Source organism: Caballeronia jiangsuensis, assembly GCF_046030135.1.
GTDB lineage: Bacteria > Pseudomonadota > Gammaproteobacteria > Burkholderiales > Burkholderiaceae > Caballeronia > Caballeronia jiangsuensis.
In genome coordinates this window covers 1-56,790 of record NZ_JAQQDB010000020.1, presented here as the reverse complement: position 1 = coordinate 56,790, position 56,790 = coordinate 1, and the positions used below count along the sequence as shown (strand labels likewise).

53 protein-coding genes (1 of these 53 only partly in view) are annotated in these 56,790 nt (G+C 63.6%); 34 read left to right on the top strand and 19 right to left on the bottom strand.

Translation table 11 applies throughout. The annotated features are described in order from the left end of the window. Both PQR08_RS21535 and PQR08_RS21530 read right to left on the bottom strand, forming a co-directional pair. Window positions 1–709 carry the beginning of a serine hydrolase gene (locus PQR08_RS21535; RefSeq protein ID WP_250485098.1) on the bottom strand. The gene continues 854 nt to the left of window position 1, outside the view, so the window shows 709 of its 1,563 coding nt (coding positions 1–709); it begins with the start codon at window positions 707–709; its stop codon lies beyond the left edge, outside the window. A gap of 115 nt (window positions 710–824) precedes the next feature. Further along, on the bottom strand, window positions 825–1,259 hold the full coding sequence (locus PQR08_RS21530; RefSeq protein WP_250485097.1) for a VOC family protein: 435 nt from the start codon (window positions 1,257–1,259) through the stop codon (window positions 825–827). Window positions 1,260–1,374: 115 nt separating this feature from the next. Here PQR08_RS21530 and PQR08_RS21525 point away from each other — a divergent pair, with 115 nt between their 5' ends. Then, entirely contained in the window at window positions 1,375–2,313 is a 939-nt protein-coding gene (locus PQR08_RS21525) for a LysR family transcriptional regulator (RefSeq protein WP_250485094.1), read from the top strand. Between the two features lie 36 nt (window positions 2,314–2,349). Continuing rightward, window positions 2,350–3,480 (top strand): FUSC family protein, encoded by a 1,131-nt coding sequence (locus tag PQR08_RS21520; RefSeq protein ID WP_250485092.1) that lies wholly within the window; start codon window positions 2,350–2,352, stop codon window positions 3,478–3,480. An 85-nt stretch (window positions 3,481–3,565) separates the two neighbouring features. On the opposite strand, the gene PQR08_RS21515 is transcribed toward PQR08_RS21520, so the two are convergent. From PQR08_RS21515 to PQR08_RS21500, 4 genes are all read right to left on the bottom strand, one after another. Then, entirely contained in the window at window positions 3,566–3,952 is a 387-nt protein-coding gene (locus PQR08_RS21515; RefSeq protein WP_250485091.1) for a hypothetical protein, read from the bottom strand. A 99-nt stretch (window positions 3,953–4,051) separates the two neighbouring features. After that, window positions 4,052–4,693 carry a M35 family metalloendopeptidase gene (locus PQR08_RS21510; RefSeq protein WP_250485090.1) on the bottom strand — a complete coding sequence of 214 codons (642 nt, stop codon included), beginning with the start codon at window positions 4,691–4,693 and terminating at the stop codon, window positions 4,052–4,054. Next, a complete protein-coding gene (locus PQR08_RS21505) occupies window positions 4,693–5,247 on the bottom strand; it encodes a PAAR domain-containing protein (RefSeq protein ID WP_250485089.1) in 555 nt (184 codons plus the stop codon). The genes PQR08_RS21510 and PQR08_RS21505 overlap by 1 nt, the downstream gene beginning before the upstream one ends. A gap of 191 nt (window positions 5,248–5,438) precedes the next feature. Further along, window positions 5,439–7,388 (bottom strand): PAS domain-containing hybrid sensor histidine kinase/response regulator, encoded by a 1,950-nt coding sequence (locus PQR08_RS21500; RefSeq protein ID WP_408162263.1) that lies wholly within the window; start codon window positions 7,386–7,388, stop codon window positions 5,439–5,441. Between the two features lie 317 nt (window positions 7,389–7,705). Between PQR08_RS21500 and PQR08_RS21495 the strand changes: the two genes are divergently transcribed. The 3 genes from PQR08_RS21495 (at window position 7,706) to PQR08_RS21485 (ending at window position 10,267) form a co-directional block, all read left to right on the top strand. Next, window positions 7,706–9,514, top strand: a complete 1,809-nt coding sequence (locus PQR08_RS21495) for an alkaline phosphatase D family protein (protein ID WP_250485088.1) — start codon at window positions 7,706–7,708, stop codon at window positions 9,512–9,514. 179 nt (window positions 9,515–9,693) lie between these two features. After that, window positions 9,694–9,921, top strand: coding sequence for a hypothetical protein (locus PQR08_RS21490; RefSeq protein WP_035510109.1), 228 nt, complete (start codon window positions 9,694–9,696; stop codon window positions 9,919–9,921). 124 nt (window positions 9,922–10,045) lie between these two features. Next, window positions 10,046–10,267: a hypothetical protein gene (locus PQR08_RS21485; protein WP_035510112.1), complete on the top strand. Its 222-nt coding sequence runs from the start codon at window positions 10,046–10,048 to the stop codon at window positions 10,265–10,267. 6 nt (window positions 10,268–10,273) lie between these two features. On the opposite strand, the gene PQR08_RS21480 is transcribed toward PQR08_RS21485, so the two are convergent. Both PQR08_RS21480 and PQR08_RS21475 read right to left on the bottom strand, forming a co-directional pair. Further along, window positions 10,274–11,026 carry an AAA family ATPase gene (locus PQR08_RS21480; protein WP_250485087.1) on the bottom strand — a complete coding sequence of 251 codons (753 nt, stop codon included), beginning with the start codon at window positions 11,024–11,026 and terminating at the stop codon, window positions 10,274–10,276. Window positions 11,027–11,036: 10 nt separating this feature from the next. Further along, window positions 11,037–12,566, bottom strand: a complete 1,530-nt coding sequence (locus PQR08_RS21475; RefSeq protein ID WP_250485086.1) for an MDR family MFS transporter — start codon at window positions 12,564–12,566, stop codon at window positions 11,037–11,039. 468 nt (window positions 12,567–13,034) lie between these two features. Between PQR08_RS21475 and PQR08_RS21470 the strand changes: the two genes are divergently transcribed. Together PQR08_RS21470 and PQR08_RS21465 are read left to right on the top strand one after the other, a co-directional pair. Then, a complete protein-coding gene (locus tag PQR08_RS21470) occupies window positions 13,035–14,384 on the top strand; it encodes an ATP-binding protein (RefSeq protein WP_250485085.1) in 1,350 nt (449 codons plus the stop codon). 165 nt (window positions 14,385–14,549) lie between these two features. Next, entirely contained in the window at window positions 14,550–15,233 is a 684-nt protein-coding gene (locus PQR08_RS21465) for a response regulator transcription factor (RefSeq protein ID WP_035510151.1), read from the top strand. Between the two features lie 24 nt (window positions 15,234–15,257). On the opposite strand, the gene PQR08_RS21460 is transcribed toward PQR08_RS21465, so the two are convergent. After that, window positions 15,258–15,452 (bottom strand): DUF3563 family protein, encoded by a 195-nt coding sequence (locus PQR08_RS21460; protein WP_238218154.1) that lies wholly within the window; start codon window positions 15,450–15,452, stop codon window positions 15,258–15,260. 294 nt (window positions 15,453–15,746) lie between these two features. Between PQR08_RS21460 and PQR08_RS21455 the strand changes: the two genes are divergently transcribed. The 6 genes from PQR08_RS21455 to PQR08_RS21430 all read left to right on the top strand — a co-directional run bounded on the left by PQR08_RS21455 (window position 15,747) and on the right by PQR08_RS21430 (window position 21,359). Next, entirely contained in the window at window positions 15,747–16,112 is a 366-nt protein-coding gene (locus tag PQR08_RS21455) for a hypothetical protein (protein ID WP_035510125.1), read from the top strand. Between the two features lie 166 nt (window positions 16,113–16,278). Continuing rightward, window positions 16,279–17,463: a DNA polymerase IV gene (dinB, locus tag PQR08_RS21450; RefSeq protein ID WP_250485084.1), complete on the top strand. Its 1,185-nt coding sequence runs from the start codon at window positions 16,279–16,281 to the stop codon at window positions 17,461–17,463. Between the two features lie 132 nt (window positions 17,464–17,595). Next, on the top strand, window positions 17,596–18,501 hold the full coding sequence (locus PQR08_RS21445) for a TauD/TfdA dioxygenase family protein (RefSeq protein WP_250485083.1): 906 nt from the start codon (window positions 17,596–17,598) through the stop codon (window positions 18,499–18,501). Window positions 18,502–18,532: 31 nt separating this feature from the next. Further along, window positions 18,533–19,555: an ABC transporter substrate-binding protein gene (locus PQR08_RS21440; protein ID WP_250485082.1), complete on the top strand. Its 1,023-nt coding sequence runs from the start codon at window positions 18,533–18,535 to the stop codon at window positions 19,553–19,555. A gap of 104 nt (window positions 19,556–19,659) precedes the next feature. Then, window positions 19,660–20,484: an ABC transporter ATP-binding protein gene (locus tag PQR08_RS21435; protein WP_238218150.1), complete on the top strand. Its 825-nt coding sequence runs from the start codon at window positions 19,660–19,662 to the stop codon at window positions 20,482–20,484. Continuing rightward, window positions 20,481–21,359, top strand: a complete 879-nt coding sequence (locus tag PQR08_RS21430; protein ID WP_238295069.1) for an ABC transporter permease — start codon at window positions 20,481–20,483, stop codon at window positions 21,357–21,359. Before PQR08_RS21435 ends, PQR08_RS21430 begins: the two co-directional genes overlap by 4 nt. A 7-nt stretch (window positions 21,360–21,366) precedes the next feature. Here the strand turns inward: PQR08_RS21430 and PQR08_RS21425 are convergent, their stop codons facing one another. Beyond that, entirely contained in the window at window positions 21,367–22,260 is an 894-nt protein-coding gene (locus PQR08_RS21425; protein WP_250485081.1) for a LysR family transcriptional regulator, read from the bottom strand. 129 nt (window positions 22,261–22,389) lie between these two features. On the opposite strand from PQR08_RS21425, the gene PQR08_RS21420 reads away from it, so the two are divergent. Further along, on the top strand, window positions 22,390–23,394 hold the full coding sequence (locus PQR08_RS21420; RefSeq protein WP_250485080.1) for an aldo/keto reductase: 1,005 nt from the start codon (window positions 22,390–22,392) through the stop codon (window positions 23,392–23,394). 3 nt (window positions 23,395–23,397) lie between these two features. Here the strand turns inward: PQR08_RS21420 and PQR08_RS21415 are convergent, their stop codons facing one another. Beyond that, window positions 23,398–24,591: an MFS transporter gene (locus PQR08_RS21415; protein WP_250485079.1), complete on the bottom strand. Its 1,194-nt coding sequence runs from the start codon at window positions 24,589–24,591 to the stop codon at window positions 23,398–23,400. 114 nt (window positions 24,592–24,705) lie between these two features. Here PQR08_RS21415 and PQR08_RS21410 point away from each other — a divergent pair, with 114 nt between their 5' ends. Beyond that, window positions 24,706–25,524, top strand: coding sequence for an exodeoxyribonuclease III (locus PQR08_RS21410; protein WP_250485078.1), 819 nt, complete (start codon window positions 24,706–24,708; stop codon window positions 25,522–25,524). Here the strand turns inward: PQR08_RS21410 and PQR08_RS21405 are convergent. Beyond that, on the bottom strand, window positions 25,521–26,345 hold the full coding sequence (locus PQR08_RS21405) for an alpha/beta hydrolase (protein WP_250485077.1): 825 nt from the start codon (window positions 26,343–26,345) through the stop codon (window positions 25,521–25,523). The genes PQR08_RS21410 and PQR08_RS21405 overlap by 4 nt on opposite strands. A 743-nt stretch (window positions 26,346–27,088) precedes the next feature. Then, window positions 27,089–28,459, bottom strand: a complete 1,371-nt coding sequence (locus PQR08_RS21400; RefSeq protein ID WP_250485075.1) for a nucleobase:cation symporter-2 family protein — start codon at window positions 28,457–28,459, stop codon at window positions 27,089–27,091. Window positions 28,460–28,837: 378 nt separating this feature from the next. Here PQR08_RS21400 and PQR08_RS21395 point away from each other — a divergent pair, with 378 nt between their 5' ends. The 16 genes from PQR08_RS21395 to PQR08_RS21320 all read left to right on the top strand — a co-directional run bounded on the left by PQR08_RS21395 (window position 28,838) and on the right by PQR08_RS21320 (window position 47,077). Beyond that, on the top strand, window positions 28,838–29,755 hold the full coding sequence (locus tag PQR08_RS21395) for an STAS domain-containing protein (RefSeq protein ID WP_238218331.1): 918 nt from the start codon (window positions 28,838–28,840) through the stop codon (window positions 29,753–29,755). Between the two features lie 62 nt (window positions 29,756–29,817). Continuing rightward, on the top strand, window positions 29,818–30,177 hold the full coding sequence (locus PQR08_RS21390) for an STAS domain-containing protein (protein ID WP_035510605.1): 360 nt from the start codon (window positions 29,818–29,820) through the stop codon (window positions 30,175–30,177). 21 nt (window positions 30,178–30,198) lie between these two features. Next, window positions 30,199–30,639, top strand: coding sequence for an anti-sigma regulatory factor (locus tag PQR08_RS21385; RefSeq protein ID WP_062254960.1), 441 nt, complete (start codon window positions 30,199–30,201; stop codon window positions 30,637–30,639). Continuing rightward, the gene (locus PQR08_RS21380; RefSeq protein ID WP_250485074.1) at window positions 30,624–31,691 is read left to right on the top strand and encodes an anti-sigma regulatory factor; all 1,068 of its coding nucleotides are present in this window, start codon (window positions 30,624–30,626) and stop codon (window positions 31,689–31,691) included. The genes PQR08_RS21385 and PQR08_RS21380 overlap by 16 nt, the downstream gene beginning before the upstream one ends. Continuing rightward, window positions 31,688–33,409 carry an ATP-binding protein gene (locus PQR08_RS21375; protein ID WP_250485073.1) on the top strand — a complete coding sequence of 574 codons (1,722 nt, stop codon included), beginning with the start codon at window positions 31,688–31,690 and terminating at the stop codon, window positions 33,407–33,409. The genes PQR08_RS21380 and PQR08_RS21375 overlap by 4 nt, the downstream gene beginning before the upstream one ends. Next, a complete protein-coding gene (locus PQR08_RS21370; protein WP_250485072.1) occupies window positions 33,406–35,325 on the top strand; it encodes a hybrid sensor histidine kinase/response regulator in 1,920 nt (639 codons plus the stop codon). Before PQR08_RS21375 ends, PQR08_RS21370 begins: the two co-directional genes overlap by 4 nt. 183 nt (window positions 35,326–35,508) lie before the next feature. Then, entirely contained in the window at window positions 35,509–36,222 is a 714-nt protein-coding gene (locus tag PQR08_RS21365; RefSeq protein WP_238218335.1) for a GntR family transcriptional regulator, read from the top strand. Between the two features lie 36 nt (window positions 36,223–36,258). After that, window positions 36,259–37,065 carry an SDR family oxidoreductase gene (locus tag PQR08_RS21360; RefSeq protein WP_238218336.1) on the top strand — a complete coding sequence of 269 codons (807 nt, stop codon included), beginning with the start codon at window positions 36,259–36,261 and terminating at the stop codon, window positions 37,063–37,065. 15 nt (window positions 37,066–37,080) lie between these two features. After that, on the top strand, window positions 37,081–38,013 hold the full coding sequence (gene kce / locus PQR08_RS21355; RefSeq protein WP_187605589.1) for a 3,5-dioxohexanoate:acetyl-CoA acetone transferase: 933 nt from the start codon (window positions 37,081–37,083) through the stop codon (window positions 38,011–38,013). A gap of 14 nt (window positions 38,014–38,027) precedes the next feature. After that, a complete protein-coding gene (locus tag PQR08_RS21350; protein WP_250485071.1) occupies window positions 38,028–38,798 on the top strand; it encodes an N-acyl homoserine lactonase family protein in 771 nt (256 codons plus the stop codon). Between the two features lie 43 nt (window positions 38,799–38,841). After that, window positions 38,842–39,969: a sugar ABC transporter substrate-binding protein gene (locus PQR08_RS21345; RefSeq protein WP_035510627.1), complete on the top strand. Its 1,128-nt coding sequence runs from the start codon at window positions 38,842–38,844 to the stop codon at window positions 39,967–39,969. Between the two features lie 15 nt (window positions 39,970–39,984). Continuing rightward, window positions 39,985–41,496: a sugar ABC transporter ATP-binding protein gene (locus PQR08_RS21340; RefSeq protein ID WP_250485070.1), complete on the top strand. Its 1,512-nt coding sequence runs from the start codon at window positions 39,985–39,987 to the stop codon at window positions 41,494–41,496. A gap of 10 nt (window positions 41,497–41,506) precedes the next feature. Beyond that, complete coding sequence (locus PQR08_RS21335; protein WP_238218339.1) at window positions 41,507–43,606, top strand: ABC transporter permease subunit; 2,100 nt, start codon at window positions 41,507–41,509, stop codon at window positions 43,604–43,606. A 27-nt stretch (window positions 43,607–43,633) separates the two neighbouring features. Continuing rightward, window positions 43,634–44,578, top strand: a complete 945-nt coding sequence (locus tag PQR08_RS21330) for a 3-hydroxyacyl-CoA dehydrogenase (RefSeq protein ID WP_250485069.1) — start codon at window positions 43,634–43,636, stop codon at window positions 44,576–44,578. Between the two features lie 15 nt (window positions 44,579–44,593). Continuing rightward, window positions 44,594–45,496, top strand: coding sequence for an SMP-30/gluconolactonase/LRE family protein (locus PQR08_RS21325; protein WP_187605593.1), 903 nt, complete (start codon window positions 44,594–44,596; stop codon window positions 45,494–45,496). A 51-nt stretch (window positions 45,497–45,547) separates the two neighbouring features. Beyond that, complete coding sequence (locus PQR08_RS21320) at window positions 45,548–47,077, top strand: class I adenylate-forming enzyme family protein (protein ID WP_250485068.1); 1,530 nt, start codon at window positions 45,548–45,550, stop codon at window positions 47,075–47,077. Here the strand turns inward: PQR08_RS21320 and PQR08_RS21315 are convergent. The 5 genes from PQR08_RS21315 to PQR08_RS21295 form a co-directional block, all read right to left on the bottom strand. Then, window positions 47,070–48,509 (bottom strand): efflux transporter outer membrane subunit, encoded by a 1,440-nt coding sequence (locus PQR08_RS21315; protein ID WP_250485067.1) that lies wholly within the window; start codon window positions 48,507–48,509, stop codon window positions 47,070–47,072. The genes PQR08_RS21320 and PQR08_RS21315 overlap by 8 nt on opposite strands. A 10-nt stretch (window positions 48,510–48,519) precedes the next feature. Then, window positions 48,520–49,680: an ABC transporter permease gene (locus PQR08_RS21310; protein ID WP_250485066.1), complete on the bottom strand. Its 1,161-nt coding sequence runs from the start codon at window positions 49,678–49,680 to the stop codon at window positions 48,520–48,522. Continuing rightward, a complete protein-coding gene (locus tag PQR08_RS21305) occupies window positions 49,677–50,621 on the bottom strand; it encodes an ABC transporter ATP-binding protein (RefSeq protein ID WP_250485065.1) in 945 nt (314 codons plus the stop codon). The genes PQR08_RS21310 and PQR08_RS21305 overlap by 4 nt, the downstream gene beginning before the upstream one ends. Further along, window positions 50,618–51,574 carry an HlyD family secretion protein gene (locus tag PQR08_RS21300; RefSeq protein WP_250485064.1) on the bottom strand — a complete coding sequence of 319 codons (957 nt, stop codon included), beginning with the start codon at window positions 51,572–51,574 and terminating at the stop codon, window positions 50,618–50,620. The genes PQR08_RS21305 and PQR08_RS21300 overlap by 4 nt, the downstream gene beginning before the upstream one ends. A 162-nt stretch (window positions 51,575–51,736) precedes the next feature. Beyond that, window positions 51,737–52,432 carry a phosphatase PAP2 family protein gene (locus PQR08_RS21295; RefSeq protein ID WP_250485063.1) on the bottom strand — a complete coding sequence of 232 codons (696 nt, stop codon included), beginning with the start codon at window positions 52,430–52,432 and terminating at the stop codon, window positions 51,737–51,739. Window positions 52,433–52,623: 191 nt separating this feature from the next. Here PQR08_RS21295 and PQR08_RS21290 point away from each other — a divergent pair, with 191 nt between their 5' ends. Further along, window positions 52,624–52,794, top strand: a complete 171-nt coding sequence (locus PQR08_RS21290; protein WP_238295049.1) for a hypothetical protein — start codon at window positions 52,624–52,626, stop codon at window positions 52,792–52,794. Window positions 52,795–52,804: 10 nt separating this feature from the next. On the opposite strand, the gene PQR08_RS21285 is transcribed toward PQR08_RS21290, so the two are convergent. Continuing rightward, window positions 52,805–53,173 (bottom strand): nuclear transport factor 2 family protein, encoded by a 369-nt coding sequence (locus PQR08_RS21285; protein ID WP_284509061.1) that lies wholly within the window; start codon window positions 53,171–53,173, stop codon window positions 52,805–52,807. Window positions 53,174–53,361: 188 nt separating this feature from the next. Between PQR08_RS21285 and PQR08_RS21280 the strand changes: the two genes are divergently transcribed. Together PQR08_RS21280 and PQR08_RS21275 are read left to right on the top strand one after the other, a co-directional pair. Next, on the top strand, window positions 53,362–55,785 hold the full coding sequence (locus PQR08_RS21280) for a penicillin acylase family protein (protein WP_250485062.1): 2,424 nt from the start codon (window positions 53,362–53,364) through the stop codon (window positions 55,783–55,785). A gap of 372 nt (window positions 55,786–56,157) precedes the next feature. After that, the gene (locus PQR08_RS21275; RefSeq protein ID WP_250485061.1) at window positions 56,158–56,532 is read left to right on the top strand and encodes a DUF4148 domain-containing protein; all 375 of its coding nucleotides are present in this window, start codon (window positions 56,158–56,160) and stop codon (window positions 56,530–56,532) included. Window positions 56,533–56,790: the final 258 nt, after the last annotated feature.

Genomic DNA, 56,790 nt, shown 5'->3' with positions numbered 1-56,790 from the left:
TGCTCGTCATGCCGAGCGGCTTGTAGAGCATGTTTTCGGAGAGCGTCGCCCAGTCGATGCCCGCGGCCGCGGCCACGGACTCCGCCGCCGCCGTAAGCCCGAAGTTCGTGTAGAAGTACGAATGACGAAACGGATGCAAGGGCAGAAAGCGCAGCCGCTGCAGAACTTCCGTTTGCGAGTAGCCCATGTCTTCGAGCTTGTCGCCTGCGTGGTCGGGCAAGCCGGACTGATGCGAGTAAAGATCGCCGATGGTCACCGCCGCGCTGACGTCATCCTTCGACAGCGTGAACCACGGCAGATGCGCGCGCACCGGCGTATTCCACGCGATGCCGCCCGCGCCGACCTGATGCGCGACGACCGAAGCGCCCACCGGCTTCGACATCGACGCGAGCTGAAACACGGTATCGGCATCGACGGCCTGTCCCGAACCGACGAGCCGTGTGCCGAAGCCTTTCGCATAGACGGTTTGCGTGCCGCGCACGACGGCGACGGCCATGCCGGGCACGCCGGTTTTGCTCAGCAGGTCGTTGGCGAGTGTGTCGAGCTGGGAGAGGGCTGCGTTGACTTGCGCGTCCGGCACGGGGCCCGTTTGCGCGCCGTTCGAAGGCGAGGCGTTGGCGTCATCGGAATCCGAACCGCCGCCGCACGCGGCGATCGTGCTGCACAGTGCCGCGCCCAGAAAGCGGCGGCGTCCCTCTGAAGGTCTCATACTCGCGTCTCCCCGATGTCGCGCACGGCGCGCGCAGAGCGGATTCTATATTGGAAACTATCCGTCAGGCGCGTGTCGTATGAAGGAAAGGGAGAGACGCGTCGTGCTCGCCGCCTTACTTTGCGAACAGCGACGACATGTCGGCGAACGCCTTGATCTCGACGGCATTGCCCGACGGATCGAGGAAGAACATCGTCGCCTGCTCGCCGACTTCGCCCTTGAAGCGCACATGCGGCTCGATGATGAAGCGCGTGCCCGCGGCGCGCAGCTTGTCGGCGAGTTCTTCCCATTGCGGAATCGACAGCACGACGCCGAAGTGGCGCACCGGCACGGCGTCGCCATCGACCGCGCTCGTCGAACGATGCCCGGCTTCCTCGGGCGCGAGATGCGCGACGATCTGATGCCCATAGAAATCGAAATCGACCCAGGCGTCGGAGCTGCGGCCTTCCGGGCAGCCGAGCAATTCGCCATAGAACTGGCGCGCGGCGGCGAGACTGTGAACGGGGAACGCGAGGTGGAACGGCGGCATGGCGTGCTGGGTCGTGCTCATGGCGGTGAATCCTTTGATCGACGTGTGGGGAACGAGATCTCAGTGTATTGACAAATAAATGTGTTGAAAAACGATATATTGCGGGAGTCAGCCCCATTATTTTCGATGAATCGACATGCTGCGCGAACTTCAGACTTTCATCGCGGTGGCGCGCCACGGCACGTTTGCGGGTGCGGGCGCGCATATCGGCCTCACGCAATCGGCCGTGAGCGCGCAGATGCAGCGCCTCGAAGCGCATCTCGGCGTCACGCTGTTCGACCGCACCGGCCGTTCCGCGACGCTCAACAAGGCGGGCCGGCGCACGCTCGAACTCGCCGACGAACTCATCGCGTTGTACGCGCGTCTCGCCGAACCGGAGGGCGAGGACGGGCGCGGCGGCTCGCTTTCGGTGGGCGCGATCGCGTCGGCGCATGGGGCGCTGCTGCCTGACGCGATCGGCGCGTTCCGGCGCATGCTGCCCGCGTGGCGCATCCGGCTCGTGCCGGGCGTGTCGCTCAATCTGCTGGCGAGCGTCGATGCGGGCGAGATGGACATGGCCGTCATCATCCGCCCGCCGTTCTCGCTGCCGTCGGAACTGCGATGGCGCACGCTCGTCGCGGAGCCGTTCGTGTTGCTCGCGCCCGCCGCGAAGAAGGGCGTCCACTGGCGCGAGCTGATCGAGTCGGAGCCATTCATCCGATACGACCGGCGTTCGTTCGGCGGCCGGCAAGTGGACACGTTTTTGACGAAGCGCCGCATCGCGGTGCGCGACTCGATCGAAGTCGATGAACTGCCGGGCATCGCGCAACTGGTGGCGCGAGGCCTGGGCGTGGCGCTCGTGCCGGTGTCCGATGGCACCGGCGCATGGCCGCGCGGCGCGGTCGCGCTCGATCTCGGCGATGTCACGTTCCATCGCGAGATCGGTCTGGTCGAACGCGCGCGGCGCGTGCGTGCGGACGAGCCGGATGCGGCGGCGCGGCTTGCCGGCTGCATCGTCGAGGCGGCGGAGCAGGGCGGGGCGAAGACGCCCGTCAAACGCGCACGCGGGCGCAACCCGGCGCGCGGCATCGCCTAGAATGCGTTGCAGACGCGTTTCCTTCGGTGGCCTCCCATGGATGACGAGCGAAATATCGGCGACACGAGAACCCGCCTCGCGGATACGGCGCTGACGTTCGCGCAATCGGGCGCGCGTCGCGGGCAGGCGGCGCTCGCATGGCTCGATCGCGTCGATCCGGGCACGCATCGGCGCATCAAGGGCTTGCGGCTCGTCACCGCGTACGGGCTCGCGGCGTCGCTCGGCGCGTTGCAGGACGTGACGCAGAGCGTGCCGCCGGGCGTGTCCGTCGGCGCGCTCGCGGGCGGCTTTGCGCTGTGGGCGAGCGTGTCGGAGGCGCGCACGACGCGCTTCGAGTCGAGCCGCGATCTGGCCGTTCTGTGCATCGCCGCTGCGTTCGGCGCGCTGACCTTTGCCCTGTTCGGTTCGACGTTTCGCGAGTTCGGGCGCGGCGGCGCCGAGCTGATTCTCGTGACGGGCGCATTCTTCGCGGGCTATCTGAAGCGTTTCGGGCTCGCCGGCGCGGGCATCGGCTCGCAGCTTTATATCGGGCAGCTTCTGGCCTACGGGATGGATCTCAGGCCCGGCGATTCATGGGCGATTCTGATCGCGCTGCTGATCGGGATGCTCGCGGCGATCGTGCCGCGCGTATTGAGCGGGCCGGCGGAGCATCCGGCCTTGCTGCCGGCGCTCGCGTCCGAGCCGGCTTACGGGCGTCACGTGATATCGCCCGCAACCGCGATGGGCTTGCAGGCGGCGTGCGGCGCGCTCGTCGTCGTGGTGCTGAATCGCGCATTCGGGCTGGCGGAATCGGCGTGGGCGATCACGGCTTGCGTGTACGTCGTCGCGACATCGGCGGTCGGGACGGCGGAGCGCGTGCGGCGGCGCATCTACGGGACGCTCGTCGGGGTGCCGATCGGGATCGTGTGTTTGCCGCTCGCGGAGCACTGGCCGCTCGTGGTGTGGGCGCTGTCCGCGTTCGCGATGATCGTCTATGCGATGGCGTTGCCGGAGCGGTATGACATCGCGTGCGGGGCGTTCGCTTTCGTGCTCATCGTGACGATGGCCGCGAGTGGCGTGCATTCGGTGGAATTGCTGACGGCGCGGGCTTGGGAGACGCTTCTTGGCGGGGCGCTGGGGCTGGTTGCGTCGAGGGTTATCTTTCCGTTGCGGGTGGTGAGGGAGTGAGGGGGTAGGCGTTGTCCCTATACGGGGCAGCAGTCACTTTCTATCAGCTGATTGCCGAGATGCCCACCTTGGAACTTGACCTCGGCTATCCGATCGCCTTGATAACCGGCTTGACGCGAGGATCGTTGCAGAGTCGATCGCAACCGCCTTCGCATATCGGATACAGAGTTACTCCAAGCTGATGAATGTCCAGATTCCCGCTCGAATCGTGAGCTTCCTCTTCACTTAGAACGTGCGGCTCGATCCAGAAATTCTCTTCTCGTATGCCAAGCTGAGACAGATAGGTTTTGAGATTCTCTCCTCGTTTTTTCACAAGTTCTTCCGGATTTCTCTCGTGAACGTATGCCGCAGGTTGCACGACGCCTCGAATTTGCGTGTCCGGCCATGTACGAGCCTCGATAACCATCTCGGCGATTTTCACCCGGTCCGAATTTGGGATTTCTACCGAATTGAGGGGAATCTTGCTTTCCATGAATTCCAGAACCTGGCAACTTATCGCGCTGCCCGAAAACAGCAAAAGAGCAAGAAAGAGACTGGCTGATTTAGCGGTTAGTATTCTCATGAGACTTGGCTAGTTTGCAATATAGCAAGCGATATTGTCGGCGTTATTTATCGTTTGATCTGGCCTTCTTTGAGCCCAGATCGACAGTCCTGTGCCGGACCCATACATGGCATCAGCGGAATCAAATGTATCGATATAGTGCGTACATTCGTGAATGAGTGTTTTTAGTTTCGAGTCCTTGGTTGAGTTCGTATCCGGTAAGGTGCAGAAGCTCGGATAAATGGCAACGACCCGCTTTGATGAGTCGGGTTTGCAAACCGATGCGGCGACGTTCGGATCTACCGGGGCCGGGGTGCATGACAGATAAATGTTTAGATCGTCATCGAATCTGACGATCTTGTGCGGCTGAAGCTCTTTCAATGCGACCTGTAGTCGGGGGAGCCCATGAAGCAGGATTTGACGAGTGTCTTCATCAGCTTTGCCAAACCATGTTTGAACGCGTTCGCGCTCACGTGTCCAAACCGTGGCAAGCCCGATCATTCGAAGATCGATTAACCTCACGGCTTCGTCACGAAGCTTCATCACAAGTGCGCGGAACTCGGCATTGCTCATATTCGAACATATACGTGCGGTGTTGACATACACATCCACCGAGGAATCTTCGACGATATTGGTCATTGATGCGTGGACAGGAAAAAACTCTCTGGTCATTACTCGGCGTCTCCGATTTCCACGATGATTCGTTGCGCCGCATTGGTCTTGATGCGTAGCATCCTGCCCGCTGCATCGGTAACGCCTTCCACCATTGTCCCGCCGTCGCTAGTTAATCGATAAGACACGTTAGCAAGTGGCTCGCCGCTCGCGCGGTCGCGAAGCACGTACGCTTCATCGAAGACGGATACGAGCGACGCCGCCATTGCAGTCCCGCCGCTCGCCGTCGTGCGAGAACCGACTATTCCAAGTGTCTCGGCCAGATCGTCGTGCCATGCTTCTCCCGCGAGTCTTGCGAAGATACGCGGATGGTCCGGGCAGCCACAAATCACGACGTCGTTCTCCAGCGCGATTTCGCTTGCCCCTATGGTCATGCGACGTGGTCCGCCTTCCTTGGCGATATAACCGGTTGTCTTGCAGACTGGGCAATAGGCGGCGCCATTGATAAGCGCGGCCTGATGCCCTGCGCCCAACGTGAACATCATCCCCTTGTAATCGCAAATTTCCCCGTCGTTACTGAGCTTGTCACCGACAACCGCAATTCGGCGCATCATGATCTGCCTCGGCGACATGTTTCGTTGTGCTTTGTTAATGTCACGTATCTCAACTCCGCCATATTGATCTGGATAACTAACGTATCTGATTTAAAGGCGGGGCGAAACAGGAAGACGTTACTTTTTGTCGGCGAAATTGCGCAAAGTTGACGCTTCCTGGATTCAAGCGGTGTACGAGCAGGTACCGCCCCTCAACGTTCCGCCACCTTCTCCAACAACCGATCCAGCACCTCGAAATCCACCGGTTTCACCAGATGCGCATCGAACCCCGCCTGCGCGGAGCGCTCCTTGTCGCCCTCCTGCCCGAACCCCGTCATCGCGACCACCGTCGCACGCCCGACGAGCCGTTGCGAGCGCAGCGTCCGCAGCACCGCATACCCATCCATATCCGGCAACGCCAGGTCGAGCAGAATCAGCTCCGGCGGAAAATGCCGGACGACATCGACGCCTTCCTTGCCGTGATACGCGATGCGCACGTCATGCCCCTTCATCTGCAGCAACATCGCGAGGCTGTCGGCTGAATCGCGGTTGTCGTCGATGACCACGATGCGCAGACCATCGCCCACGGCCTGCGTCGCATTCTGCGCGAGCACGCGATGCGGCCGCGGCGCATCGTCGTCGGAAGCGTAGGGCAGGCGCACCGTGAACGTGCTGCCCTGATTCGGCCCGCCGCTCGACGCGCTGATCGAGCCGCCATGCATCTCGACGATAGACCGGCACAGCGTAAGCCCGATACCGAGCCCCGCCTCGCCGGGATTCAGATAGTGATCTTCCTGCACGAAGAGATCGAAGATGGACGTGAGTCCCTTCTGCGAAATGCCGCGCCCCTTGTCGATCACCTTCAGCAAGAGCGCGCTCGTCTCGCACTCGATTTCAACGATGATCGTGCTCGCTCGCGGCGAGAACTTCGACGCGTTGTTCAACAGGTTCTGCACCACCTGCACGAGCCGCGTGCTGTCGCCCACGACATGCACCGGCGTCTGCGGCAGCTTCGTGACGACGCGCTGCGCGCGCTCGTCGGTGAAAGGATGCACGAGCTCGATGCTGCGCGCGACGATATCGCTCACATCCACGCGCGCCATGCGCAGATCGATCTTGCCCGTGGTGATGCGGCCCATGTCGAGCAGATCGTCGACGAGCCTGCCGAGATGCGATGTCTGCCTGTCGATGATGTCGCGGCACGCGGCGACGCGCTGCGGCATGTCCGCTTCCATCTGCATCACGCCGATGGCATTGCGCACCGGCGCGAGCGGATTGCGCAACTCGTGCGCGAGCGTCGCGAGAAACTCGCTGATGCGCCGCGACGACACTTCGAGCTGTTCGAGGCGCTTGCGCTCGCTCATGTCGCGCGTGACCTTCGCGAAGCCGCGCAGCACGCGATGCTCGTCGTACACCGCCGTGATGATCACGTTCGCCCAGAAGAGCGAGCCGTCCTTGCGCACGCGCCAGCCTTCGTTTTCCACGCGTCCCGTGCGAATCGCGGTCTGCAGTTCGATCTCGGGGATGTTGGCCGCGAGATCCTCGGGGCAATAGAACGTCGAGAAGTGCTTGCCGAGAATCTCCGACGGCTGATAGCCCTTGATGCGCATCGCGCCCGTGTTCCAGCTCGCGATATGGCCGCCCGGATCGAGCATGAAGATCGCATAGTCGCTCACGCTTTCCACGAGCAGGCGAAAGCGCTCCTCCGACAGACGCAGCTTATCCTCCTCGGCACGCTTCGCAGTGAGATCGCGCGTGCACTTCGCGTAACCGATGATCTCGCCCTTCGTATTGCGTGCCGCAGTAATGACCACGTTCGCCCAGAACAGCGTGCCGTCCTTGCGCACGCGCCAGCCTTCATCCTCGAAGCGGCCGGTCGCGTACGCCTGCTTCAGCTCGTAATCGGGCCAGCCGCGCGCCACCGCTTCCGCCGGATAGAAGCGCGACAGATGCTGGCCGATGATCTCGTGCGCCTCATAACCCTTGATCTTGCGCGCGCCCTTGTTCCAGCTCGTGATGCGGCCGCTCAGGTCGAGCATGAAAATCGCGCAGTCTTCGATCGCATCGACGAGCGCGTGATACTGCGAGTCGCTCAGCGCGTGCTCGATCGAAGCCGGGCCTGCGACGCCGAGCTCCGGGACGGCTGATCTCGATCTGGTCATGGTTAGGGTCGTCAGCGCAGCGGTGAAGTGATGGATCGCGGTTCGGCCTGGCTGACGCACGAGGGTGGACGTCTGCTGGACAAAGCCGTCCACACAGTTTACCCGCTGATGGCGTCGCGCACCGATACCTTTGTAACAAGCGGTCGCCAGTGGCGCCGTCACGGAAACGTCCCTTGACAGTGCGCGGCGTGGTTTATAGCTTTAATCATTTCATATCCGAAAGAGAGCCTCGCTCATCCGTCGGATTGCCCGCTCGACGCATCCAGCGAACTCCCGTCTGTCGTGCACCGCATCGACGTCTGCAAACGGAGGCTCTCATGGACCGTCGCCGCTTCCTCTCGCTGTCCACGTTCTATACCGTCGCGGCCGCCACCGGCACGCTCGCGGCCTGCCATTCCGGCGATCACGACGACGGCGGCAATCCTGGAAGCGGCGGTTCCACGCCGCCGCCGGCGGGCGCGTTCGCGTTCCCGCAAGGCGTCGCGAGCGGCGATCCGCGTGACGTCTCGGCGGTATTCTGGACCCGTTGCGTCGCGAACGGGAGCAACGCGGCGGCATCGCCGTCACCCGTCGCGCTGACGCTGCAAGTGTCCGCGCAGCAAAACTTCGCGCAGCTCGTCGCCAGCGTGCCGTTGAGCGCCGTGACGGATTACGACTTCACGGTGCGAACCAAGGTCACGGGCCTCACCGCGAAGACGACGTACTACTACCGTTTCGTCGCGGGCAGCGACGTCAGCGTAACGGGCACGACGCGCACCGCGCCCGCCGCGAACGAAGCGATCCCGCAACTGCGCTTCGCATGGTTCGTGTGCCAGAACTGGAGCGCGAATCACTGGCAGGCGATGTCGCTCCTGGCCGCGGAAACCGATCTCGACTTCGTCGTGCATCTCGGCGATTACATCTACGAGGCGGGCTTTGCCGCGCAACCCGGCACCGTGGAGCCCGCGCATCCGGCGATCACGCTGCCGAGCGGCGGCACCTACGCGAATACGCTCGACGACTACCGCACGCTGTATCGCACGTACCGGGGCGACGCGCGCCTGCAGAACGTGCATGCGCGTTTTCCGGTCATCGCGATCTGGGACGATCACGAGTTCTCCGACGACTGCTGGCAGGATCATCAGACCTACACGAACGCGAACCTGCAACAGACCGCGCGCCGCCGCAATGCGAATCAGGCGTGGGCGGAGTATCTGCCCGTCGACTGGGGCGACGTGTCGTTCGATCTCAACAACGCGGCCTACGACAACATCCGCATCTATCGCGACTTCCACTTCGGCTCGCTGATGCATCTCGTGATGACCGACGAGCGGCTTTATCGCGACGATCACGTCGTCAGCGAAGCGGCGATCGCGCAGGCGCTCGGGCACGATCCGGTCAACGGCAACGATCTCGTCGGCTCGCGCTATTTCGTGCCGCAGCCAGTGCTCGCGCAGTTCGAGGCAGCCGATACGCAGCGGCTCGGACGCGTGCCGTCGATCTTCGGTCCCGCGCAGACGCAATGGTGGAAGGACACGCTGAAGGCATCCACGTCCATATGGAAAGTGTGGGGCAACGAAGTGATGATGAACCGCCTGTGGCTCGATCTCACGTCGATCGCGCCGGTGCCCGACAACGTCGTGTTCGTGCTCGACTGCGATGCGTGGGACGGCTATCCGTCGCACAAGGCGGATCTGATGTCGTTCGTGAAGACGCAGAACATCACGAACCTTGTCGCGATCACGGGCGATCTGCACGCGTTCCAGGCGGGCATCGTGCGCGACGTGCCCGATCCCGCGAAGGGCACGCCGGTGATGATCGATCTGATGTCGGCGGGCATCAGCAGCCAGCCCTTCTTCGAGGACGTGAAGACGTATTCGGCGGGCATGCCGCTCGCTTCGCTGATCAGTTCTTCCGCGCTGTTCGACAGCTTCATCCGCCAGAACAATCCGGACATGCTGTACGCGGATCACGATGGCATCGGCTATGCATCGGCGACGGTCACGCCTACGCAGTTCATCGCGATCTTCAACAAGGTGAAGTTCCTCAACGCCGACGGCACCGCGCCGCAGAGTCCGCTGCAAAAGCGCACGCGACTGACGATCAATGCGGGTGCGGTATCCGTCGCCGTCGAGGACAACATCTGAATACGCAACGCGCTCCATACATAAGGCATCGATCCATCCATTCCTATCCTTGCTTTTGAGGGGATTTCAACGCCTGTCCGCGCACGTAGACTGCGTGGACATTTCAGAAGGTCGTTTGCTGGCAGGCAGTGCAATGAGGCCGATTGAAGTGACCATGTGAAACCCTCAGGAGCACTATCATGACCGGCAATCTCAAAGGCATCATCTTCGTCGCGGCGCTCGCGGGCGCTTCCTATGCAATGGCGAGCGGCTATGGACCCGCGCCGTACTACTCGCCGATGGACGGCGCGCCCATGTCGCAGCAAGGCATGAACATGCAGACCATCGCGCAGGACGCGCAGCAAAGCAACGATGCGAGCGTCGATAAATCGAAGCAGGACACCCCCCTAATGCAAGCGCAGGACTGAGTGCGATTGCATGACTTCGCGTCCTGCCGGTCACGCCGGCGGGACGCGCTCGTGGGTCGAGCCTGTGGCAGGCAGTGTGAATGGGCCCATGAAGTGAATCTTGGAAACCCTCGGGAGCACTACCATGACAGGAAGACTCATCGGCATCGTCCTCGTTGCGGCGCTGATCGCCGGATGCTATGCGCTTGCGCGCGGCCACGGCCCCATGACGTACTACATGGACGACAACGCGCTGTTGTCGCGCTATCTCGCCGATACGGAAACGCTGGCGAGCGACAGCCAGCCAGCAAGCGCGAGCGTCGCAACGGTGAAGCACGAAAGCCCGCTGCTTCAGTCGCAGGACTGAAGACGCTCAGCGCTCGCCGAGCAGCGTGCGCAACATGCGTTCGGGATTCGCGAGAAACGCGCGCGTCACCTTGAAGTGCTCGGTGTCTTCATAGGCGACGCGCTCGATGCCGTTCGCGGTGAACTGATAGATCCACGCGTCGGGGTAAGCCATGAGAATCGGCGAATGCGTGGCGATGATGAACTGCGAATCGTCGTTGACGAGATCGTGAATGCGCGCGAGTGCGGCGAGCTGGCGTTGCGGCGACAGCGCGGCCTCGGGTTCGTCGAGCAGATAAAGCCCTTGTCCGCCGAAGCGCTCCATCAACAGCGTGAGAAACGACTCGCCGTGCGATTGCTCGTGCAGCGACTTGCCGCCGTATGACGAAATGATAGGCGGGCCGAAGCCGGGTTCGTCGTCGAGCTGTTCGATTTCCGTCGCCACGTTGAAGAAGCTTTCCGCGCGCAGAAAGAAGCCATCGCGCGGCCGTTTGAATCCCTTAGCGATGCGCAGATATTCATGCAGCGGCGCATGCGACGCGCGCGTGCCGAAGCGAAAGTTCTTCGTGCCGCCCTCGGGATTGAAGCCCATCGAGGCAGCGATCGCCTCCAGCAGCGTCGATTTGCCCGAGCCGTTTTCGCCGACGAGAAACGTGACCTTCCGATGCGGCTCCAGAGTGTCGAGCGCGCGCACGGCGGGCAGCGAAAACGGATAGGCGTCGAACGGAGGCGCCTTGTCGCGCAGCAGCGTGATGCGGCTGATGAACTGGGTCGAGAGCATCGCCGCGCGTCTAGTGGAAGGCTTGATTCGCGGCGTTTTTCGCGGCATTCGACGCGCCGTCCGCGCCGACTTTCTCGACCGTTTCCTTCGCGCGTCCGATCTCGATCTTCGGCATGAACAGCATCGCGACGACGGTGCCGAGCGCGGTCACGAACATCGCCGTGAACGTCAGATGCAGCGAGTGATGCAGCACGAGACGGATCTCGTTGTTGGCCGTAAAGTCGCCGGGCACGGACGAAAGCAGTTGCTTCAACTGATCCGCGTGCACGGGCGGCAGTCCGTCCGTATGGATGAGGCCGTAGTTCTGCACCGCGCCGAACACGGCCGCGCCGAGCGTGTTGCCGAGATTGCGCGAGAACAGGTTCGATGCGGTCGCGCTGCCGCGTTCGTGCGGCTGCACGATTTCCTGAATCAGGATGAGACACGACACGCTCGTGATGCCCATGCCGAAGCCCAGCACCGCCGAGCCGACGCCCGCCCAGACCGGGCTCGATTGCGGACCGAGCAGCACGAACGGCAGCGCGCCGAGCGGAATGAACACCGGGCCGATCATCAGGAGACGCCGCAACCCGATGCGGCTGAACGAGCGCGACGTGAAGGTCGCGCCGCTCGGCCAGCCGATCATCATCATCGTGAGCGCGAGGCCCGCTTCCACCGGCGTGCGATGCATCACGCCCTGCACGTACATCGGCAGGAACGTGGTGAGGCCCATCATCGCCATGCCGGCGAGCAGGGTCGCGACGTTGCTCGCCGCGATCGGCCGATGCGACCACAGGCCGAACGAGATCATCGGATCGGCGGCGCGGCGCTCCTGAACCACGAAGCACACGCTGGCGAGCACCAGCACGGCGATCTCGGTGGCCACGCGTGCATTGCCCGCGTGGCCGGCATCGGTGAGCGTCATCATCAGCGCGGCGACGGCCGTCGTGAAGAAGAATGCGCCCGCGAAGTCGATCGCCGGGCGGCCGTGGCGCTTTTCCTCGTGAAGGAACAGGATGAAGAGCAGGGCGGCCAGAATGCCGATCGGCACGTTGATCCAGAAAATCCACGCCCACGAGAACTGGCGGATCAGAAGGCCGCCGACCATCGGGCCGAGCACGGCGGACACGGCCCAGACGCTCGCGAGATAGCCCTGCACCTTGCCGCGCTCGCGCGCCGGATAGAGATCGCCGACCACCGTCAGCGCGACCGGCAGGATCGCCCCCGCGCCGACGCCCTGGATCAGCCGGAACACGATCATCGCGGGCATCGACCAGGCGAAACCCGCGAGCACCGAACCGATCAGAAAGATCGCGATGCCCGCGAGGATCGCCGGCTTGCGGCCGTACAGGTCCGCGAGCTTGCCGAACACCACCGTGAGCGCCGTCTGCGTGAGCAGGAACGACGAGAACACCCAGCTATAGAGATTGAGGCCGCCGAGCTGCGTCGCGATTTGCGGCATCGCAGTCGAGACGATGGTGGCTTCGATCGCGACCATGGCCATCGAGGCCATGACCGCTGCAATGACGAGGGGACGAACGGTTTTTCTGGTCTGTGACATGCGGTGATGGAATGGCATATCGCGCGCCGCGCGGATCGAAGAACGATGCGCGCAAGCGGGCCATGCTCGAAAGATGGAGATGCGGCGGCGACGCTCAGGCTTGCGGAATCCTTGCAGCCGAAGCAATGTCGCCGATGAATAAGCGCCGGATGCAATGTTATCCCGCCACGGGAATCGCTGCTCGACGAAGCGCGCGGCGCGCTCATTCAACGCTAATTCTTCGCGCTTACGCTTCTTTACGTGGACGGGCGGCGCGCTTCCCCGGCACTTCGCGGCCCGCTCCACGTTTCTCGACTCTCCTCAGCCCCTGGCGTCGGCCGTCATCGGACCGACGCCTTTTTTCTTCTGCGCGCTCAAGACGCAACGGTCACGCACATGTCGTCTTTCAGACCGAAATCTCCGGCAATGTCGCCTAAAATCGAACGGACTGTTGAATCGCCCCGTTCCTTTCCGAAGCGGCGGACCCGAATGATCAAATCACTGAAGAATCAACTCGTCGTCGCGCTCGGGCTGCTCGTGAGCGTGATCGGCGTCGTGCAGGGCGTGAGTTCGTATCAGTTGAGCCAGACCGGCATGAGCGCGCTGCTCGACATGCGGCTCGAACAGGTGGCGGCCCGTCTGCGCGAGGGACTCGCCGAAAGCCTGCCGAAGAATCCCTCACGCGGCACGCAGGACGAGCGCGACGTGGTCGCCGTCGTGTGGAAGCCCGGCGAGGATGTGCCGTTCCGCACCACCGACCCGTCGCTGCATTTTCCGCGTGACGCGCAGCCGGGCTTTTCCGGCGTCGACGTCAACGACGAGCACTGGCGCATCTTCACGCGCCAGGAGCCGACCATGACGATTCAGGTCGCGCAACGTTCGTCCGTGCGCCGCGAGATCACGCAGGAAGCCGCGACGCAAACGCTCTGGCCGATCGCCGTCCTGCTGCCGCTCGTGTGGATCGCGGTCGCGCTCATCGTGCGGCGCTCGCTGCGTCAGCTGAACGAACTCGGCGCGGAGGTGCAGGCCATCGACATGGGTCATCTGCAACCGCTGCCGACGGTCGGCGTGCCCACGGAGATCGAGCCTTTCATCCATTCGATCAACACGATGATCGAGCGCCTCGCGACATCGATCGAAAAGGAGCGCAAGTTCATCGCCGACGCCGCGCACGAGCTGCGCACGCCGCTCACCGCGCTTCAGCTTCAGGCCGACAATCTCGCGCCGCATATCGTCGCCGGCAATCAGGAGCGCTTTCAGGAACTGCGCAAGGGCATCGCGCGCAGCGGCAAGCTCATCGCGCAACTGTTGCGGCTCGCGCGCGCCGATGCGCCGGTGAACGGCGCGCCGCTTGCACGCGTGGATCTCTCGGAAGTGGTGACCGACGCCGTCGCCGACGTGCTGCCGATCGCCATCGCGCGCGGTATGGACATCGGCGCGGAGGAAATGGTGAATGCGCACGTGCGCGCGGTGGAGACGGACATCGGCATGGCGGTGAAGAATCTCGTGTCGAACGCGGTGCGCTATACGCCGGACGGCGGCACCATCGACCTGCGCATGCGGCGTGACGGCGACATGGTGTGGATCGATGTGGTCGATGACGGCCCGGGCATCGACGAAGCACTGCTGCCGCGCGTGTTCGACCGCTTCTTCCGTGCGAACCCGGACGTGGAGGGCAGCGGCCTCGGCCTGTCCATCGTGACGGCGATCGCCGCGCGCTACGGCGGCGACGTCACGCTCAAAAATCGCGCCGACGGGCACTCGGGCATCGTCGCTTCGATCGGCTTTCCTGTCGAGGAAGTCAGCGAGAACGCCGCCGTGCCGGCATTAAACACATAAGGATTTGCGCGCGCTTTTGCGCCGATTACAATGCATTCGCTGCGTGGCGCGAAGTGATCGTCATCGATCGGAAAAGAATCGAAAAGACCGGTCGTGCGTTTCATATCCTTCGGCCGCATTCCGGGCGCGTGGCGCGCGCCATTCTCGCGACGCGCGAGGTGGAACATGCGAATTCTCCTGATCGAAGACGACGTGCAGATCGGCACGAGCCTCATGCGTGCGCTCAAGGACGCGGACTACGCCGTCGACTGGGTCCGCGACGGCAACGCGGGCCGCGAGGCGCTCGACGCCGCCGAATACACCGTGGTGCTGCTCGATCTCGGCCTGCCGGGCATGACGGGCATCGAGTTGTTGCGGCAGGCGCGCACGGCCGGCAATGCGACGCCGGTGCTGATCCTCACCGCGCGCGACGATGTCGACACACGCGTTCAGGGCCTCGATCTCGGCGCCGACGACTATCTGCTCAAGCCCTTCAACATGCCCGAACTGCTCGCGCGCATCCGCGCGGTGCTGCGGCGCAAGGCGGGCTACGCGGTCTCGCGCCTTGGCGACGATTCCATCTGCCTCAATCTCGATCAGCGCACGCTCACTTGCGGCGAGACTTCGGGCGTGCTCTCCGCGCGTGAATTCGCGCTGATGCACGCGCTGCTGGAACGCCCGGGCACGATCTTCTCGCGCGATCAACTGGAAGACCGCCTTTACGGCTGGGGCAAGGAAGTGGAGAGCAACGCGGTCGACGTGCTGATCCATTCGGTGCGCAAGAAGTTCGGCGCGGGCGTGATCCGCAATGTGCGCGGCCTCGGCTGGACCGTGATGCTCGGGCAGGCGGGCCGTGAGGAAGCCAAGTAGCGCACGTTGCATGAGCGGCGCGGCTCATGGCTGATCGTGATGTCGCCCGAGCGCGCCGCAGAAGTACATGCTGTAGTCGTGATCCTGCGTTTCGACCTGGCGCATGCGGCGTTCGAGATCGGCGAGATCGTTCGACGACGCGAGATAGGCATCGCGGAGATCGTCCGTCGTGCGGATGGAGAAGAGGGTGTCGATGGACTGCGAAAGACGTTCAAACATGATGTGCTCCCGTCGTTGAAAGAAGGCCGGTAAGAGTGGGGCCGACGGAAAGCAGGTTATGCCCCGCGAATTAGAAAGGAATGAGAGCCCGGTCGAGCGTCTTCTCATGCGCGAATCCGCTCTTCGCATGACGAAGCGTTCGCCAACGCACCGTGAATCGGATCGCACTGCGGGCAGGCACTGCCGCGCCGCACCATCCCGTGCTATCGTGCTTTTATAGGGGTGACGTGCGGGTTTCCATGCGAGACGCCGTGCGTGATTCGCGTTCGTCGATCGTCTCTCGTGAAGGCCGCCATGAACGATGTGTCTCGTATCCTCAGTGCCCGCGACCGCGTCGAGTTGCTCTGCTGGCTCACGTGCGGCAGTCTCGGCGCGTATTACCTGAACGGCGACTGGCCGGCCGCCTCGTTTCACGTGCAGGCCGCGCACAAATGGCTCGACCGGCATCAGCGGCTCGCCGACTGGCTCACGGTCGCGAAGCTCGCCGCCATCGCACGCGAGATCGCCACGCAGCATTGCGCCATGCTCGAAGCGGACTGGGCGCGCGAAGCCGTCGAGGAAATCCTCGACAGTGAAGACCTCAACTATCAATCGGATGTCGTGCGGCAGGTGTTCGACGATTGCCGCCGCGCACTGGCTGAAAAGCGCACGCCGGAATGAGCCGGCAATCGCACGCACTGGCAGGCTCTAGCGCGAATTACTGTATGGATGTACAGTAAGCCATTTTTATTGCCTGGCGGCACTGCCTCAGCATGTTCGGTGCGTTCGTTCCTGTCGATTTCGCTTTGAGCGCGTCTCGCCGCGCGGCGACACTCTGATCGCCGCGATGGACACGCCGTCTCCCGCAAACGCACCCGCACCGCGCCGCATCGCGCATCTCGACATGGATGCGTTCTTCGCGTCGGTCGAACTCCTGCGCTATCCGGAACTGCGCGGCATGCCGGTCGTGGTCGGCGGCGGCCGCAGCGCCACGCCGGAAACGCTTGCCGACGGCTCGCGCCGATTCAGGCGTCTGCGCGACTACGCGGGGCGCGGCGTCGTGACCACGTCCACTTACGAGGCGCGCAAGTTCGGCGTCTTTTCCGCGATGGGCATGATGAAGGCCGCCCAGCTCGCGCCCGACGCGATCCTCCTGCCGACCGATTTCGAGTCGTATCGCCATTACTCGCGGCTGTTCAAGGCGGCTGTCGCGACGTTCACGACGCAGATCGAGAATCGCGGCATCGACGAGATTTATATCGACGTCAGCGATCTCCCCGGTGAGCCGGCCGATATCGGCCAGCGGATGAAGGACGCCGTGCACGACGCGACCGGCCTTACGTGCTCGATCTGCATCGCGCCGAACAAGCTGCTCGCGAAGATAGGCTCCGAGCTCGACAAGCCGGACGGCCTCACCATCCTCACCATGGACGACCTGCCCACGCGCATCTGGCCGCTCGCCGCGCGCAAGGTGAACGGCATCGGCCCGAAGGCGAGCGAAAAGCTCGCGGCGCTCGGCATCGTGACCGTGGGCGATATCGCCGCCGCCGATCCCGGATTCCTGCAAACGCACTTCGGCGGCACGTATGCCGCGTGGCTCGCGCGCATCGCGCAGGGCCAGGACGAGCGGCCCGTGGTCGTGAGCTCGACGCCCAAGTCGATGAGCCGCGAGACCACGTTCGAGCGCGACTTCCATCCGAAACAGGATCGCGCGACGCTCTCGGCGGAGTTCACGGGTCTGTGCACGCGCGTCGCCGAAGATTTGCAGCGCAAAGGCTATGTCGGGCGCACGGTGGGCATCAAGCTGCGCTTCGACGATTTCCGCACCGTGACGCGCGATCTGACCGTGCCCGTCGCGACCGCCGATCCCGTCGAGATTCGCCGCGCCGCGACCGAGTGCCTGAAGCGCATCGTGCTCGATCGCCGGATCAGGCTGCTCGGCGTGCGCGTCAGTGCGCTCGCAGGGCGCGATGAAAGCGGTTTCGTCGAGCCGGTGCAGGTCGAATTGCCGTTCGACGCCGGCAGCGACTGAGCAGATCGGCGTGTCGTATCGCTTCTGACAAGGCTTTATCGCACCGGCGCATAACGAAAGCTCGCATCCTTCGTTGCCGGCTGAATCGCCGCGCGTTAGATTGATAGCTTCCCCGAAGTTATCGATTCGACCGTGACGATTCAGACTGCTCCCGCTTCACTTGCCATATCCGGCGAAGCCGCCGATCAAACCATCGAGATTCGCAAATTCGACGCGCCGCTCGGCGCCGAAGTGATCGGGCTCGATCTGTCGAAGCCCTTGTCGAATGCCGATTTCGCGCGCATTCACCGCGCGCATCTGGATCATCACGTGCTGGTGTTTCGCGATCAGCGCATCACGCCCGACGAGCAGGTCGCGTTCAGCAAGCGCTTCGGCCCCTTGCAGATTCACGTGCTTCATCAGTTCGGGCTCGCGGGGCATCCGGAAGTGCTGATCGTCTCGAACATCGTCGAGAACGGCAAGCCGATCGGCCTCGGCGATGCGGGCCATTTCTGGCATTCGGATCTCTCATACAAAGAGAAGCCCAGTCTCGGCTCGCTGCTGCATGCGCAGGAATTACCCGCGCTCGGCGGCGACACGCTCTTCGCGAATCAGCATCTCGCGTGGGACGCGCTGCCTGCGCATCTGCGCGATGCGATCGAAGGCCGTTCGGCCGAGCACACCTATCTCGCCAAATACGCCGAGCTGCAACAGCGCAGTCCGTGGCGGCCCAATCTTTCGGCGGAGCAGATCGCGCAGGTCAAGCCGGTCACGCATCCGATCGTGCGCACGCATCCGGAAACCGGAGGCCGCGCGCTCTTCGTCAGCGAGCATTTCACGACGCGCGTGATCGGCGTGCCCGAAGACGAAAGCCGCGCCCTGCTCGCGGAACTGTTCGCGCACAGCACGCAGCCCGGGTTCATCTATCGCCATCAATGGCGCGAGCGCGACATGGTGTTCTGGGATAACCGCTCGGTCATGCATCTCGCGGCAGGCACGCCGGACGATCAGCGCCGCAAGCTGTATCGCACGACCATCGAAGGCGACGCGCCTTTCTAAACACAATATCGCTTGATTTACGGGGTTTTCGATGCATTCTCGATCAGGGAAGGGCGCGCTGCGCGCCTTCGTCGCCGCGCTCGCGGTTTCGCTCGGCATCACGTCGGCGAGCGTTCATGCCGAGGGCACCTTGCGCATCGCCGAGCAATTCGGCGTCGTGTATCTGCTGCTCAATGTCGCGCGCGATCAGAAGTTCATCGAGCAGGAAGGCAAGAAGGAAGGTCTCGATATCAAGGTCGACTGGGCGAAGCTGTCGGGCGGATCGAGCGTGAACGACGCGCTCCTGTCCGGCTCGGTCGATATCGCGGCGGCGGGCGTCGGTCCCTTGCTGACGATCTGGGATCGTACGCACGGAAGGCAGAACGTGAAGGGCGTCGCGTCGCTCGGCAATTTTCCGTATTACCTCGTATCGAACGATCCGCGCGTGAAGACCATCGCCGATTTCACCGACAAGGACCGCATCGCGGTGCCGGCGGTCGGCGTGTCGGTGCAGTCGCGCATCCTGCAATACGCGGCGGCGAAGCAATGGGGCGACAAGCAATTCGATCGCCTCGACAAGCTCACGCAGGCCGTGCCGCATCCCGATGCGACCGCGGCGGTCATCGCGGGCGGCACGGAGATCAACGCGCACTTCGGCAATCCGCCGTTTCAGCAGCAGGAACTCGCGGGCAATCCGAAAGCGCATATCGTGCTCAATTCATACGATGTGCTCGGCGGCCCGAGTTCCGCGACCGTGCTCTACGCGACCGAAAAATTCCGCAACGAGAATCCGAAGACGTATCGCGCGTTCGTCGCCGGTCTCGCCGATGCCGCGCGCTACATCACGCAGCATCCCGACGAGGCCGCCGATATCTATCTGCGTGTGAACAACGCGAAGATCGACCGCGATCTGCTCATCAAGGTGATCAAGGACCCGTCGGTGCAATTCAAGGTCGCGCCGCAAAACACGTTTGCGCTCGCGCAGTTCATGCATCGCGTCGGCGCGATCAGGAACGAACCGAAGTCGTGGCAGGACTACTTCTTCAGCGATCCGGCGACGAAGGACGGAAGCTGAACGAACGCGCTTATCGGCGAGCGCGAATTCGATATGCGCATTGATTGGTTCGCGTGACAGGCGCGCGCCGGTATCTTGGTCGTTTGCAATCCAGCAGACAGATCATGGCCGCCAATCCCCAGGCGCTTTACTCACACGAAGCCGATCGTCAGGCTTCCACGAGTGGCAAGCTTCTCAGCGCGAAGAACGTGACGCTCGAATACCGTACGCCCGAACGGCTCGTGCGCGCGACGCACGATGTCAGCTTCGACGTGTACGGCGCGGATCGCTTCGTGCTGCTCGGGCCGTCGGGCTGCGGTAAATCGACCTTGCTCAAGGCCGTCGCCGGTTTCATCGAGCCGGTCGCGGGCAGCATCGAAATCGGCGGCGAGCGCGTGCGCGGACCGGGCGCGGATCGTATCGTCGTGTTCCAGGAATTCGATCAGTTGCCGCCGTGGAAGACGGTCCTGCAAAACGTGGCCTTTCCGTTGCGTGTCGCGCGCAAGCTCGGACGCGCCGAAGCACGTGAGCGCGCGCTTCATTATCTCGACAAGGTCGGCCTCGCCAAATTCGCCGATGCCTATCCGCACACGCTTTCGGGCGGCATGAAGCAGCGCGTCGCGATTGCGCGCGCGCTCGCGATGCAGCCGCGCGTGCTCCTGATGGATGAGCCCTTCGCCGCGCTCGACGCACTCACGCGCCGACGCATGCAGGAAGAGCTTTTGCGCCTGTGGAGCGACGAGCGCTTCACCTTGTTGTTCGTCACGCATTCGATCGAGGAAGCGCTCATCGTCGGCAATCGCATTCTGCTGTTGACGCCGCATCCGGGCCGCGTGCGCGCCGAACTGAACAGTCATCAATACACGCAGGAAAGCATGGGCCGCGGAGAGTTTCAACAGAGCGTCGCGCGCATTCATCGTCTGCTGTTCGAAGAGGAGGCAGCGCTTTGAGCACGCCGCATCTGATCGCGCCGCCCGTTCGGCCCGAATACGAAGTCACGCCCGCCGCGCCCGCCGGTATCGAACATGAAACGCCGCTGCCGCTTTCGAAGCGGCTCGCGGATCGCACATGGCTGCGCAAGTCGATCATCGCGCTCGTGTTGATCGCGCTATGGGAAATCGCCGCGCGCGCCGTCGATAACGATCTCCTGCTGCCGACCTTCAGCGCTACCTTCATCGCGTTCGTGCAAGGCATCGCATCGGGCGAGCTGATCGAGAAGGTCGGCATTTCGATGTCGGTATTGCTGCGCGGCTATGCGCTCGGCGCGGCGCTCGCGTTCCTGCTGACGTCGCTCGCGGTATCGACGCGCATCGGCCGCGACATCCTTTCGATGCTCACCGCGATGTTCAATCCGCTGCCGTCCATCGCACTATTGCCGCTCGCGTTGCTGTGGTTCGGCCTCGGCACGGGAAGCCTGCTCTTCGTGCTCGTGCATTCGGTGTTGTGGCCGCTCGCGCTCAACACCTATGCCGGCTTCCAGGCGGTGCCTTCGACCTTGCGCATGACGGGCCGCAACTATGGCCTCACCGGCATGCGTCATGTGATGCTGATTCTCGTGCCCGCCGCGATGCCGTCGATTCTCGCGGGACTGCGTGTTGGCTGGGCATTCGCGTGGCGCACGCTGATCGCGGCGGAACTCGTGTTCGGCGCGAGCTCGGGCAAGGGCGGCCTCGGCTGGTACATCTTCCAGAATCGCAACGAGCTTTATACGGATCGCGTGTTCGCGGGACTTGCCGCGGTCATCGTGATCGGCCTCGCGGTCGAGCATCTCGTGTTCGATACCTTCGAGCGCGTGACGGTGCGTCGCTGGGGCGTGCAGCAATAAGCTTCGATCAATCTTCGTCGCGAATGAAGTCGATGAACGCGCGCAGCGGCCCCGGCATGTGCGCGCGGCTCGGATAGTAAAGGCGCGGGCCGGTGAAGCTCTGCCACCACGGCTTGAGCACCGGCACGAGTGCGCCGCTGTCGATGGCCTCGCGCACGAACTCGTCGAACGTATAGACGAGACCCAGTCCGGCGATGGCCGCGCTCTTGCTGATCTCGATCGACGACGTGACGAGCGGACCGTCCGGCGCGATGCGTATCATTTCCTTGCCGCGCACGAATTCCCATACCGCAAGCACGCCGCTGTCGAAGCGATGCCCGATGCACGCGTGATTCACCAGATCGCGCGGATGCTTAGGCTCGCCGTGCGCGGCTAGATAGGACGGCGCGGCAACCGCGACGAAGCGCTGCGTGCGCGGCCCGATAGGCACCGCGATCATGTCGCGCTCGATGCGCTCGTCGTAGCGAATGCCCGCATCGAAACCGGCGGCGAGCACGTCGATGAACATATCGATTGCGCTGATTTCAAGCTTGATGCCTGGATGCGCCGTGAGAAAGCGCGCGACGATGGGCGGCAGGATTTCGCGCGAGACGATTCTCGGCACGTTCAGGCGCAGCGTGCCGGTCGGGCTGTCGCGAAAGCCGTTGACGGCATCGAGCGCGCCCGCGATTTCCGCGAAGGCGGGCGCGAGCCGTTCGATCAGCCGCTCGCCTGCTTCGGTCGGCGTGACGCTGCGCGTCGTGCGATTTAAAAGGCGCACGCCCAGCCGCGTTTCGAGCCTGCGGATCGCCTCGCTCAACGACGACGCCGACACACCGCGCAACAGCGCCGCCTGCCGGAAGCCGCGCGAGCGGGCGACGGCCAGAAACGCGTGAAGGTCCGACAGATCGGGTTCGCTCATGATTCGCTCATTGTTCGCCAGGGCGCACAGCCCATTCGCATTGAGGCGGATTATCGCACGCGTGATTTGCTCCCATAATCCTCTCCATCGCCCGCATTTCCGGGGCACGTCCTAGAGGAGAGAACGAACATGGAACAACGCAGACTCGGCAAGACCGGACCGCAATCGTCGGCCATCGGGCTCGGATGCATGGGCATGTCGGGCATGTACGGGCCATCGGATCGCGCGGAGAGCATCGCGACGATTCACGCGGCGCTCGAAGCGGGCGTGACGCTGCTCGATACCGGCGATTTCTACGGCATGGGCCACAACGAGATGCTGATCGGCGAGGCGTTGAAGAGCGCGCCGCCTTCGCGCCGCGATTCCGCGATTCTCAGCGTCAAGTTCGGCGGCATGCGCGATCCGGCGGGCAATTTCATCGCGTTCGACGGACGCCCCGTCGCCGTGAAGAATTCACTCGCCTACACGTTGCAGCGGCTCAACGTCGACCATATCGACATCTACCGACCCGCGCGGCTCGATGCGAACGTGCCGGTCGAAGACACGGTTGGCGCCATCGCCGACATGATCGGGGCGGGCTATGTGCGTCATCTCGGGCTGTCGGAAGTGGGCGCGGAGACGATCCGCAAGGCGGCGGCCGTGCATCCTGTGTGCGATCTCCAGATCGAATATTCGCTGATCTCGCGCGGCGTCGAGGACGCGATTCTTCCGGCGTGCAGGGAACTCGGCATCGCCGTCACGGCGTATGGCGTGCTGTCGCGCGGGCTCATCAGCGGGCACTGGAGCAAGGACGCCGCGCAATCGGGCGACTGGCGCGCGAACAGTCCGCGCTTTCAGCAAGGCAATGTCGAACGCAATCTCGCGCTCGTCGATGCGTTGCGCACGATCGCCGATGCGAAGGGCGTGAGCGTCGCGCAGATCGCGATTGCGTGGGTGCTGGCGCAGGGCGATGACATCGTGCCCGTGATCGGCGCGCGCCGCCGCGATCGTCTGACGGAATCGCTCGGTGCGCTCGACGTGACGCTCACGAAGGACGAATTCGCCGCGATCGAGGCGGCGGTGCCCAAGGGCGCGGCCGCAGGCGATCGTTACGAGGCCGTGCAGATGGCGCATCTCGACAGCGAGAAGAAATAGGCGTCATCGCGCGCGCAGAAACGTCCACGCATTGAACGCCGCGCCCGCGAACATCAGCACGCTCGTCATCGCGAAGACGGAGTGCATGCCCGAATGCGCGGCGATGAAGCCGCCCGCGAGCGGCCCCGTCACCTGCCCGATGTATTGCGCCGAAGTCGCGTAGCCGAGGATGTATCCGGCTGCGTGATCGGGCACGTTGTGACGCACGACGCTCGTGATCGCGGGTAAAAGGCCTCCCAATGCGAGGCCCATCAGAAAGCGCAGCACGACGAGCTGCGTGCCGTCGGTGACGAACATCTGCGGAATCAGCAGCACGCCGCAGAAAGCGAGACACGCGACGATCACCTTGGGCGCGCCGATGCGATCCGCAAGCCGTCCGACGCGCGGCGCCGCGAGCACGCTGCCGAGCGCGGCGGCGGACATCACGAAGCCCGCGACGAGCGTGACCTGCTTCGGGTCCTTCACGAGCTGCGACACGTACACCGTGATGATCGGCTCGATCGACATGTTCGCGAACATGAGCAGCATCGCGCTCACGAGCATCGCGATGACGGGCGTGAGGACCGGCACGTCACGCCAGCCGCCGCGCGGCCTTGCTTTCGCGTGATCCGGCGCGCGGCGCTCTTCCTTGACGAGCAACGTCGTCATGATGAACGAGCAGAAGATGAGGCCGCCCGCGAGAAAGAACGTCGCGCGTATGCCGATCAGTCCCGGCAGCAGCCCGCCGACGAGCGGCCCGACGAGATTGCCCGCCATCATGCCCGCCGCGTGCGTGCCGAGCGCCCATGCGGTGCGGTGCTTGGGCGTCTGCGTCGCGATCATCACGATGGCGCCGCTCGCATAGCCGCCGACGAGCCCCGCGAGAAAGCGCATCGCCACGAGTTGCCAGACCGTCTGCACGACGCCGAGGAGAGACATCGTGATCGCCATGCCGAGGCTCGCGCGGATCAGGATCGGCTTGCGGCCGTAGCGGTCGGCGAGACGTCCCCATAGCGGCGCGACGAGCCCCGCCGCGAGAAAGGTCGCGCCGAACGCGATGCCCGACCATTGCACCGCCGCCTCCACCGACGACGCCCCGAGTTGCTGCACGTAGAGCGGCAGGAAGGGCAGGAGCAGCGTCATCGCCATGATGGTGGTGAACGAGCCGAATACGCAGACGTAGAGATTGCGTTGCCAGTGAACGGAGCCTTCGGACATGGATGCGGGCAGGGTGGCGGAGTTTGCGTGACTTTGGCAGATTTTCCGCCGACGCGCTCGCGCATGCCGCGGCACGCAAACTGCGACGCGTGTACGATCGACTCCGATCCACCGATGGAGAGACGCCGAGTGAAAATCGCGACCTTCAACATCAACGGCATCCGTCCGCGGCTCGACGCCTTGTTGAAATGGCTCGAACGCGAATCGCCCGATATCGTCTGTCTGCAGGAACTGAAGGCGACGGACGCGCAGTTTCCCGCCGATGCGATCGCGAACGCGGGTTATGGTGCGTTATGGCACGGACAGCAGTCGTGGAACGGCGTGGCGATTCTCGCGAAGGATGCCGAGCCGGTGTTGAGCCGGCGCGGTCTGCCCGGTTATGAAGACGATACGCACAGCCGTTATATCGAAGCAGCCGTGGGCGGTCTGCTGATCGGTTGTCTCTATCTTCCGAACGGCAATCCGCAGCCGGGCCCGAAGTTCGATTACAAGCTCGCGTGGTTCGAGCGTTTCAACGCGCATGCGAAGGCGTTGCTCGATAGCGGTCATCCTGTCGTGCTCGCGGGCGATTACAACGTCGTGCCCACCGACGAGGATATCTACAACACGCGCTCGTGGCTGAAGGACGCGCTCCTGCAGCCCGAGAGCCGCGCGGCTTATGCGGACCTTCTTGCACAAGGCTGGACGGATGCGTTACGCAAGACCTTTCCCGATGAGCGCATCTATACGTTCTGGGATTACTTTCGCAATCACTGGCAGACCAATTCGGGTTTGCGCATCGATCATCTTTTGCTCAGCAAGGATCTCGCGAAGAAGCTGGAGGGCGCGGGCGTCGATAAATGGGTGCGGGGAGAACCGCATGCGAGCGATCATGCGCCGACGTGGGTGACGCTCAAGCTCGGGCGTACGCGAAAGAAAGCGGGGGCCGCTTAGGCCTGCAGCGTGTCGCGCGCGGGTTGCAGCGAGGCGAGGAATTGCATGACGTGTTCGCGGCCGCCCATCGTCCAGACGTTGAGGTGATCGGCGTCTTCGATGAGCGCGAGGCGCTTGTCGCCGCGGGCGGCATCGAAAAGGCGCTGGAAGTGCGCGGGCGGGATCACGCCGTCATTCGTGCCGCCATAGATGAGGAGCGGCGCGCGCACCGATGCGATCTTCGAAAGGCTTTCGTAGCGGTCGCGTGCGAGCAGCCGGACGGGGAAGAGCCAGAAGCGCCTGGCTGCTACATCGACGATGCTCGTGAACGGGGCTTCGAGCATCAGCGCATCGATTTTCACTTCGCTGGCGAGTTGCACGGCGACGCCCGAGCCGAGCGAATAGCCATGCAGCACGATGTTCGATGACCGCGCGGATGCGTAAGCGTGTGCGGCGCGGGCATCGGCGTAGAGGCCGGCTTCGTGCGGCGTGCCGGGGTTGCCGCCGTAGCCGCGATATTCGGCGAGCAGCACGCCGTAGCCCGCTTCGATCATTTCGAGCGCGATATGGCCGCGTTGGGTGAGGTCTTCGCCATTGCCGTGGAAGAGGATGACCGTTGCGGCGGTCTTGCGCTTTGGTGCTTTGTAGCGGATGGTCAGGGCGAGGTCGTCTTCGGTTTTTATGCTGATGGCTTCTGTACGTGCTTCTAGTTCCGCGTTTTTGAAGGCTTCGATCTGTTCCAGCGGATAGACGAGGCGGCCTTGCAGCCAATAGAGCCCCGCCAGAGCGATGGCGTAGATCAGCGCGATCGCTGTCAGGAAAATCCAGAGGACTTCGCGCATAGGTTCACGGAGCGGGTTTGCAGGCTCCTATATGTTAGTGGGTTTGGTTTTTTTCGTTTGTTCGCTGGATTGCTGTTGGGGTTGCGTTTTGGTTTTGGTTTTGGTTTCGCCGGATCCCGGATTCGTGTTGGTTTATTAGCACTGCCCCTGTGCGGGGCGGCAGTCACTTTCTTTGCTGCTGCAAAGAAAGTAACCAAAGAAACAGCTATCCCCAGCCTAAGCACTTCACACCGGCCGCGGCACAGACGATTGGCCTAATGGCCCGGCAGTAGCGAGTGCCCCCACAAGCAGACAAGGGCTTGGACCGCGCACGGTCTGCCACATCGCGCCGCGTGCTTCACTGGTTCAGCACCAAATAGCTCCAGCCCGCTTCGCGGCCGATGGGTCAATCGGGTGTGCGCGCGCTCCTTCTTCGAAGGTGTCCCTCGAATACCCCACGGCAGCGCGTAGCGCTGTGCCGAAGCTCTTTCGTGCTGAACCAGCGCGCTGAAACCTCTCGGGCGGCAGATCGTGCGCGAGCCAAGCCCGGTAAGTCCTTCGAGGGCGACACTTAGGCGAGTGCCATCGACGGCTGGCAAGCATGGCCAAACTGCGTGTGACCGCGGGCTTAAACGAGCTGCTTTCTTTGGTTACTTTCTTTGCAGCAGCAAAGAAAGTGACCCCCGCCCCGGGGAGGGGCAGTGCTAATAGACCAATAAGAAAACGGGATCCGGCGAAAACCAAACCACAAAAAAAACCCCTACTCACTCCCGAACATCCCCATCCCCATGCCGCAAACTCATCGGCATCTCCGCGGCGATTTCCCTCTCGATATCCCCCGAATCGCGCTCGCGATTAAAAAGCGCATTGAGCAGAATCGCAAACACGGCGGCAAGCGTAATCCCGCTATGCGTAAGCGGCCCCGCCCACCCCGGCATATGCGCAAAAAACGTCGGCGCGACAAGCGGAATCACCCCCACGCCCAAACTGATCGCGATAATGAGCAAGTTGTTCTTGCTATCGAAATCCACCTTGCCGAGGATCTTCACGCCGGTCGCCGCGACCATCCCGAACATCGCGATTCCCGCGCCGCCGAGCACGACAACCGGTATCGAAGCAATCAGATTCGAAAGCTTCGGCAACAGCCCCAGCAAAATCAGAATCACACCCGACACCGCGACGACCCAGCGGCTCTTCACACCCGTAATCCCGACAAGCCCGATATTCTGCGAAAACGACGAATGCGGAAACGTATTGAAGATTCCGCCGATCACCGTACCGAGACCATCGGTGCGCAGTCCGCGCGTCGCATCGATACGAGAAACAGGCCGCATCGCGAGATCGCCGAGCGCGAGAAACATGCCGAGCGATTCCACCATGATCACGACCATCACGAGACACAGCGACGCAATCGCCGCGAGATCGAAAGTCGGCATGCCGAACGCGAACGGCCGCACCGGCGCGAACCACGCGGCCTGACCGACGCCCGCGAAATCGACGAAGCCGAGCGGCAGCGCAATCACAAAGCCAATCGCCATGCCGAGCAACACCGAAATATTCGCGATGAACCCCTTCAGATACTTGTTGATCAGCAGAATCGCGAGCAGCACCACAGCCGCGATCATCAGGTTCTTGGGCTCGCCGAAATTCGCCGCGCCGCGTCCGCCGCCCGCCCAGTTGATCGCCACCGGAAAGAGCGTCATGCCGATCGTCAGAATGATCGTGCCCGTGACGATCGGCGGAAAGAAGCGCATCAACCGGCCGAAGAACGGCGCGATCAAAATCGCGAACACGCCCGCCGCGATCGTCGCGCCGAAGATCGTCGTCAGCCCCGCGCCGGATGACGCCATCGCGACCATCGGCCCGACCGGCGCGAAGCTCACGCCCATGATCACCGGCAAGCGGATGCCAAACTTCCATACGCCGATGCATTGCACCAGCGTGACGAGCCCGCACGCGAAAAGGTCCGAGCTGATCAGAAACGCGATCTGATCCTTCGGCAGCTTCAACGCCGCGCCGATGATGAGCGGCACCGCGATCGCGCCCGCATACATCACGAGTACGTGCTGGATGCCGACCGCGAGCATCTGACCGATGGGCAGCACTTCGTCGACGGGATGAATCGTTTGGGCCATGTGCGCTCCGGCAGGTCAGGGACGTTTGAATCGGTCGCCCGAGTATTGCATCGGGCCATAGCCGAAAAAATATTCGCGCTGCTATACACGGCATCGCATGTCGGACCTTCGTTTCGTTCTATGGACGCGCGCTTCGCCGCAGGATATTTGACCGGCCTTCGTCCACCCGACAGCGAACGACCGGAAGCAATTGCCGATTGACCCCCGGCGCCGTCGAATCCTTCGCGCTACAAGGCTTTCCGGACTGTCGAATTTTGAGATGACGTGCTACATTCCGAGCGCCTTGCGCCGCGTTTATTGCGATCATGTTCGCCGCGACGCAACAACCAACGCCCGGGGCTCGGCGCCCAAATAACATCAATCGCACAGGATCTCGGCATGGAAATGGTCGGCGGAACGCGGCTTGCCCAATTGTTCACCAGCAATCAGGAGCAACTGCTCACGGAGTGGTTCGCGCAACAGCACGCCATCGCTTCGCGGCGCGGACTCGTCGGGGAAGCCGAGTTGCGCAATCAGTTCACGCAGTTCGTCTCGCTGCTGATGGCGGCGCTCGCTTCATCCGAGCGCGTCGATTTCAGGACGCCCGCATGGCAGGACGTGCGCGCGTTTCTCTCGGAGATGTCCGCTCAGCGCGCGCGTCAGGGCTTCACGCCGGTCGAGACCGCGATGTTCGTGTTCTCGCTCAAGCAGCCGCTCTTCACGCGTCTGCGCGATTCGCTCGGCAACGATGCCGCGACGCTCGCCGATCTCACCTGGACCATCAGCACGCTCTTCGACGAACTCGGTCTCTTCACGACCGAAGTCTTTCAGACGAGCCGCGAGCAGGTCATCGTGCGCCAGCAGCAGGAACTGCTCGAACTGTCGACGCCCGTCGTGCAGTTGTGGGACGGCATTCTCGCGCTGCCGCTCATCGGCACGCTCGACTCCGCGCGCACCCAGGTCGTGATGGAGAATCTGCTGCAGAAGATCGTCGAGACGGGCGCGGCGATCGCGATCATCGACATCACCGGCGTGCCGACCGTCGATACGCTCGTCGCGCAGCACTTGCTCAAGACCGTCGCGGCGGCGCGGCTGATGGGCGCGGACTGCATCATCAGCGGCATTCGTCCGCAGATCGCGCAGACCATCGTGCATCTCGGCGTGAACCTATCGAACGTCACGACCAAGGCGACGCTCGCGGCGGCCTTCATCGTCGCGCTGCAGCGCACCGGCAAGTCGGTGACGGGGGCGTACGGACAGGACGCCGGGCGCGCGGTCCGCTCGGGCGACGGCCTCGATTCGCTGCAACCGGAATGACGCCGCATCTCGCCATTCGAAGCACGCATCGAACGCAACGCGACTGAACGGGGTCCCAAGCGATGGAACGCATTCCGATTCTCAGGATGGGCAAGCTCTTGCTCGTCACCATTCAGGTCGACATGCACGACCGGCTCGCGCTGACGCTGCAGGACGATCTGACGAGCCGCATCGTGAAGGACGGCGCGCGCGGCGTGCTGATCGACATTTCCTCGCTCGACGTGGTCGATTCATTTATCGGACGCATGATCGGCAATACGGCCGCGATGGCGCGCGTGCTCGATGCGGAGACGGTCGTCGTCGGCATGCAGCCGTCGGTCGCGATCACGCTGGTCGAGCTCGGGCTCACGCTTTCGGGCGTGCGCACCGCGCTCGACGTGGAGAAGGGCATGGCGCTCCTTGCAAGGAACGGCACGGTCTGACGGCCGCATGCGAACGACGCCATGACGATCTTCAACTCCACAGCCGCGCCGACCTCCACTTCGCCGCCCGACACGCTGCCGATCCGCTCCGACGAGCAGATCGTGCGGCTGCGCCAGTTCGTGCGGGAAAAAGCGGTCGCGCAAGGCCTGTCTCTCATCGATCAGACCAAGTTCGTGACGGCGGCGAGCGAGCTGGCACGCAACACGCTCATCTATGGCGGCGGCGGCGACGTGCATTGCTATTTAGTCGAGCGCAACGGCCGCCGCGGCCTCACACTCGAATTCGTCGACAACGGCCCGGGCATTCCGGATATCCAGCGCGCGCTGTCCGATGGCTTCACCTCGGGCAGCGGCCTGGGCCTCGGCCTCGGCGGCGCGAAACGCTTGTGCGACGAATTCGACATCCGCTCGGCACCAGGCGAGGGCACGCACGTCTCGATCACCAAATGGAAACCGTTCTGAAGGAATCGATGGCCGCGCAGCAGCGCTTCGAGATCGCCGAGGCGAGCCAGATCGCCTATGCGCGGCGCTCGATCGGTGAACTCGCGCGCGGCCTCGCCTTCAACGAGACGACCGCGGGCGAGCTCGCGATCGTCGTCACCGAATGCGGCACCAATCTGCTGAAGCACGCACAGCGCGGCGAGCTGCTCATGCGGCCGCTCGTCGATACGGGCGCGGGCGCGTCCCAGCGCTACGGCATCGAAGTGCTGTGCATCGACAATGGGCCGGGCATCCACGATCTGCATCGCTGTTTCGAGGACGGCTACACGACCGCCGGCAGCCCCGGCACCGGCATGGGCGCAATCGAGCGCCTGTCCGACGAGCTCGACATCTGGAGCGCGCCGGGACGCGGCACCGTGCTGCGCGTCGTGTTCTGGAATGCGCCGGGCGCGGCCAACGCGCCCGCCGCGCAACTGACTTATGGCGTCGTGAATCTGCCGCTGCAAACGGAAACCGTCAGCGGCGATGCGTGGGCATGCCATGCGAATCAGGGCGAATTCACCGTGCTCGTCGCCGATGGTCTCGGTCACGGCCCGCTTGCCAATGTCGCGGCGATCGAAGCGGCGAAGGCGCTCGCAGCGAACGGCGATCAGCCGCTCGACCGCATCATGGAAGTCGCCAACGTGGCGCTGCGTCCGACGCGCGGCGCGGCGGTCGGCATCGCGCGCATGCCGGCGCTCGCGTCGATGGCGGGCATGCCGGTTTCATTCGCGGGCATCGGCAATATCTCGGCGAGCGTGTGGACGGAAAGCTCGCACAGGCATCTCGTGTCGCACAGCGGCATCGTCGGGCATGCGGCGCGGCGCGCGCAATTGTTCGACGTGCCGTATCCGCCGGACGCGCTCGTCGTGCTGCATTCGGACGGGCTCGCGTCGCGCTGGGATCTCGCGCGCTATCCGGGTCTCGCCATGCGGCACCCGGCGCTCGTCGCGGCGGTGCTGTACCGCGATTTCTCGCGCGGCAGCGACGATGTCACCGTGTTCGTCGCCCGCGTGAACGGAGGCGCAGGATGACGCAGCCGCTCTACGCGATGCATATCGAAGACGAGCGCGACATGGTCGCGGCCCGCGTGAAGGCGCGCGATGCGAGCGCGGCGCTCGGCTTCTCGCCGCAGGACCAGACGCGCATCTCCACGTCCGTGCTCGAAGCGGCGCGCACGGTGCTGATCGCGGGGCAGCCGGCGCGCGCCGAATTTCTGGTCGATCACGCCACGCGCCCGCGCCGCTTCGTGGTGCGTTTTCTGGCGGGCGCAGGCGCCGGCGAGCGTCTGCGCGCGATGCGCAGCGACGACTCGCAAGCCGCGCTCGGCCTGCTCGCGGCGCAGCGTCTGATGGATCAATGCGCGATCGCCGACGAAGCCGACGGCGTCACGTCGATCTCGCTCGCGAAGGCCTTGCCCGATGGCGTGGCGTGCGACATGCAGGCGGTCGGCCAGGCGCTTTCGCGTCATTCGGGCGCGGACACGGCGGCGGAATTGCAGCGCCAGAATCGCGAGCTGATCGCCGCGCTCGCCGATCTGCGCGAGCGTCAGGAAGAATTGACGCGTCTCACGCGCGAACTCGAAGACACCAATCGCGGCGTCGTCGCGCTCTATGCGGAACTCGATGCGCGCGCGGATCATCTGCGGCGCGCGGATGAATCGAAGTCGCGCTTTCTGTCCAACATGAGCCACGAGTTCCGCACGCCGCTTTCGTCGATCCGCGCGTTGTCGAAGCTCCTGCTCGACCGTATCGACGGCGAACTGACGGAAGAGCAGGAAAAGCAGGTGCGCTTCATCCGCAAGGCCGCGGAAGATCTGTCAGAGACGGTCGACGACCTGCTCGATCTCGCGAAGATCGAGGCGGGCAAGATCGAAGTGCGTCCGGCCGAGTTCGAAGTCGATACTTTATTTTCGGCGCTGCGCGGCATGCTGCGGCCGCTGTCGCCGGGCGGCGCGGTCGAACTCGTGTTCGAATCGTGCGAAGGCCTGCCGCCCATCCGCACCGACGAAGCCAAGGTCGCGCAGGTGCTGCGCAACTTCGTGTCGAACGCGCTCAAGTTCACCGAGCGCGGCGAAGTGCGCGTCGCCGCGAGCTACGACGAGGCGCGCCGGCTCATCACGTTTGCCGTCAGCGATACGGGCATCGGCATCGCGCCGGAGCATCAGCAAGTGGTGTTCGAGGAGTTCGGGCAAGTCGAGAACCGGCTTCAGCAATACGTGAAGGGCACGGGGCTCGGCCTGCCGCTGTGCCGCAAGCTCTGCAAGCTGCTCGGCGGCGACGTTTCGCTCGAGAGCGAAGCCGGGCGCGGCTCGACCTTCAGCGCGACGATTCCCGCTCACTACGGCGCGGACTTCGACGCCGCGCATCATGCGGCAAGCGATACGCGGCCCGCCGTGCTGATCGTCGCGAGCAATCCGGTCGAGCGCCTCGACTGTGAGGCCGCGCTGCGCGATTCGTCGTATCGTGCAATGAGCGCCGCGACGCTCGACGAAGCCGGCCGCCTGCTCGTGCGCACGCAGCCCGCCGCGCTCTTGCTCGCCGTGCGCCCCGCGCCATCGGAAGCGTGGATCTGGCTCGCCGCGCTGCGCGCGCAGGCCGCGACGCGCAGCATTCCGATCCTCGTGCTCGGCGATGCCGGCGATCGCAACGAAGCGCAGGCGCTCGGCGCGACCGTGTTCATCGAAAAGCCGGTCGGCGGTCGAGCGCTGCCGGGCGTGCTGGACGCGGTGACGGGCAAAGGACCATCATGAGAAGCGACTGGAGCGAGGTGCTGATCCTCAACGTCGATGACAACGACGGCGCGCGCTATGCGAAAACGCGCATCCTGTCGCGCGCGGGCTTCCATGTGATCGAAGCGGCGACGGGCACCGCCGCTCTGGAACGCGTGCGCGCCGACGCGCCCGATCTCGTGCTGCTCGACGTGAAGCTGCCCGATATCAACGGGCTCGAAGTCTGCCGGCAGATCAAGGCGTCGGCGGATACCGCGAGCACGCTCGTGCTGCAGACATCGGCGGCGGCGGTGCATAGCCTCGATCGCATTCGCGGTCTCGAAGGCGGCGCGGACAGCTATCTCACCGAGCCCGTGGAACCGGCCGAACTGATCGCGCACGTGCGTGCCTTGTTGCGCGCGCGGCTCGCGGAAAACGCGCTGCGTGAAAGCGAAGAGCGCTTTCGCCAGCTTGCCGAAAATATCGACGATGTGTTCTGGATGCTCGATCCCGCATCCGGCGAACTGCTTTACGTGAGCCCCGCCTACACGCATCTCTTCGATACGGGCGGCGGCGCGCCCGCGCCCGTGCCGGGACCGGATCACTGGTCCGGCGATATTCTTCCGCTGGACCGCGATCATGTCGCCGATGCGTATCGGCAACTGCTCGCGAACGGCACGCCGTATGAGGTCGAATATCGCATCGTGCGCGCGAGCGGCGGGCCGCGCTGGGTGGCGGAGCGCGCGTTTCAGGTGCGCGGCGCGGTGGGGCATCCGGCGCGGCCGTATCGCATCGCGGGCATCGTCAACGACATCTCCGAGCGCAAGGCCGCCGAACTGCTGCTGCGCGAAGCGGACCGCCGCAAGGACGAATTTCTCGCGATGCTCGCGCACGAGCTGCGCAATCCGCTCGCGCCGATCCGCAATGCGGTGGACTTGCTTGATCCCGATCGCGAGCCGTCCGTGCAGCACTTCGCGACCGTGCGCGCGATCATCGACAGGCAGGTGCGGCATCTGAGCCGTCTCGTCGACGATCTGCTCGACGTCGCGCGCATCACGCAGGGCAAGATCACGCTGCGTCAGGAAGCGGTCGATCTCGCCGTAGCCATCGCGGCGGCCATCGAGACCGTGCAGCCCGCGCTCGAACGCAAGCGCCATACGCTGACCGTGAAGCAGCCGGATGCGCCGCTCTATATCCTCGGCGATAACGTGCGGCTCTCTCAGGTGTTCGCCAATCTGCTGTCGAATGCGTCGAAGTACAGCCCGGAAGAGGGCGAGATTGCGATCGAGACCGAGCAGTTCGGCGATGAGGTGCGCATCGTCGTGCGCGACAAGGGCATCGGCATCGCGCCGGACATGCTGCCGCATATCTTCGATCTCTTCGTGCAGTCGGAGACCTCGCTCGAACGGTCGGAAGGCGGCCTCGGCATCGGCCTGCCATTGGCGGAGACGCTCGTCGAATTGCAGGGCGGGCGCATCGAGGCGTTCTCGGCGGGACCGCAGACGGGCAGCGAGTTCGTCGTGTGGCTGCCGCTCGCGAAGGATGCGCAAGTGGCCGTGCAGGGCGTGGGCGTTGCGCCGGTGAGCGTGGCGCGCGGCAAGCGCGTGCTGCTCGTCGACGACAGCGTGGACGCCGCCACCGCGATGGCGTTGCTGCTCGAAGCGGACGGCTTCGATGTGCGCACGGCCCACGATGCGATCGAGGCGCTCGCGCTCTCCGATGTCTTCGTGCCGCAGATCGTGCTGCTCGACATCGGCTTGCCGGGGATGGACGGCTATAGCCTCGCGGCCGAGATGCGCATGCGCCCCGCAACCGCCGACGCCTTGCTGATCGCGGTGACGGGATACGGACAGGCGCACGATCGTCAGCGCTCGAAGGAAGCGGGCTTCGATCATCATCTCGTGAAGCCGGTCGCGTTTGCGGAGATTCAGCGCGCGGTGTCCGCGAAGTTCGCGTAATCAGGATATCGAAGTATCTTGCACCGCCGCATCGCGCTGCCTATTTCGAGGCATCAGCGTTTTCACCTAGCAATTCGAGGTTGACTGACGCGGTCGCACGTCCGAAACTTTAGCCATGCAGGTGTGATCACAGGTCACACGAACCGAACCCTTGCGGCAGCCGAACGAAAGTACGGAGGCAAGATGGTGGCGACACGCTCGACGACGGATTTACCCGCGCTCGAATTGGTTGCACGCGAAACGATGGCCGGCCGCGTCTATGCGCAACTGAGGCAGGCGATCATGACGGGCCGCTTCGCGCCAGGTCAGTTGCTGAGCCTGCGCAGCGTCGCGGAAGCGGTCGGCTCGTCCACCATGCCGGTGCGCGCCGCGCTCACGCGTTTGCAGGCCGAAGGCGCATTGATCGATGGCCCCGGCCGCGCGCTGATGGTCCCGCCGATGACGCTCGAGCTGCTCGACGAACTGCGCGACGTGCGCATCGCGCTGGAAGGGGCGGTCGCGAAGCGCGCGGCGTCGCGCATGACGCGCGCGCATCTCGAAGCCTTGCAGGCGATCTTCGACACGATGGACGCGCATGTCGAAGCCGGCGACGTGCCCGCGTATCTGCGCAGCAACTTCGAATTTCATATCGCCATCTACACGCACGGCGCGAGCGATCTCACGCTCGCGACGATCCAGAACCTCTGGATGCGCATCGGTCCGTTCCTGAATCTCGTCGCACCCGACATTCCTCATATGCGCCGTTCGATGGCCGCGCATCGCCATATCGTCGAAGCGCTCTGGAAAGGCGACGGCGAAGGCGCGCGCGCGGGTATCGAGGAAGACATCGGCGATGCAGCCGCCGATTTGCAGGAACGCCTGCAAGGCGGCGACATGTCGAACGAAGCAAGCGCCTGAGCTGCACGGCAACGACAACAAGAAAAGGAGACATGCATGACGGTTCTTCAGATGCTGAAACCGCACGCGGGCCTGCGCGTGCTCATCACGGGCGGCGCATCGGGCATCGGCCTCGTGATCGCGCGCGCGTTCATCGATGCGGGCGCGCGCGTGCACGTCTGCGATGCGAGCCCCGACGCGATCGATGCGCTGACGAAAGCCGAGGCGAGCGCGGAGTGCAACGCGATCACGTCGACGCTCGCGGATGTATCGGACAAGGAGGCCGTCGAGCGCGTGTTCGCCGATGTGCAGAGCGGACTCGGCGGACTCGACGTGCTCGTGAACAACGCGGGCATCGCGGGGCCGACGGGCGGCATCGAAGAACTCGATGTGAACGAGTGGGAAGAGACCATCGACGTCAATCTGAACGCGCAGTTCTACTTCGCGCGCCGCGCGGTGCCGCTTCTGCGCGATGCGCATGGCGGCGGCACGATCATCGCGCTTTCTTCCGTCGCGGGACGGCTCGGCTACGCATTCCGCACGCCTTACGCCGCGACGAAGTGGGCGGTCGTCGGCATGACCAAGAGCCTTGCGATCGAACTGGGGCCGTCGAACATACGCGTCAATGCGATACAGCCGGGCATCGTGAAAGGACCGCGCATCGAGCGCGTGATCGCCGCGCGCGCGAAGCAACTGAACCTGCCGTATGAAGAGATGGAGAAGCAGTATCTCGCGAAGATTTCGCTGCGCCGCATGACCACGCCGGAGGAAATCGCGGCCACCGCGCTCTTCCTCTGCTCGCCCGCGGGCAGCGGCATCTCGGGGCAGGCGATCTCGGTGTGCGGCAACGTGGAAGTCCTTTAAAACAACGAGGATCACATGGCAACGAAACGCAAGGTCATCATCACATGCGCACCGACGGGCGCGATCCATACGCCTTCGATGTCGCCGCATCTTCCAGTGACACCGCAACAGATCGGCGATGCGGCGCTCGCGGCGGCGAAGGAAGGCGCCGCGATCCTGCATCTGCACGCGCGCGATCCGAACGACGGTCATCCGACGCAAGACCCCGCCGTGTTTCAGGAGTTCCTGCCGCGCATCAAGGCGAATACCGATGCCGTCATCAACATCACGACGGGCGGCAGTCCGCACATGACGGTCGCGGAGAGGTTGAAGCCCGCGCATCACTTCAAACCGGAAGTCGCATCGCTCAACATGGGCTCGATGAACTTCGGCCTCTATCCGATGCTGGAGCGCTTCAAGGACCTCAAGCACGAGTGGGAACGCAAGCATCTGGAGAACAGCCGCGATCTCGTGTTCAAGAACACCTTCGCGGATATCGAGTACATCCTGACGTCGTGCAGCGCGAACGGCACGCGCTTCGAATACGAGTGCTACGACATCTCGCATCTGTACAACCTCGCGCACTTCGTCGATCGCGGGCTCGCGAAGCCGCCGTTCTTCGTGCAGAGCGTGTTCGGCCTGCTGGGCGGCATCGGGCCGCATCCCGAAGATCTCGCGCATATGAGACGCACCGCGGATCGACTCTTCGGCAAGGACTATGTGTGGTCGATTCTCGGCGCGGGCCGCAACCAGATTCCGCTCGGTTCGATCGGCGTGGCGCAGGGATCGAACGTGCGTGTCGGCCTCGAAGACTCGCTGTGGATCGAGCCGGGCAAGCTCGCCGAATCGAGCGCGGCGCAGGTGAAGAAGATTCGGCAGGTGATCGAAGGGCTGTCGCTCGATATCGCGACGCCCGCCGAAGCGCGCGAGATGCTCAAGCTGAAAGGCGCGAGCGACACCAACTTCTGACGACGGAGGGCATCGTGAACGCGAGGCTGAAAGTAGTCGCGATGCCGACGGGCTGGCTCACCGTCGATCGCTCGTCGCAGGTGTATGGCCGCTACTTCGGCCAGCAGATTAAGGTGCCCGTGTGGTCGACGGCGATCGTCGGCGCGCAGAAGAAGATCGTCGTCGATACCGGCATTCACGATCCGGGTTGGGTCTCGAACTTCGTGTGCCCATGCGATCAGGCGCCGGAAGAAAAGCTCGAACGCGCGTTGAAGGAGTATGTCGGCTGGAGCGCGGACGACGTCGATATCGTCATCAACACGCATCTGCATTACGACCATTCCGGCGGCAATACGCTTTTCAAGAATGCGCGCTTCATCGTGCAGGCGACGGAGTGGGAATACGCGGGCCATCCGCTGCCGACGCAGGCCACGTATTACCAGGAGTTCCTGATCGGCCGCGAGCCGCTCGCGTATTTTCGCTGGCAGTTCGTGAACGGCGTGACCGATATCGTGCCCGGCGTGCGCGTCGTGCCGACGCCGGGCCATACGCCGGGGCATCAGTCCGTCGCGGTCGATACGGAAGAAGGCGTCGTGCTGATCGCGGGAGATTGCGCGAACTGCATGGAGAACATCGTCGATCTCGTGCCGGTGGGCATCGTGCACGAAACGCTCGCGGAGATCGGCTCGCTTTCGCGCATTCGCCAGATCGCCGATTTCGTCATACCCGGACACGACCCGAACGTCGTGCCCGGCAGCGCAGGCATTGCCTTGCCCGCGAGCGCTCGTCTGCCGCACGTCCGTTGATGGAAGCGCCCGCTTCATAACCATACGAAGACCGGAGGAAGACATGAAAGCATTGACGCAGTCGATTCGTCATGCGGGACGGGCCGCGCTCGGCCTCGCGTTCGCGGCGGCGCTCGCCGTCTCGGGCCAGGCGCACGCGGCCGGCAAGTACAAGATCTTCTTGTCGATGAGCTATGTCGGCAACGACTGGCAGACGGAAGCCGCGAACATGGTCAAGGCGATGGCCAATACACCCGCCCTCAAGGACAAGGTCGATCTCGAAGTGCAGGTCGCGGGCACCGATGCGCAGAAGCAGATCCAGCAGATCAATTCGATGGTGCAGGCCGGAGCCAAGGCCATCGTCATCTATCCGATCTCGCCGACAGCGCTCAATCGCGCGATCAAGAATGCGTGCTCGAAGGGCGTCGTCGTCGCGGCGTATGACGGCGAAGTGACCGAGCCGTGCGCGCACAACGTGACGATCGATCAGCATCAGGCCGGCACCGTTACCGCCGAATGGCTCGCCAAGACGCTCAACGGCAAAGGCAACGTCGTGATGATCACGGGCGTGCCGGGCACGTCCGTGGACCGCGCGCGCACCGAAGCGGCGAAGGCCGTGTTCGCGAAGTTCCCCGGCATCAAGATCGTCGCGGAAGGCACGGGCATGTGGAGCCAGGCGACCGCGAAGACCGAGCTCTCGAAGATCCTCGCGACGAATAGCTGGGACAAGATCGACGGCCTGTGGATGCAGGTGGGTTGCTTCACGGCGGCGTCGATGCAGCTCGAAGCCGGCATCGCCGACGACAAGATCAAGCCGTGCGCGGGCGAATCGTCGAACGGGCATCGCGTGCAGATGTTGCCGCCCGGTGAAGTGAAGGGACAGGGCGGCTATCGCTCGATCGGCTATCGCTCGATCTCCTACGGCGCGCCGCCGTACTCCGGCGCGATGGCGCTCAAGATGGCCGTGAAGAAGCTCGACGGCGGCGACTTTCCGGCGCGCGTGACGCTGAAGCTGCCGCTCGTGCTGACCTCGGAGTCGAAGCTTTGCAAGACCGGCAGCATCGACGAACTGAAGGCGGGCTGCACCGCGTTCCCGCCGGACAAGGTGCCGCCGGGCTGGTTCGCGGACATCTACTCGGAAGACACGAAGGAAGTGGGCTTCAACGCGGCCTTGACGGGTAATCAGGACTGAGATCGAGGCATGACGATGAACGACGCATCACTGGCGATCGATCTGTCGAAGGTGACGAAGCGCTTCGGCGCGACCGTCGCGCTCGATGGCGCGTCGTTCTCGGTGAAACGCGGCGCGGTGCATGCGCTGCTCGGCGAGAACGGCGCGGGCAAGTCCACTACGGTCAAGCTGTTGTCGGGATTGATGCAGCCCGATGCGGGCAGCATCCGCGTGATGGGCAACGATGTAACGATGAAGAGCCCGAAGGACGCGCATCGCGCGGGCGTGCAGACCGCGTTTCAGGAGATGACGCTCGTGCGCGATCTCACGGTCGCGCAAAACCTGTTGATGTCCTACGAGCCGACGGGTTTTCTCGGGCGCATCAGGCAGCGCGACGCGCAGCGGCAGGCGGCGGAATGGCTCGACAGGCTCGAACTGCCGGATGTGCGTCCGGGCGCGTATATCCGCGATCTTTCGTTGCCGGTGCGGCAGAAGATCGAGATTGCGAAGGCGATCGTGCGCCGCCCGAAAGTGCTGCTGCTCGACGAGCCGACTTCGGCGCTGTCGGGGCGCGATGTCGCATGGCTTTCGAGGCGCATCGACGAACTGAAGGCGAGCGACGTGACCTTCGTGTTCATCTCGCATCGCATGCAGGAAGTGCGAGAGTTCTGCGACAGCCTCACGGTGTATCGCAATGGCCGCGACGTGGGCGCCTTCGACGCCGCCGATATCTCCGATGACGAAGTGATCCGCCTCGTCATCGGCCGCTCGATGGAGGCGAAGTATCCGCCGAAGGTCGCTTCCGTGATAAGCGACGCGACGCCGGCGATCGAGACGCGCAATGTTCGCGTCGATGGCGTCGTGACCGATTTCGATCTCGCCGTGAAGCCCGGCGAAGTGCACGGCATCGCGGCACTGCAGGGCATGGGGCAGCGCGAGCTGTTCGAGGCGCTCTTCGGCGCGACCTATATCGACGATGGCGAAATACGCATCGACGGCAAGCCGGTCACGCTCACCTGCACGGCGGATTCGCTGAAGGCCGGCGTATCGACGAGCTTCCTGCCTGAGGATCGCAAGACCGAAGGGCTGTTCCTGCGTCTGCCTGGCGGCGAGAACGTGTCGCTGCCGGTGATCGGCCGCTATTCGCGCTTCGGCCTCATCGACCGAAAGCGGGAGCAGGCCGCGATACGCCGCTCGCTTGCGCAGATGGAGGTGAATCCGCGCGCGCTCTACAAGCCTTGTCTGTCGTTCTCGGGCGGCAATCAGCAGAAGATCGCGATGGCGAAGTGGCTGCTCACGCAAAGCCGCGTGTGGCTCATGTTCGATCCGACGCGCGGCATCGACGTCGGCACCAAGCATCAGATCTTCGTGTTGATGCGCGCGTTCGCGGCGGCGGGCGGCTCCGTGCTGTTCTATTCGACCGATGTGCCCGAACTCGTCAACGTATGCGATCGCGTCTCGGTGATGTATCGCGGCCGCAATGTCGGCGAGCTGACCGGCGACGCGCTCAGCGAAGAGAACGTGATGCGCAAGATGCTTTCCAGTTGAGAGGTTGCTCATGAAGATAGCCGTTGCGTCGCCCGATAGCGAGGTCGTGCGGCCGGGCGCGCGCGTGGGTTGGGGCGCGCGCATCGATCATCATCGCGGGCTCATCATCGCGATCAGCGCGTTGCTCGCGATGCTCGCCGGATGGGTCGCGCTGTCCGCGACGCCCGTCGGGCTCTACGACATCGGCTCGGTGATTTCGAGTGCGACCACGCTCGCGCTCGCGGCGATCGGTCAGACGATCGTCGTGTTGTCGGGCGGTTTCGATCTGTCGGCGTCGGCGGTCGTGTCGCTCGCCAACGTGCTCGCGGTGCGCTTCGTGCAGGGATCGCCCGTCGAACAATGGGCGGGCGCCGCGCTGATTCTCGCGATCGGCGGCGGCATCGGCCTCGTGAACGGCGCGCTGATCGCATGGTTTCGCCTGCAATCGATCGTCGTCACGCTCGCGACGATGTTCATGGTGCAGGGCCTCACGCTGCTGATCCAGAACAAGCCGGGCGGCAGCGTCGGCGACCAGTTCGGCGCGGTGCTCACGGCCGATCTCATCCCCGACAAGATGCCGATGTCCGCGGCCCTGCTGATTCTCGCGTTGCTGATCTGGTCGTTCATCAAGCGCACGCGCTTCGGCGTGGGTCTCTATGCGCTCGGCAGCGATCCCGATGGCGCGTACGCGAACGGCATGCCGGTCACGCGCTATCGCATCTCTACCTATGCGCTCGCGGGCATGTTCTACGCGGCGGCGGGCCTGTATGTATCGGCGCAGACGGGTTCCGCCGATCCGCTCGTCGGCCGTCCCTTGCTGCTGTCGATGTTCACAGCCGTCGTGCTCGGCGGCACGCTGCTCGGCGGCGGGCGCGGTGGCTGCGTCGGCACCGTGTTCGCCGCGATGACGCTCATGATCACCGTGAACATCCTGCTCGTGCTGAACGTGTCGGCGTTCTTCACGACGATCGCGGAAGCCGTGATCCTGATGCTCGCGGTACTCGGTTCGTCGATCGGCAAGCAATCGGCGGCGAACGAATGCGCGCGTCACGCCGCGCAGTGGTTCAAGGCGATACGAACCGGAACACGCGCGCGCGACGACAGTCACGCGCGACGCGTCACGTTCGAGGTCGACGATTTCCGTCCGGTCGAGAACACGGAGTTGAAGGGCCGTCCGATCGCGGACTGGATCGAACGCAATCGCGAATGGGTCAAGTATGTCGTTCCGGCGTATCTGCTGTTCTTCGCGGTGGTGATCATCACGGGCTTCGTCTACGGCCCCGGCGTGCTCGTCAGCGCGAACTTCTACACGAGCCTGCTTACGCTGACCTTGTTTCTCGCGATTCTCGGCCTGGGGCAGGGCGCGGTGATTCTGACGGGCGGACTCGATCTCTCGATGCCCTGGCTCATCACGCTATCCGGCGTGCTGTTGACGGGGCTCACGCACGGCATGAACGGCGCGGCCGCGTGGGCGGTGCCGGTGGTGCTGCTCGTCGGCCTGCTCGTCGGCGTGTTCAACGGCGTGGGTGTCGTGATGCTCGGCTTGCCGCCTATCGTCGTCACGCTTGCCGCGAACGGCTTGCTGCAGGGCCTCACGCTTATCTATTGCAACGGTTCGCCGCAAGGATGGTCGCCCTCGGCGATCAGCGAATTCACCAACGGACGGGTCGGGCCGCTGTCGCTCGCGGCGTGGAGCGTGCCGGTGTTTCTCGCCGTCGCGCTGGTGCTATTGCATCGCACGCCATTCGGGCGTCGCGTGTATGCGGTCGGCAATTCGCCTGTCGCCGCGAAGCTCTCGGGCGTGCGCGTGGGCACGACGTTGATCGCGGTCTATTGCCTCTCCGGTCTTTGCTCGGCGATCGTCGGCCTGCTGCTCGCGGGGTTCAGCTCGCAGGCGTTTCTCGGCATGGGCGATCCGTATCTGTTGCCTTCGATTGCCGTGGTCGTGGTCGGCGGCGCGCTCATCACGGGCGGTCGCGGGCACTATCTCGGCGTGTTCGGCGGCGCGCTGCTGCTCACGGCGCTCGGGACCTTGCTCGCGGGAACCACCGTGCCGCCCGCGGTGCGGGACATCATCAACGGGCTCGTCGTGCTGGCCGCTGTCATCACGTTGCGGGACAAGAAAGGCTGAACCAACTCGAATGAGGGCGACACACAGATGCAAGCGAAGAACATTGCGGTGATCGGCTCGGGCCGCATCGGCCGTGCATGGGCGATCGTTTTCGCGAAGAGCGGCTTCGACGTGAAGATTCACGATGCATCGAAGGAGATGCTCAGCGGCGCGATTCCGTCGATCCGCGAGAGCCTGGACGATCTCGCGTCCTTCGATCTGATCGATGAACCCGTCGACGCGATCGTCGCACGCATCACCACATGCGAAAGCCTCGCCGATGCCGTCGCCGATGCGGATCTCGTGCAGGAGAACATCGCGGAAGTGGTGGAGGCGAAGCGCGCGTTGTTCGTCGAACTGGATCGCCTGACGAAGCCCGATGCGCTGCTTGCGAGTTCGACCTCGGGCCTGCCCGCATCGACCTTCACGGAAGGTATCGAAGGCCGCGCGCGCTGTCTCGTCGCGCATCCGGTCAATCCGCCGTCGCTCGTGCCGCTCGTCGAGTTGTGCGGCGCGCCGTGGACTTCGCATGACACGGTGGAACGCGCCCGCGCCATCTACGAACGAGCGGGACAAAAGCCCGTGACCGTCAACCGGGAGATTTCGGGGTTTCTGCTCAATCGCCTGCAAGGCGCGCTGCTCGACGAAGCGTTGAGTCTCTACGAGCAAGGCTATGCGAGCGCCGCCGATCTCGACACCGTGATCCGCGACGGGCTCGCGATGCGCTGGTCGTTCATGGGGCCGTTCGAAACGATCGACCTGAACGCGCCCGACGGCGTGGCCGATTACGCGGCGCGTTACGGTGGCACATATCGCACGATCGCATCGGGGCGCAAGCCGTTCGACTGGCCCGCCGACACGCTCGAGAAGCTCGATACGGAGCGCCGCGCCGTGTTGCCGCGCGAGCGCATCGAGGAACGCAGCCGCTGGCGCGATCGCCGCCTGATGGCGTTGCTCGCACATCGGCGCGATATCGAGGACGGTGAAGCCTAACCCAAGGAGACGACGATGCCCGAAGTACGCTTGCTGGTCGATGCGAACAATCATCTCGGAGAAGGGCCGCTCTGGGACGTCAAGGAGGAGCGGTTGTACTGGATCGACAGCACGGCTGCGGAGATCTATAGCTGCCGTGCCGATGGCAGCGACGTGAAGCGTTATTTCGTGCCGCGTCATATCGGCTCGATGGCCTTGCGCGAGCGAGGCGGCGCGGTGGTCGCGCTCGCCAACGGCCTGCATTTCTACGACTTCGACGCGCAGACCGTGCAGTTCATCGCCGACCCGGAAAGCGACGATCCCGAGACGCGTTTCAACGACGGCAAGGTGGATCGACGTGGCCGCTTCGTCGCGGGCACGATGTCCTACGACTTCGATCGCTACGACGCCGATCGCGGCCAGCGCTCGACGCGCAGCGGTGGACTCTACCGGCTCGATACGGATGGTAAGGTCACGCGGCTCGACAGCGGCATCAGTTGTTCGAACGGCCCATGCTGGAGCCCCGATAACAAGACGTTCTACTTCACCGACACATACAGCAAGGAGATGTACGCGTACGACTACGACATCGAAACCGGCGCGGCGACGAACAAGCGTTTGTTCGTCTCCGCGCACGACATGGCCGGCACCTTCGATGGCGCGACCGTAGACGAGGAAGGTTACGTCTGGTCCGCGCTCGTGTTCGGCGGCCGCATTCTGCGCTTCGCACCCGACGGCAAGCTCGATCGCATCGTGCCGTTCCCGGTGCGCAATCTGACGAGCGTGATGTTCGGCGGACCGAATCTCGACATCCTCTATGTATCGACGATGGGCCGTCCGATGTGGGGCATTCCGCAGAAGGAGCGCGACAAGGGCGGCTTGTTCGCGGTGACGGGCCTCGGTGTGCGCGGCATTCCGGAGCCGCGTTTCGCGGGTTGATGCATGAGCGTTATCATTCGGGCCTCAGGGTCACGAACGGTATCGCCCGATATGGATACGAACAAGCTCATCGCGTCGCTGCCCGCGCGCATCGACGCGATCGTCTCGCGCGGCGCACAGGCGCATCCCGATCACATCGCGTTGCATGAGGACGCGCGCACGCTGACGTATGCGCAACTCGACAATGTCGTCGATGCACTCGCCGCGCGTCTTGCAGCGGCGGGCGTGCGAGCCGGCGATCGCGTGATGCTGATCGGCGAGAACAGCGTCGCGCTGGTCGCATCGCTCTTTGCCGCGAGCCGTCTCGATGCATGGGCGCTCGTCGCGAATGCGCGGCTGTCCGCCGTCGAGCTCGATGCGATCCGCGCGCATGCGACGCCGCGCATCGCGCTCTATACCGTCGAAGCATCCGACGATGCCGCGCGTCATGCACAACGCGATGGCGCCGCGATCGAATCGCTCGAAGCAACGCCGATCGGCGCGTTCGCGCTAAGTGCCGTCGATAACGCTTCCACGCAGGAACCGCACGGCCTGCCTTCGGACCGGCAATGCGCGGCGCTCATCTACACGACGGGCACGACGGGCGCACCGAAAGGCGTGATGCTGTCGCATCGCAATCTGCTCTTCGTCGCGGCGGTATCGAGCACGCTGCGCCGCGTGAGTTCCAGCGATCGCGTCTATGCCGTGTTGCCGATCTCGCATGTGTTCGGTCTTGCGTCCATGTGCCTCGGCTCGCTCCATGCGGGCGCGTCGTTGCGGCTCGCGGCACGTTTCGATGCCCAGCGCGCGGGACGCGTGCTCAGCGACGAACGCATGACGATCTTTCAGGGCGTGCCCGCGATGCACGCGAAGCTCATCGATCATTTCACGCCGCGCGGCGGGCTGAATGCGCCGTCGCTGCGATTCGTCTATTGCGGCGGCTCGCCGCTCGACATGACGCTCAAGGCCGCTGCCGAAGCGTTTTACGGCGTGCCCTTGCACAACGGCTACGGCATGACCGAAAGCAGCCCGACCGTTTCGAACACGCTTCTCGATACGCCGGCACGCGATTCATCCGTCGGTCCGTTGATACCGGGCGTCGAGGCGCGCATCGTGCCGCTCGCGCAAGCAGACGACGCCGACGATACCGGCGAACTATGGATTCGCGGCCCGAACGTGATGCTCGGCTACTACCGCGATGCGGCGCAAACAGCGGCCACGGTGACCGCCGACGGCTGGCTCAAAACCGGCGATCTCGCGCGCTTCGAGAACGGCAATCTGTATATCGTCGGACGCAGCAAGGAACTCATCATCCGTTCTGGCTTCAACGTGTATCCCGCCGAAGTGGAGCAGGCGTTCAACAGTCATCCTGCCGTGCTGCATTCCGCCGTGATCGGGCGAAGCGCGGTGGGTAATGAGGATGTGCTCGCGTTCGTCGAACTGAGGCCGGGTTGCATGGCGGACGAACGCGAACTCGCTCAATGGGTGAGCACACGGCTCGCGCCGTACAAGCGGCCTTCCTCGATCCGCATTCTCGATGCGCTGCCGGTGTCCGCGAGCGGCAAGGTGCTCAAGCATCGGCTCGGGATGCTCGCTAGTTAGTCGCGGATGCAAACGGCTTGATCGCGGCTTTCGTGTCTTCACCGGCGCCGCCCAGCGACTGGAAGAGCGCGGCCGTGTCCGAAAGGCGGTTCGCTTGCGCGACCGCGTAATCGAGCTGCGTTTGCAGCGCCTGGCGTTGCGTGTCGAGCAGATCGAAACGGCTCACGCCGCCGGCCGTGTAGCGCGCGCCCGTGGTATCGAGATTCGCTCGTGCTTCGCTCGCCGCGATCTCGCGCGACTGCACGGTACTCGCGTCGTTCTGTAGCGCGGTCAAACTATCGGCGACTTGCTGTAGGGCTTCCAGCACGGTTTGTCGATAGCCTTGCATGGCTGCATCGTAGGCCGCTTCCGCCGATCGCTTCTTCGCGCGCAGTTCGCCGCCATGAAACAGCGGCTGCGTGAGATTCAGCCCGACATTCCATACGTTCAGGCTGTTGAGCATGTCGTGGATATTCGTGCGCTGGCTTCCCACGCCCGCCGATAACGAGAACTTCGGATAGAGATCGGCCGTCGCCACGCCGACATTCGCGCTCGCCTGATGCAGCAGCGCCTCGGATACGCGGATATCGGGACGTTCGCGCGCGAGCGTCGAAGGCAGCGTGAGCGGAACGCTGTCCGGCAGACGCAGCGAATCGAGCGTGATCGCATCGAAATCGGCGACGGACGGCTCGACGCCGAGCAGCACCGCAAGCCGATGATCGGCCTGATCGCGCTGCGTGACGAGCGATGGCAGACCCGCGCGCGTTTGCTGGACGAGCGTGCGCTGGCTGCGCACATCGAACGATGCGACGCCGCCCGCTTGCAGGCGGCCTTCCATGATCGACAACTGCCTCATCTGCGCATCGACGAGGCGCTCGGTAAGCGTGATCTGCTGCTGCAATGAAGCGCGCCGGATCGCGCTCGCGACGACATTGCCCGCGATCGAAAGACGCGCCGCGTCGAGTTCGAAGGACTGGTAATCCACTTGCGCGCGCAACGCTTCGAGCGCGCGCCGCTCGCCGCCGAAGACATCGAGCGTGTACGACACGCTGACCGATGCATCGTAGAGCGTGAAAGGTCCGGGGCTCGGAATGGGCACGCCGAACGCGGCGGGGTCCACCTTTTGGCGCGTGCCGGAAAGCGAGGCATCGACGGCGGGGAAGTATGTCGCGCCGGCTTGCGCGCGATAGTCTTCACGCGCTCGCAGAAGCTTCGCGCGGGCTTGTTCGAGCGTCGGGCTATCGTTCAATGCGCGATCGACGAGACGGTTCAGCGCATCGGAGCCGAATTGTGTCCACCAGCGCGGCAACGCATGATCGATGGCGGGAAAGCCTTGCGTCGCCACGGAAGTCTTGACATAGCTCTGCGTGTCGGGCGGCGCGGGCTCGTGAAAGTCGGGGCCGACCGTGCAGCCGCACAACACGAGCGCGCAAAGGGAAAGAAGCGGTTTCATCGACGTCTCCCTAATCCAGCGTGCGCCGGTAGAAGCGCAGCGCAATGCCCATCACGATCACGGTGAAAAGCGCCATCGGCCAGACCGAAGGCCACAGGTCCGCCCAGCCACTGCCCTTGAGCAGAATGCCGCGTATCAGGCGGTTGAAGTAAGTGAGCGGCAGAAGATTGCCGATGAACTGCGCCCACGCGGGCATGCCCGCGAACGGAAACATGAAGCCCGAAAGAAGGATGTTCGGCAGAAAGTAGAACATGGTCAGTTGCATCGCCTGAAGCTGATTCTGCGCGAGCGACGACAGCGTGATGCCCACCGTCAGATTCGCGGCGATGAACAGCAGCGCGGCGAGATAGATCGCGAGCGGATTGCCGACGAAGGGCACATGAAACACGAAGCGCGTGGCCGCGAGAATGATCGTCGCCTGAATGAGGCCGATGAACACGTAGGGCACGATCTTGCCCGTCATCACTTCGACGGGGCGCACGGGTGTCGCGAGCAGGTTCTCCATCGTGCCGCGTTCGCGTTCGCGCGTCATCGCGAGGCCCGTCATCATCACGAGGGTCATCGTGAGGATCACGCCCATCAGGCCCGGTACGACGTTGTATTGCGTGATGCCTTCGGGGTTATAGAGGTTGTGGACCTGCACGTCGAACGCGGCGGGCCCTCCATTCAAACGCGCGAGCGGACCGGTGAGGTCCTTGCTCGCCACCGACTGCACGAGCGAGGACAGTGAATTGCTCGCCTTGCTGACCGCGTTCGGATCGGTGGCGTCGGCTTCGACGAGCAGCGCGGGCCGCTCGCCGCGCAACAGCTTGCGCGAGAAGTCGGCGGGAATGTCGAGCACGAAAAGCACACGGCCTTGCGCGAGCGCGCGGCGGCCGGCTTCATCGTCGGGCAACGTTTCGACGATATCGAAGTAGTCGGAGTGCTCCATCGCGGCGATGAAGCTGCGCGAAAACGGACTTTGATCGCCGACGATCACGGCTGTCGGCAGATGCTTCGGGTCCGTGTTGATCGCATAACCGAAGAGCGCGAGCTGCACGATCGGCAGACCCACGATCATGCCGAACGTGATGCGGTCGCGCCGTAGCTGCAGAAACTCCTTGATCACGATGCTCCACCACCGCGTGATGGAGAAGCGCGCGAACAGTGCGAAGCCGCCGCGCGCGTTCATGACGTCACCTTGAAGTTGTCGGTCGAGTGGCTCATCAGATAGATGAAGACGTCTTCCAGCCCGGTCTCGATGCGCTCCGCATGGGTTGCGCCGTCTTTCGTCGCGTCACGCACGGCCTGTTCGAGCGCTGCGTGATCGCTGCCGCTCACATGCAGCGCCGAGCCGAACACGACTGTCTGGTCGATGCCGGGCGTCTTGCGCAAGCGTTCCGAGAGCGCACTGAGATGCTGACCGTGGATGCTCCACGTAGCGAGATTCTGCGACGCGATGACTTCGTTTGCAGTGCCCTGCGCGAGCAGCTTGCCGTAAGCGATATACGCGAGCTTGTGACAACGCTCGGCTTCGTCCATGTAATGCGTGCTGACGAGCACGGAGATGCCTTTCGCAGCGAGACGATGCAGCTCTTCCCAAAAGTCGCGGCGCGCGGTGGGATCGACGCCCGCGGTGGGTTCATCGAGCAACAACAGTTTCGGCTCGTGCAGCATGCATGCGGCGAGTGCGAGCCGTTGCTTCCATCCACCCGAGAGCGAGCCCGTCAGTTGCTTCGCGCGGCTCTGCAAGCCCAGCGCTTCGAGCGCGCGATCCACGGCCTCGCGGCGGTTCTTCATCTGATACATGCGCGCGACGAAGTCGAGATTCTCGCGGATGGTCAGGTCTTCCCAATACGAAAAACGCTGCGTCATATAGCCGACGTTGCGCTTGATCTCCTCACTCTCGCGCACGATGTCGTAGCCGAGACATGTGCCGCTGCCCGAATCGGGCGTGAGCAGGCCGCACATCAGGCGGATGGAGGTCGTCTTGCCGCTGCCGTTCGGACCGAGAAAGCCGAAGATTTCGCCGCGCGCGACCTGCAACGACACATCGTTGACGACGTGCTTGTCGCCGAAGCGCTTGTTGAGGTTGTGGACGTCGATGACGTAGGGCGTGTCCTGCGCGTTCATTGCAACCTCACCGCGACGGGTTGGCCGGGATGAAGCTTCGCCGCATCGGCGGGCTGAGGATGCGCCTCGATCATGAACACGAGCTTCGCGCGGTTTTCGTTGCTATAGATGACGGGCGGCGTGTATTCCGCCTGATTCGACACGTAGGTGATCTTCGCGGGCACGTCTTCCGCGCAGCCGTCGCAATGAATCGATACCGCGCGCCTCGCCGCGAGACCGCCCACCGCGTTCTCCGGCACGAAGAAGCGCACCTTCACGTTCTGCGGCGGCAGCATCTGCACGACGGGCGTGCCCGCCTGCACCCATTCTCCGACGCGATAGAGCGTGTCGTACACGAGCCCGTCCGCCGGCGCCGCGACACGTTTTTGATCGACTTTCCATTGAGCCTGGACGACGAACGCCTGCGCCGCGGCCACCTGCGCGCGCTGCGCTTCGATCTGCTGAGGACGGCCGGGCAAGCGCGCGATATCGACCTGTTCGGCGAGATCGCGCACTTGCGCGGCGGCGGCATCGGCATTGGCGCGGGAATCGTCGAGTTGCCCTTTGGCGATGCCGCCGGCACTGAACTGCGCCTCGTCGCGGCTCAGTTGCAACGCGGCCTTGCGGGCGTTCGCGCGCGCCTGCGCGAGTTGCGCGCGCACCGAAGCGACCTCCGGCGCGCGTTTGCCTGTGAGGATGTCTTCGAGTTGCGACTGCGCGGCGGTGAGTTGGCGTTGCGCCTGATCGAGCGCGGCGGTTTCATCGACGGATTCGAGCGCGAACGTGCCCGTGCCCCCTTTGACCGTTTGCCCGCGCGAGACGGAGAGCGCGGCGAGCTTGCCCGATTGCGACGAACCGAGATAGACGAACTCTCCTTCGACGTAGCCCTGATAGACGTCGCGGTCCTGATGAGAGCACGCCGCGAGTGCCGTGGCGAGAAGCAGGTAGAAGGTTATGCCGGTCATGCGGCTCATGGCGCGCTCCATGATCAGGTATCGTTCAGTGTCTTGGTTGGTGTACCAAACAATAAACGAGTCGAGTCGTTACTGTCAAGCGGTGGGTGCGTGGGACGCACGCTTCTGCGTACAAGACAAGCATAGGAGAGGACGGCGCCGGCGAGACGCCTGGCGTGGGGTTTAGAGCGCTTTGACGATGAAAGAGGCGATGAGGCGTGGCTCGTCGAACATGGTCGCGAGTTCGAAGAAGAACAGGAACGCGAGCATATAGCCCACGGCGGGCCAGTGTTCCATGAACCGCACGAAAAACGGCGCAAAGCGCGAGCGCAGCGGGGCGCGCGTGACGATCCATGCCGAGACCGCGCCGATGGCCGCGCCCGCGATCACATCGGTCGGATAGTGCAGCCCGAGACAGATGCGCGGCAGGCACACGAGGATGATGCAGTGCAGAATCGCGAGTACGCCGATCCATCGCCAGACGAGAAAGATGCCTGCTGCGATAGCCATCCACAGGGCGGCATGATCGCTGGGAAAGGAACTCCACATGCGCAGAAAACTGCCCGTCTCGTTCGTCAACGGGAAGGTCAGGTGAATATTCGGATCGTAGACGGGGCGCAGTCGAAAGGGCAGCGCGAGCGCAGCGAGCCTGCCGAGCAGAAACGCAATGAAACCCGACATGAGAACGGCGACGACCATCTCGCGTCGCCATTGCTGGGAGTCGCCGGCCTTGAACCAGATCGCCCAGAGAATCGCCAGTGGCATGACGCCTTTTGTCAGGTAAAAGTCGGCGATCGCGTGGACAGCGTGAGTAAAAATGACGGACGAGGCCGCGATATGCACGAGCCAAGTCTGGATCGACGTGTCAAAAGCATTCACGCGACACTTCTCCGTCCATTTATGAAGATTCGATGAAAAGCGTACGAGTGCGAGCGCACGTTGTTAGTGCGCCGCCTCGCATAACTCGTCGGACAAACGCGTGCAGGCGGGACGACGAGAGCAGGACGTAAGCGTGGGCAGGCATCGCGTGTGCTTCGCCGATACTGCAATGAGGCGAATCAGACAGCGACATGGACACTCTTCTAAAGATCGCGCAGGACTGCGGCTTTTCGGTGGTGCTGGAAGGCCGGATCGGCACCCAGGAATACAACAGCGTGAGTGGTCCGCTACAGGCATTGGAGAAGTTTGCGGAAGTCATCCGCGACGCGGCCTTGCAGGAACAGCCGCGCCAGAACGAATGACATGCCGCGTCTAGAGCGATCCGCCCTCCGATGCTTCGTGCGGAATCATCCATCCGAAGAAGACCTGGGCTTCGATGAGCTTGCCATCACGAATGGTTAGAACCTCCGTGTTGCGAAACGCGCTGTCGTCCTTCATGCGCAGATCGTACGTGACGAACACGTGCTCGCCATCGCGCACGAGATGGACGAACGTGAAATCGGCGATCGCGCGCGAATTCGGCCAGCATCGCGCAAAGTAGGTCGCCCGGTCTAGCCGATTGTCGCGTGGACTCGTGAAGTGGAAATCGTCCGCGACGAATGCTTCGATCGCATCACGGTCTTTCGTGACATAAGCATCATAGACGCGCTTCGCTATCGATATCGGATCAGGGATGGTCATCGGGTATCTCCTTTGTCACGGCGCGCGCTTCTTCGTTTGCGCCATTACCATGTCGACGAATGAAGATGCTATCGCTCGACATCGTTTTCGAATTGGCGTCTCTGGATGTAACCTTTGCGCGTTTGCAGCATTCGCATAACATTGCGATATCCGCGTGAATTGACATCGATAACAACGGAGACGCCACGATGAAGGGAAGAAAGGGACAACGCCTGCTTGCGCTGACGATCGGCGCATCGCTGTTCGGGCCGCTTGCGGCGCAAGTCGCGCTCGCCGATGCGCCTGCGGACGAAACGATTGCCGTCGCGGGGCTCTCACAGCCATCGGACATTCTGATCGACCGCTGGGGCGTACCGCACATCTACGCGGCCAACGACAGCGACGCGTTCTTCGTGCAAGGCTTCAACGCGGCACGCGATCGCATGTTCCAGATCGATCTGTGGCGCAGGCGCGGCCTCGGCGAGCTCTCGGAAGTATTCGGCCCGGCCTACGTGGAGCAGGACAAGGCCACGCGCCTCTTTCTCTATCGTGGCGACATGGCGACCGAATGGCAGCGCTATGGTCCCGATGCGAAGCCTGCCGCGACGCGCTTCGCGGCAGGCGTCAACGCATATATCGACTGGCTCGCGGCGCATCCGGATCGCATGCCCTATGAATTTCGCAAGATCGGCTATTGGCCGGCGAAATGGAATGCCGACGACATCGTGCGCATTCGCAGTCACGGTCTCACGCGAAACCTGACGAGTGAAGTGGCGCGTGCGCGCGTCACGTGCAAGAGTTCGCTCGATGCGGATGCTTTGCGCTTCGGCCTTCAGCCGCAGTGGAAAGCCCAGATGCCTGCCGGCCTCGATCCATGTCTCCCCGACGATGTCCTCAAGGTCTTCACGCTCGCGACGCAAGGCGTGCGCGTGACGAAGGAGTCGATGAAAAGCGCGGATGCATCGACGACATTGATCGCCGCCGCCGGCAATCCCGAGGAAGTCACCGAAGGCAGCAACAACTGGGTGGTCGCGCCATCGAAGTCGGCAACGGGGCGCGCGATCATGGCGAACGATCCGCATCGCGCGTACGCGGCGCCGAGCCTCCGGTACATTCAGCAGATCAGCACGCCGACGCTCGATATCATCGGTGCGGGCGAACCTTCTGCGCCGGGCATTTCGATCGGGCATAACGGTTCGATCGCCTACGGTCTCACGATCTTCAATATCGATCAGGAAGATCTCTACGTATACGAGCTGAACCCGGCGGATCCACGGCAGTATCGATACAAGGGCAAGTGGGAGCCGATGCGCGTCGTCCACGAGCAGATCGCGGTGCGCAACGGGTCGCCTGTCAACGCCGAATTGCTGTTCACGCGCCACGGGCCAGTGATCTATAGCGAAGAAAGCAAACATCGCGCATTCGCGGTGCGCACGGCGTGGCTGTCGCCGGGAATGTCGCCGTACTTCGATTCGATGCGCTACATGCGCGCGAAGAATTACGCGCAATTCAAGGCTTCGCTTGCGACCTGGGGCGCGCCGACCGTCAATCAGGTCTATGCGGACAAGGACGGCAACATAGGCTGGGTGCCAAGCGGACTCGCGCCGATACGCCCGAACTGGGATGGCCTCATGCCCGTTCCCGGCGATGGCCGCTACGAATGGGCGGGCTTCTGGCCGCGCGACGCGATGCCCTCCGTCTATAACCCCGCGCAAGCCTATTTCACCACGTCGAATGAAATGAATCTGCCGGCGGGTTATCCGTATGCCGAGCGCAAGCTCGGTTTCGAGTGGACCAACGGCTCGCGGCATCAGCGTATCGACGAGGTGCTGAAGTCGCTGCCCAAGGTGTCGATCGAAGACTCGGAGCGCTTGCAGAACGATATCGTTTCGATTCCGGCGCGCAGGCTCGTCGCATTGCTCGCACCGCTTTCGAGCGATGACGAAGACACGCGCGCCGCACTCGCGATGCTGAAAGGCTGGGATGCGCACATGGGCGCGGATTCACCGCAGGCCGCGCTCGAAGAAGTGTGGCTGTCGCGCCATCTCGGACGCACGTTCAAGGAAGCGGTGCTGCCGAAGAACGCGGCGGCATCGTTCGGTGCTCCCGATACGGCCGTGATGCTCGATACGCTCGAACATCCTGAAGCGCGTTTCGGCGATAACGCGCAAGCCAGACGCGATGCGGTTCTGCTTTCGAGTCTGCGGGATGCCTACGGTGAAATGCGGCATCTGCAAGGCGACGATGCAAGTCGGTGGCAATGGGGCAAGCTGCAGACGAACCTGAACGCGCATCCTTTGGCCGATGTCGTCGATGCGGATATGCGCGCGAAGCTTAACGTCGGGCCTATCGGAAAGGGAGGCAGCGCTTATACGCCGAATCAGTCGACCTATCGTGCGAGCGATTTCCGCGAGACCAACGGGCCTTCGTTTCGTGTGGTCGTCGATGTCGGCAACTGGGACAACTCGCGCGCGGTGAATCTGCCGGGCGAATCGGGCGACCCCGATAACCCGCATTACCGCGATCTCGCGCAGATGTGGCTCGACGGGCAGTACTTTCCGTTGCTGTATTCGCGCTCGGCCGTCGAAGCCGCGACCGAGAAGCGCGTGCATCTCGTGCCGGACGCGCATTGAGCATCGGCTTCGCAGGCGTCATTGTTGCGAGATCGGCAAGGCATCTTCAACGCGAGCAGCGATGATCTTCGCGGTGGCTTGCGTCACAATTCGATCGCGGTGGACGGGCGCTGGCTGGCGCCTTGCCGGACTCCTCATCCGGTTCGTCCGCCGCGCTCCCATCCTTCACTTCCTTCGACGCCGGCTTACGTTCGACGCAAATCGTGCGTCGACGTGGGAATAGATCGCGGCATGTCCGGGTTAACCAATCGAAGCCTCTACGCTTGAAACCTGGATCGAGTGAGTCGAAGCCGCGCAAGGGCCCTGTGCGTTCGATGAGGTTCGTGGATCGCGTGCGATCCGGTCAACCTTTTCTGTCGGAGTGTGAACATCATGAACGCCATCGCCAAATTCGTCGTTTCCCTCGCCGTTGTCGCCGCGCCCACGTTTGTTTTCGCGCAGAGCCAGAACGCTCCGCTGACGCGCGCACAAGTGAAGGCCGAGCTGGTCCAGCTCGAACACGCCGGCTATTCGCCCGCCATGGGAGAGCAAGCCGACTATCCCGCCGATATTCAGGCCGCGGAAGCAAAGGTCGCTGCACAAAAGAATGCGAACGCGACGAACGAAGCCTACGGCGGCACGAGTGCCGGCGGCGCATCTTCCGGATCCGGCTCGATGCGCACGCCGATGTCGATGAAGCATGGTTCGATGCCGTCGTCGGAGTGCGTCGGGCCTGCGGGATTCTGCACGCCGTTCTTTGGAAGTTGAGTCGTCGGGCGATTATCGAGCGTGGAAAGATCGGTAAAGGCTTTCCACGCTCGCAATCTCCGTATTGAAGGCTTCAGAAAATAATTTGCGTGGGGGGCTTGCGAGGAGATCATCGGCCCGTCATAATCTCGTTTCTCTGCTGCTGATGCAGCGACGCAAGACAGAAGTTGAGGTGGTGAATGTCTTGCGATGTGCTCTTTAAAAACTAACAGCCGATAAGTGTGGGCGCTTGATAGCGAGTGCGGTTTCAGTCTTTCG

Excerpts from the sequence above, each read along its gene's own strand:
- PQR08_RS21465 (WP_035510151.1), top strand. The coding sequence starts at position 14,550 with ATGCGAATTCTCCTGATCGAAGACGACGTGCAGATCGGCACGAGCCTC.
- PQR08_RS21410 (WP_250485078.1), top strand. The coding sequence starts at position 24,706 with ATGGAGAGACGCCGAGTGAAAATCGCGACCTTCAACATCAACGGCATC.
- PQR08_RS21315 (WP_250485067.1), bottom strand. The coding sequence starts at position 48,509 with ATGAAACCGCTTCTTTCCCTTTGCGCGCTCGTGTTGTGCGGCTGCACG.
- PQR08_RS21435 (WP_238218150.1), top strand. The coding sequence starts at position 19,660 with ATGGCCGCCAATCCCCAGGCGCTTTACTCACACGAAGCCGATCGTCAG.
- PQR08_RS21515 (WP_250485091.1), bottom strand. The coding sequence starts at position 3,952 with ATGGAAAGCAAGATTCCCCTCAATTCGGTAGAAATCCCAAATTCGGAC.
- PQR08_RS21275 (WP_250485061.1), top strand. The coding sequence starts at position 56,158 with ATGAACGCCATCGCCAAATTCGTCGTTTCCCTCGCCGTTGTCGCCGCG.
- PQR08_RS21345 (WP_035510627.1), top strand. The coding sequence starts at position 38,842 with ATGAAAGCATTGACGCAGTCGATTCGTCATGCGGGACGGGCCGCGCTC.
- PQR08_RS21280 (WP_250485062.1), top strand. The coding sequence starts at position 53,362 with ATGAAGGGAAGAAAGGGACAACGCCTGCTTGCGCTGACGATCGGCGCA.
- PQR08_RS21365 (WP_238218335.1), top strand. The coding sequence starts at position 35,509 with ATGGTGGCGACACGCTCGACGACGGATTTACCCGCGCTCGAATTGGTT.
- PQR08_RS21490 (WP_035510109.1), top strand. The coding sequence starts at position 9,694 with ATGACCGGCAATCTCAAAGGCATCATCTTCGTCGCGGCGCTCGCGGGC.
- PQR08_RS21290 (WP_238295049.1), top strand. The coding sequence starts at position 52,624 with ATGGACACTCTTCTAAAGATCGCGCAGGACTGCGGCTTTTCGGTGGTG.
- PQR08_RS21415 (WP_250485079.1), bottom strand. The coding sequence starts at position 24,591 with ATGTCCGAAGGCTCCGTTCACTGGCAACGCAATCTCTACGTCTGCGTA.
- PQR08_RS21460 (WP_238218154.1), bottom strand. The coding sequence starts at position 15,452 with ATGTTTGAACGTCTTTCGCAGTCCATCGACACCCTCTTCTCCATCCGC.
- PQR08_RS21480 (WP_250485087.1), bottom strand. The coding sequence starts at position 11,026 with ATGCTCTCGACCCAGTTCATCAGCCGCATCACGCTGCTGCGCGACAAG.
- PQR08_RS21370 (WP_250485072.1), top strand. The coding sequence starts at position 33,406 with ATGAGAAGCGACTGGAGCGAGGTGCTGATCCTCAACGTCGATGACAAC.
- PQR08_RS21470 (WP_250485085.1), top strand. The coding sequence starts at position 13,035 with ATGATCAAATCACTGAAGAATCAACTCGTCGTCGCGCTCGGGCTGCTC.
- PQR08_RS21390 (WP_035510605.1), top strand. The coding sequence starts at position 29,818 with ATGGAACGCATTCCGATTCTCAGGATGGGCAAGCTCTTGCTCGTCACC.
- PQR08_RS21395 (WP_238218331.1), top strand. The coding sequence starts at position 28,838 with ATGGAAATGGTCGGCGGAACGCGGCTTGCCCAATTGTTCACCAGCAAT.
- PQR08_RS21285 (WP_284509061.1), bottom strand. The coding sequence starts at position 53,173 with ATGACCATCCCTGATCCGATATCGATAGCGAAGCGCGTCTATGATGCT.
- PQR08_RS21425 (WP_250485081.1), bottom strand. The coding sequence starts at position 22,260 with ATGAGCGAACCCGATCTGTCGGACCTTCACGCGTTTCTGGCCGTCGCC.
- PQR08_RS21320 (WP_250485068.1), top strand. The coding sequence starts at position 45,548 with ATGGATACGAACAAGCTCATCGCGTCGCTGCCCGCGCGCATCGACGCG.
- PQR08_RS21340 (WP_250485070.1), top strand. The coding sequence starts at position 39,985 with ATGAACGACGCATCACTGGCGATCGATCTGTCGAAGGTGACGAAGCGC.
- PQR08_RS21510 (WP_250485090.1), bottom strand. The coding sequence starts at position 4,693 with ATGACCAGAGAGTTTTTTCCTGTCCACGCATCAATGACCAATATCGTC.
- PQR08_RS21420 (WP_250485080.1), top strand. The coding sequence starts at position 22,390 with ATGGAACAACGCAGACTCGGCAAGACCGGACCGCAATCGTCGGCCATC.
- dinB (WP_250485084.1), top strand. The coding sequence starts at position 16,279 with ATGGACACGCCGTCTCCCGCAAACGCACCCGCACCGCGCCGCATCGCG.
- kce (WP_187605589.1), top strand. The coding sequence starts at position 37,081 with ATGGCAACGAAACGCAAGGTCATCATCACATGCGCACCGACGGGCGCG.
- PQR08_RS21485 (WP_035510112.1), top strand. The coding sequence starts at position 10,046 with ATGACAGGAAGACTCATCGGCATCGTCCTCGTTGCGGCGCTGATCGCC.
- PQR08_RS21305 (WP_250485065.1), bottom strand. The coding sequence starts at position 50,621 with ATGAACGCGCAGGACACGCCCTACGTCATCGACGTCCACAACCTCAAC.
- PQR08_RS21455 (WP_035510125.1), top strand. The coding sequence starts at position 15,747 with ATGAACGATGTGTCTCGTATCCTCAGTGCCCGCGACCGCGTCGAGTTG.
- PQR08_RS21310 (WP_250485066.1), bottom strand. The coding sequence starts at position 49,680 with ATGAACGCGCGCGGCGGCTTCGCACTGTTCGCGCGCTTCTCCATCACG.
- PQR08_RS21360 (WP_238218336.1), top strand. The coding sequence starts at position 36,259 with ATGACGGTTCTTCAGATGCTGAAACCGCACGCGGGCCTGCGCGTGCTC.
- PQR08_RS21400 (WP_250485075.1), bottom strand. The coding sequence starts at position 28,459 with ATGGCCCAAACGATTCATCCCGTCGACGAAGTGCTGCCCATCGGTCAG.
- PQR08_RS21530 (WP_250485097.1), bottom strand. The coding sequence starts at position 1,259 with ATGAGCACGACCCAGCACGCCATGCCGCCGTTCCACCTCGCGTTCCCC.
- PQR08_RS21520 (WP_250485092.1), top strand. The coding sequence starts at position 2,350 with ATGGATGACGAGCGAAATATCGGCGACACGAGAACCCGCCTCGCGGAT.
- PQR08_RS21440 (WP_250485082.1), top strand. The coding sequence starts at position 18,533 with ATGCATTCTCGATCAGGGAAGGGCGCGCTGCGCGCCTTCGTCGCCGCG.
- PQR08_RS21335 (WP_238218339.1), top strand. The coding sequence starts at position 41,507 with ATGAAGATAGCCGTTGCGTCGCCCGATAGCGAGGTCGTGCGGCCGGGC.
- PQR08_RS21500 (WP_408162263.1), bottom strand. The coding sequence starts at position 7,388 with ATGACCAGATCGAGATCAGCCGTCCCGGAGCTCGGCGTCGCAGGCCCG.
- PQR08_RS21475 (WP_250485086.1), bottom strand. The coding sequence starts at position 12,566 with ATGTCACAGACCAGAAAAACCGTTCGTCCCCTCGTCATTGCAGCGGTC.
- PQR08_RS21330 (WP_250485069.1), top strand. The coding sequence starts at position 43,634 with ATGCAAGCGAAGAACATTGCGGTGATCGGCTCGGGCCGCATCGGCCGT.
- PQR08_RS21300 (WP_250485064.1), bottom strand. The coding sequence starts at position 51,574 with ATGAGCCGCATGACCGGCATAACCTTCTACCTGCTTCTCGCCACGGCA.
- PQR08_RS21380 (WP_250485074.1), top strand. The coding sequence starts at position 30,624 with ATGGAAACCGTTCTGAAGGAATCGATGGCCGCGCAGCAGCGCTTCGAG.
- PQR08_RS21495 (WP_250485088.1), top strand. The coding sequence starts at position 7,706 with ATGGACCGTCGCCGCTTCCTCTCGCTGTCCACGTTCTATACCGTCGCG.
- PQR08_RS21375 (WP_250485073.1), top strand. The coding sequence starts at position 31,688 with ATGACGCAGCCGCTCTACGCGATGCATATCGAAGACGAGCGCGACATG.
- PQR08_RS21525 (WP_250485094.1), top strand. The coding sequence starts at position 1,375 with ATGCTGCGCGAACTTCAGACTTTCATCGCGGTGGCGCGCCACGGCACG.
- PQR08_RS21325 (WP_187605593.1), top strand. The coding sequence starts at position 44,594 with ATGCCCGAAGTACGCTTGCTGGTCGATGCGAACAATCATCTCGGAGAA.
- PQR08_RS21505 (WP_250485089.1), bottom strand. The coding sequence starts at position 5,247 with ATGATGCGCCGAATTGCGGTTGTCGGTGACAAGCTCAGTAACGACGGG.
- PQR08_RS21385 (WP_062254960.1), top strand. The coding sequence starts at position 30,199 with ATGACGATCTTCAACTCCACAGCCGCGCCGACCTCCACTTCGCCGCCC.
- PQR08_RS21405 (WP_250485077.1), bottom strand. The coding sequence starts at position 26,345 with ATGCGCGAAGTCCTCTGGATTTTCCTGACAGCGATCGCGCTGATCTAC.